This is a genomic window from Pseudomonas sp. NPDC087626 (assembly GCF_044743405.1).
Classification (GTDB): domain Bacteria; phylum Pseudomonadota; class Gammaproteobacteria; order Pseudomonadales; family Pseudomonadaceae; genus Aquipseudomonas.
On record NZ_JBIUWJ010000005.1, the window covers coordinates 56,331 to 112,977 of the forward strand.

Consider the following 56,647-nt stretch of genomic DNA (forward strand, 5'->3'; position numbering starts at 1 on the left):
GCAAGCCGCCGGTGTGCACAAAGATCCAGCGTGTGCCGGGGGCCACGTGCCCCGCCTCGACCTGTTGCTTGAGCGCCAGCAAGGCCTTGCCGGTGTACAGCGGCTCCAGCGGCAGACCACTGGCCTGCTCGGTGGCCTCGATGAACGCCAGCAGCACCGGGTCGACCTTGGCAAAACCGCCACGGCTGCCATCGATCAGCCGATAGTCGCCACCTGACCAGCCGCCCTGCGCCAGGATCGCTGCGACCTGCCCGGCCACACCGTGGTCGTCCGGCACCGCCGACACACCCTGCACCGCATGCTTGCCCGCCTCGGCCAGTACCAGGCCCGCCAGGGTGGTACCGGTCCCGCAGGCCAGCCACCAACCGTGGTGATCGGTCCAGCCCAGGCCAGGCAACTGCTCAGCGACCAGGTCCAGCAGTTGCCCGCAACCCCGCGCACCCGCCAAGCCGCCACCGCCCTCGGGGATTGGCGCAAACCCCGGGTACTGCGCCAACCACGGCTGCCAGAACCCAGGTTCATGCCGGGCTCGATAGCCGCCGTAACCCAGCCAGTGCAGGTGCATGCCGAACGCCTGCAGGTCTTGCACCGTGGCATTGGACTGGGGATGCCCGCGCAACAGGCCGACGGTGGCAAAGCCAAATCGCTTGCCGGCCGCCGCCAGGGCGTGCAGGTGATTGGACCAGGCACCGCCCAGGCTGATGACGCCCTGCGCTCCCGCCTCGCTGGCGAGCCTGAGATGATCCATCAGCTTGAACCACTTGTTGCCACAGATCAGCGGGTCGATCAGATCCAGGCGCAGCACCGCGACCTCGACACCGGCACGGTCGAGCCAGTCCAGGTGCAGGGGTTCGAGGGGAGCGCGGGGAGACCAATCGGCAGGTACGCAAAACATCGGCAACATCGTTCACCAGAAGTGGAACGTCAGTCTACCAGCCATGCACCTCGTAGCAGCTGCCGAGCCTGCGAGGCTGCGTTCGGCTGCGAAGCAGGCGCCAAGGACCCACGCCAACCCGGCGAGGACTGCGTCCTCGAACGCAGCCTCGCGGGCTCGACAGCTGCTACAGGGCCAACGTGGGTTGGCTTAGAGCTCAGCCGCCAGACGCGATCCCTGGTTGATCGCGCGCTTGGCATCGAGCTCCGCCGCCACGTCCGCACCGCCGATCAGGTGCACGTTCTGCCCAGCGGCCAGCAGGCCGTCATACAGTTCACGCAGCGGGTCCTGGCCGGCGCAGATCACAATGTTGTCCACCGGCAACAGTTGCGGCTCGCCAGTCTCACCAATGCGAATGTGCAAGCCGGCGTCGTCGATCTTCAGGTACTCGACGCTGTTGAGCATCTGCACCTGCTTGTTCTTCAGACCGGTGCGGTGAATCCAGCCGGTGGTCTTGCCCAGGCCGTCGCCGACCTTGGATTTCTTGCGTTGCAGCAGGAACACCTCGCGGGCCGGGGCATGCGGCTCGGCCTTGATGCCGGCCACGCCACCGCGCGCTTGCAGGTGAGTGTCGATGCCCCACTCCTTCCAAAAGGCTTCGCGGTCCTGACTGGTGGACACACCCTGGTGCACGAGGAATTCCGACACGTCGAAACCGATACCGCCGGCGCCGATTACCGCGACTTTTTTACCGACCGGCTTGCGCTGCAGAATCACATCCAGGTAGCTCAGCACCTTGGCATTGTCGATGCCGGGAATCGCCGGCAGCCGTGGCGCGATACCGGTGGCCAGGATCACTTCGTCGTAGCCGCCGGCGACCAGTTGTGGCACATCGACCCGAGTGTTCAGGCACAGCTCGACATGGCTGGTCTGCAACTTGCGGTTGAAGTAGCGCAGGGTTTCGAAGAACTCTTCCTTGCCCGGCACACGTTTGGCGACGTTGAACTGACCGCCGATTTCGCTGGCCGAATCGAACAGCGTCACCTGGTGCCCGCGCTCGGCGGCAACAGTGGCGGCCGCCAGCCCCGCAGGCCCGGCGCCGACCACGGCGATCTTCTTGATCTGCTGCACCGGCAGGTAATTGAGTTCGGTTTCGTGGCAGGCACGCGGGTTGACCAGGCAGGAGGTCAGCTTACCGCCGAAGGTGTGGTCCAGGCAGGCCTGGTTGCAGCCGATGCAGGTGTTGATTTCATCGCCACGCCCGGCAGCCGCCTTGTTGACGAACTCCGGGTCGGCGAGGAACGGCCGTGCCATCGAGACCATGTCGGCATCGCCTTCGGCGAGGATCTGCTCGGCGACTTCCGGGGTGTTGATGCGGTTGGTAGTGATCAGCGGAATACCCACCGAACCCCGCAACTTGGCGGTGACCTTGCTGAAGGCTGCACGCGGCACCTTGGTGGCGATGGTTGGAATCCGCGCTTCGTGCCAGCCGATCCCGGTGTTGATGATCGTTGCACCAGCCTGCTCGATGGCCTTGGCCAACTGCACGATTTCTTCCCAGGTGCTGCCGCCTTCCACCAGGTCGAGCATCGACAGGCGGAAAATGATGATGAAGTTCGGGCCGACAGCTTCACGCACGCGGCGCACGATTTCCACCGGCAGGCGCATGCGGTTTTCGTAGGCGCCACCCCAGCGGTCGGTACGGTGGTTGGTGTGGGCGGCGAGGAACTGGTTAATGAAATAACCTTCCGAGCCCATGATCTCGACGCCGTCGTATTCGGCGGTTTGCGCCAGGGTGGAGCAGGTGACGAAATCGCTGATCTGTTTCTCGATACCTTCCTCGTCCAGCTCTTTGGGCTTGAACGGGTTGATCGGCGCCTGGATCGCGCTCGGTGCCACCTGTTTCGGGCTGTAGGCATAACGCCCGGCGTGGAGGATCTGCATGCAGATCTTGCCACCGGCCTCATGCACCGCACGGGTGACGATCTGGTGTTTTAGCGCTTCTTCAAGGGTGGTCAGCTTGGCCGCGCCGCCGTACACCCCGCCCTCTTCGTTCGGGCCGATACCGCCAGTGACCATCAGGCCAACGCCGCCACGGGCACGCTCGGCAAAGTAGGCCGCCATGCGCTCGAAACCGCCCGGTTTCTCTTCCAGCCCGGTGTGCATCGAACCCATCAGGGTGCGGTTGCGCAACGTGGTAAAACCCAGGTCCAGCGGGGCCAACAGGTGCGGGTAGTGAGCGGCGGCCATCGGTAACTCCACAACGAGTGATCACGGAAAAAGTGCGAACGCTCTTGGGCGTCCATCGGTTATGGGTCACAGACTAAGAGCCGGCCCGCCTGCACTCAATGACCGTAACTGACAAGTTACTGATCCAAATGTGCAGCCCCCCTTGGCATTCGCCGGCATGGGGCCTACCCTAGTCGACGAACCCTGCACACGGCTGATCTTTAGTTTTCTCATGCGCAAACTTCTTTACCTGACATTCGCCATGGCCCTGCTCGCCGCCCTCACCACCTACGCCATGTGGACCGCCGAACGACCGGTGGGCCATTACCTGTCCGACCTGCGCATCCAGCTCGCAGTGGATCAGGGCGTACCCGGTGACCGGGGCAACCTGCTGGGGATCCAGCCAGAGCTGTTCCCCACCGACTATCAAAGTCCCGAACGCCTGCACCGCAAGCTCGCGGCCTACTTGCAGCAAGCGCGCGATCAAGGCCTGCTCAACGCCAAGACCATCGTCGTGCTGCCTGAGCACATCGGCACCTGGTTGATGGTCAGCGGCGAGAAGGACGAGCTGTACCAGGCCAGCACGTTCGAGGAAGCCATGAACTGGCTGGCGGTGAGCAACCCCCTGCCGTTCCTGCGGGCGCTGATCGGCGCCCAGGGTGAGAGCCGCCTGGAGGATGCCCACCTGCGCATGAAGGCCAAGAGCATGGCCCGCCAGTACCAGGCGCTGTTCGGCGGCCTGGCCCGGGAATTCGACATTACCCTGGTCGCGGGCAGCATCGTGCTGCCGGAGCCGACGGTCAAAGACGGCGCCCTGAGCATTGGCCGGGGTCCGCTGTACAACACCAGCCTGGTGTTTGGCCGGGACGGTGCGCCCATCGGCCAGCCGCAACGGCAGTTGAGCCCGACCCTCACCGAGCAAGAGTTTATCCGGCCCAGTGGCGACCGGGCCGTCAACGTGATCCAGACGCCCGCCGGACGTCTGGGAGTGCTGATCGGCAACGACAGCTGGTACCCGGACAACTACCGCAAGCTCAACGACCAAGGTGCCGAATTGATCGCGGTACCGGCGTTCGTCACCGGCCGCAGTACCTGGGATCAACCCTGGCGCGGTTACCAGGGCCCCTCCACTCCCAGTGAAATCAGCCTCAAGCCCGGCGAACTCAGCGAAGGCCAGGCCTGGCACCGCCTGACCCTGACCGCACAGCCGCCGAGCAGCCTGGCCAATGCCGGGGTCAGCGTGTTCCTGCGTGGCCAGTTCTGGAACCAGGGCAGCGCCGGCCAGAGCTTCCTCAGCAGCAACGGCCAGCACTTCGCCGATGGCGAAGCCCGCGGTGCCCGTTTGCTGAATATCTGGTTGTAACCCATGAAACCGCTGCCGATGCGCCTAGGGGACCTGTCCGTCGGCTTTGTCCATAGCCTGGCGGATGCCGTGCGCAGTCACGGCTGCGATCCACAACCGCTGCTGGAGCAATACGGCCTGGACCCTGCGCGCCTGGCCGAGGCCGGCGCTCGGCTGTCGATTCCGCGCTACATGCGCCTGGGCCACGCGGCCATCCAGATGACGGGAGACCCAGCCCTGGGCCTGCGCATGGGCCAGCTCAGTCGGTTGGGTCAGGCGGGGCTGGCCGGGGTCACTGCCGCCCAGGCACCGACGGTGCGCGAAGCGGCGCGCTGCCTGATTCGCTTCGAAGCCTTGTATGGCTCCAACTATCGCGGCCAGTCGAGCTTCCATGAGGATTCCCAAGGGGCCTGGCTGCGGTTCTACTCCATCAGCCCGTACAACGCCTACAACCGTTTTGTGGTGGACTCGATCATCGCCGGCTGGTTGCAGCAACTCTCAAGTCTCTGCCCCCAACCACTGCGGGCCGAGCGCATCGAGATCGAATTCCTGGCACCCGACTACGCCGAGCGCTATGCCGTGCTGGGGGACTGCGCCTTGCAGTTTGGCGCCGAGCATAACCAGTTGCGCCTGAGCCAGGCCAGCCTGGCGCAACGCAACCCCGAGCACTGTCCCAGCACCTGGCGCCTGCTGCTCCAGCTGTGTGAGCGGGAGCTGGAGCAATTGACCCGCACCCGGAGCCTGCGCGAACGCATCACGCAGCTACTGGGGCCGTTGCTCAATGGCGGTCGTGAACCCGACCTGGAAGAAGTGGCGGCACGCTTGAAGTTGCCGACCTGGACCTTGCGCCGCAAGCTCGCTGAAGAGGGCACGCAGTTTCGCGCGATTCTCAACGACACGCGTCGCGACCTGGCCATGACTTATATCCGCGACACGGAACTGGCCTTTGGCGAAATCGCCTACTTGCTGGGGTTTGCCTCGGCCGAAGCCTTTCAACGCGCCTTCAAACGCTGGAACGGCCAGACGCCCGGCGAGTTTCGCCGCAGCCATCGGCAATCGGCCTGAAGCCCTCGCAAACTCGCAACCTGTAACTTGCAGCGGCTGCACTACAACTCGGTAGCGTCGTCCGCAGGCTCCAGCGGGTCGAGTTCGAATGCCTGATATTCCAGCAGCTCTTCTTGATAATCGTCCATTGCGAATTCCCTTTTAGTCGTGTCGAAAACCGTTGCACCAATGACCTACGCCATCAGCATAAAGTGCCCGCATGAAAGAAAAATGACGCGGGTACACGGTGGCTCCTGCCAATAAAACGTAGCAGACCCTGAAGAATTTATCATGGGCGCCGGATAGCGCAGTTTGATGCAGGTCAAGCGCCCGGCTGCGTTACCCCACAGGGGCCGCAGCGCTGGCTGACAGGTTACTGGCCGGAGGGCGGCATAGGTGTGATCGGCTCGCTCGGGGCGGGCAGCGAATCTGGGTTGGCCGGGGGTGAGATCACTGGCGGCACGGCTTGCGGCATGGGTTCCAGTGTTGGCTCCAGCGCAGGTTGCGGGGCGGTCTGCGGGGCGGGCTCGATGACGTTCGCAGGCGTGATCGGTGCGGCTTCGGGCGGTGGTGCTACCGGTTCGGATGCCGCCGGCGCAGTGGGCGCTGGCTCAAGCGTCGCAGGGGCAACGGGTTCGGCGGCAGGCACTGGCACAGGTTCTGGCGCAGGTTGTGCGGCAGGCGTCGGTGTGACTGGCGCGGGCTTGGCTTCTGGTACGCCGAGGTCCGTCTTGGGTTTCTCGGTGATATGGGCGGCCTTTTTTACATCCGGTGGCAGGAACAATTCCACCAGGGCAAAAAAGCGCTCATAGAACTTGCCCGAGGTGACGGTTTCACTCGCGACCTTGACCATCGAATCATCGGAGGAGCCGATCGGCATCGATACCGACCCCAGCACCCCTACCCCGAGGCTGGCGGAGTTGTTGGTCTTCTTCAACGCGTAGCGGTCCTGCAAGGCGTTGGCAAACATGGTCGCGTGATGGCTGCTGTCTTCGGCGCAGACCACGCTGAAACTAATCTCCATGTGGGTGTCGCCGGTCTGCTGGAAGCTCTTGTGGCCACTGATCAGTTTTGGATCGGAACTGGTGATGATGTAGCCCTGGCTCAGCAAGGCCCGGCGAGCAGCTTCACAGGAAGCGGTGTCGGTCACCGGATACTTGCGCGAGAAGGTTCCGGAGTCGTCGAAGTTCTCATGCTCATAAATGGCCTGGTCCTTCGCGCAACCAGCTGCGGCAGCCAGCACCAGCGCCAGTCCCGCGGTACGCATAGGGAATGATGTGAACATTGAACATCCTGAGGGAATCGGTACGGGGCGTATTGTGCAACAGTTCACCCCGTGACGGCGCATGGATTAGTGAGTTGCACACCTGACCCCTCTACTGACCATCGTTTAGCGGAAAAAGTCGCGCACCCAGGTGATCGATGAACACCCGGACCTTGGCGGCCGCATAACGGCTGGACGGCCAGAGGATCCAGAAAGTGCCCTGGTGCTCCAGGTGCGTGTCCAGCACGCGCACCAAACGCCCCTGCGCCACCGCCTCGCGCACCATGAAGTCCGGCAGGCAGGCAATCCCCAAGCCTTGCTGCACGACGTGGAACAAGGCTTCGATGGAGGTGCTGATGAAGCGGGTGATCAATACCGGGTCGCTGCCATCCTCCTCGCCGTGCAACGGCCAGGGTTCGAGTTTGCCGCTGGCATGAAAGGTATGGCGCAGGCAGCCATGGGTCGCCAGGTCCTGGGGCACATGCGGGGTGCCATGCTCGGCAAAGTATTCCGGCGTACCGACCAGCACCTGGCGAAACCGCCCCAGGGCCCGGGCCATCAGGCGTGAATCCTTGGGGTTGCCGGTGCGCACCACCGCGTCGAAGCCCTCCTCGACCACGTCCACCATGCGGTCCGTGAGGTCGATGTCGAGTTCGATCTCGGGGTAGCGCTGCATGAATTCGGTAAGCACCGGCATCACCAGGCTGTGCACCTGGGGCACGCTGATACGGAGCTTGCCCTTCGGCGCGCTGGCGGCGCTGCACAACTCGAACTCGGCCGCCTCGACTTCCGCCAGGATGCGCCGGCAGCGCTCCAGGTACAACGCGCCTTCGGCGGTCAGGGTGATGCTGCGGGTGCTGCGATGAAACAGGCGTACCGTCAGCCGCTCTTCGAGGCGGGCGATGCTTTTGCCCACCGCCGATGACGAAATCCCCAGTACCCGCCCCGCTTCAGTGAAGCTGCGAACATCGGCGACCTGCACAAACACCGAGATACTGCCCAGGCTATCCATTCTTCCATTCCCCCATTGCGGACATCCAGGTCCGATAAGTTCGGAACCTTAGCCTGTTTTTCCAGAGCGTGCAGCGCACTACCCTTGGCGCCATCTACACACCCTCTGAAACGGACCTCATGCCCATGAACGAACCCGAACTGCTCGCGTCCTTGCCCTCGGTGGCGCCGGAGCGCGCCGAACGCCTGCCCTTAGGGGGATTGCTGGCGCTGGCCATCGCCGGCTTCATCACCGTGATGACCGAAGCCCTGCCCGCTGGTCTACTGCTGCCCATGAGCGAGGGCCTGAATGTCTCGCACGGACTGATCGGACAACTGGTCACGCTGTATGCCGTGGGTTCGTTGCTGGCAGCCATTCCGCTGGTGATCGCCACACGCGGCTGGCGCCGCCGTCCGTTGCTGCTGATCGCCATTGCCGGGTTCAGCATCGTCAACAGCGTCACCGCCCTGTCCGAAAGTTACGGGTTGACCCTGGTAGCGCGCTTTTTTGCCGGGGTCTTCGCCGGGTTGCTCTGGGCGCTGCTGGCCGGTTACGCCAGCCGCATGGTGGCGCCTCACCTGCAGGGACGGGCAATCGCCGTGGCCATGTTGGGGGCACCACTGGCCCTGTCCCTAGGCGTTCCAGCGGGCACCTATGTGGGAAATATGCTGGGTTGGCGCACGAGCTTCGCCCTGATCAGTGTCATCACCGTGGCGCTGATCGCCTGGGTCCGCTGGCAAGTCCCGGACTTCCCCGGACAAAGCGCCGACAAGCGCCTGCCGCTCCGCCAGGTCATCGCCCTGCCCGGCTTGAAGGCGGTGCTGTTCGTGACCTTGGCCTACGTGCTGGCCCACACGATCCTGTACACCTACATTGCGCCATTCCTCGAGCCCGCCGGCCTCACCGGGCAAACTGATCAGGTGCTGCTGGTGTTTGGCCTCGCGGCGCTCTTGAGTATCTGGATCGCCGGCCTGCTGATCGACCGCTGGCTGCGCCCCCTGATGCTGCTCAGTTGCTTGCTGTTTATCGTGGCGGCGCTGCTGATGGCGACGGCCAGCGAGTCGGCGCCGCTGATCTATGCCGCGGTGGCCATCTGGGGCCTGGGCTTTGGCGCTCTGGGCACCCTGCTGCAAACCGCCCTGGCGAAAGCGTCCGGCGACTCGGCGGATACCGCACAGTCGATGCTGGTGACCATGTGGAACCTGGGCATGGCCGGTGGTGGCCTGGCCGGCGGCGTGGTGCTCGAGCGCCTGGGCGCCGTGACATTCCCCTGGGTGGTCAGCGCCTTGCTGCTGTTGTGCCTGCTGGTGGTTTTCAACGCCCGCCAGCATGGGTTTCCCGCCCGGAGCTGATTGACGGCCAACAAAAACCCCGGCCTGGTGGCCGGGGTTTTTGTTTGCAGCTTTACGCGTCAGTCAGGCATCAGTAACGCTTGACGTCGGCCTCGCTTTCCAACTGCTTGCGGTAGGCGGCAAAGTCTTGCTGGCCGACGCGGGACGCGAGGAAGCGGCGATACTCAGCCTTCTCCTCGTCAGTAGGCGCAGCAGCTTCGTTCACCCCATTGAGGCGCACGATCACCAGGCTGCCATCAGCCAGGGTCACGCTGTCGAAGCTCGGCTTGTCCTTGGCAGCAGGCTTGGGCATGCGGAACAAGGCTTGTAGCACAGCAGGTTCGATACCTTCCTGACCACGGGTGGCCGCTTCGGTGACTTTCCAGCCCAGGCTGTCAATCGCGGTCTTGCCGTCGCGCAGGCCGGTAACCAGCTCCTCGGCCTTGGTCTTGGCCGCAGCACTGGCGTGCTCCTTGACCAATTGCGCACGAATCACGGTATCAACGCTGGCCAGAGGCATTTGCTCAGGTTTGCGATGCTCTTTGGCGCGCAGCACGATCACGGTTTCCGGATCCAGTTCGATGGCGGTGCTGTTGGCACCCTCATCCAACACTTCTGGACTGAACGCTGCAGCGATCACGGCACGGTTGGCCGCAACGCCTTCGCCACCTTCACGGCCAAACGGCGCGGAAGTGTGTACGGTCAGCTTCAGATCAGCTGCTGGCTGGGCCAGGTCGGAGGCTTCGAACGAGGAGTCCTCCAGTTGCTTGGTCGCCTCGACGAACAGTTGTTCGACCTGTTGGGTTTTCAGGTCGCGCGTCAGCTTATCCTTGAGGCTGGCGAAGCTCGGGACTTGCGGCGCTTCAACACCCAGCAACTTGATCAGGTGGTAACCAAAGCTGGAGCGAACCGGCGCCGAGACCTGGTCTTTGTTCAACGCGTACAGCGCTGTTTCAAAGTCCGGGTCATAGACACCTGGGCCTGCGTAACCGAGGTCTCCGCCATTGGCAGCCGAACCCGGATCCTGGGAGAACTCTTTGGCCGCGGCCTCGAAGCTTTCACCCTTGGCCAGGCGCGCTTGCACCTCTTCAATCTTGGCCTTGGCTTGCGCCTCGGTCACCTTGTCGTTGACTTCGATCAGAATGTGCGCAGCCCGGCGTTGTTCGGCCAGGTTGGCGATTTCTTTCTGATACGCATCCTGCAGCGCTTCGTCTTTCACGGTGACCTGGTCGAAGAAGGACGACTTCTTCAATTCCAGATAGTCGATGACTACCTGATCAGGTGTCATGAATTCCTTGGCGTGCTCGTCGTAGTAAGCCTTGACCTCGGCATCGGTCAGCTTGACCGAGGCAGGATCAGCCTTGACGTTCAGGGTCGCGAAATCACGGGTCTGTTTTTCCAGACGGGCGAAGGCAAGCACTTGGGCATCGGTGACAAAACCGCTGCCTGCCAGGCCGGCACGCAATTGGCCGATCAGCATTTCCTGAGCCAGCATCTCGCGGAACTGCAGGCGGCTGTAGCCCAACTGACGAACCACCTGGTCAAAACGCTCGGCACTGAACTTGCCATCGACCTGGAATTCAGGTGTCAGCAGAATCACCTGGTCCAGAGCCGCTTCGGAGAAAGCGAACTTCGAATCATGGGCGCCTTGCAGCAACAGTTTGCGATCGATCAGGCCTTTGAGGGCCGATTCGCGCAGCATTTTTTCATCCAGCAAGGACGCGTCGAAGTCCTTGCCCAGCTGTTGCATGAGTTGGCGGCGTTGCATATCAACCGCCTGGCTCAGCTCGTTCTGGCTGATTTCTTCACCGTTGACCTTGGCCACTTCGTTTTTCGAACTGGAGACCTGGAAAATGGCATCGACACCGGTCAAGGCCATCAGTGCAACGATGACCCCGATAATAGTCTTGGCAATCCAGCCTTGTGAATTGTCCCTGATATTTTGCAGCATGCGTCCCCCAGAAACGGTTGAACTTCAAAATTAGGCAACCGTGGAGCGTGGGTAGAATCCGGATAGAAGAAAGGCGCATCCGAGGATGCGCCTTCTCGTAACTGGCGGAGCGGACGGGGCTCGAACCCGCGATCCCCGGCGTACCAGGCAATATTCCAATCGCCCGTACTACCGCCCCGCTGCCAGGTCAGGCATGACCCCGACCCGGATAGGCAAAAAACCGAGTGAGGCTTAGTTGACAGCTTCTTTCAGTGCTTTACCGGCTTTGAAGCCTGGCTTTTTGGCAGCAGCGATTTCCAGAGTCTTACCGGTCTGTGGGTTACGACCGATACGAGCTGGACGGTCAGTCACGGAGAAAGTACCGAAACCTACCAGAACTACAGAGTCGCCGGCCTTGAGGGCACCAGTGACGGATTCGATTACAGCGTCCAGCGCACGGCCAGCAGCAGCTTTCGGGATATCAGCGGATGCAGCGATAGCATCAATCAGTTCCGACTTGTTCACTCTAAGTCCCCTTATATCTATTTGAGATGATTCTAAGTTTTTTGGTGAAAGCAAAAACGAGTGCTGAATGGCCTACAGACACTTAAGAGCCGCTTTATATCAAGGGCTCTAAAAAACTGTCAAGGAAGCCCCCCAGGCTAATACGTACTAATGCGTGCTAATTCTTTCCTTAGAGTCAGACTCGCGTTTTTCATCCTTTGCAACTATCTCGGGAGCCACATCGGGCAAGGGCTCCGGCGCGTATTGCAGCGCAATTTGCAGGACCTCGTCAATCCATTTAACCGGTTTAATCTGAAGATCTTGCTTGATGTTGTCGGGAATTTCCTTCAGATCGCGTACGTTCTCTTCAGGAATGATCACCGTCTTGATCCCGCCGCGATGTGCCGCCAGCAGTTTTTCCTTCAGGCCACCGATGGCCAGGACCTGACCGCGCAGGGTGATTTCGCCGGTCATGGCGACATCCGCCCGTACCGGGATCCCGGTCAGTGCCGACACCAGTGCCGTGCACATGCCTACACCCGCACTAGGACCGTCTTTGGGCGTAGCCCCTTCCGGCATGTGGATGTGGGTGTCGCGCTTCTCATGGAAGTCCAGGGGGATCCCCAGGCTCTTGGCCCGACTGCGTACAACCGTCAGGGCTGCGGTGATCGATTCGACCATCACATCGCCCAGCGAACCGGTCTTGATCAATTGACCCTTGCCCGGGACCACGGCCGCTTCGATGGTCAGCAATTCACCGCCCACCTGGGTCCATGCCAGGCCCGTCACTTGGCCCACCTGGTCCTGCTGCTCAGCCAGGCCGTAGCGGAATTTGCGCACGCCCAGGAAGTGCTCGAGCATGTCGGCCGTAACCTTCACCGAGAAGCGTTTTTCCAACGCGTGCTCTTTGACAGTCTTGCGGCAGACCTTGGCAATCTGGCGCTCCAGCCCACGCACACCGGCTTCGCGGGTGTAGTAGCGGATGATGTCGCGGATCGCCTCGGCTTCAAATTCCAGCTCGCCCTTCTTCAGGCCGTTGGCCTGGATCTGCTTGGGCGAGAGGTATTTGACCGCAATGTTGATCTTCTCGTCTTCGGTGTAACCCGGCAGGCGGATCACTTCCATACGGTCGAGCAGCGCCGCGGGAATGTTCATCGAGTTCGAGGTGCACAGGAACATCACATCGGACAGGTCGTAGTCGACTTCCAGATAGTGATCGTTGAAATTGTGGTTCTGCTCGGGGTCGAGCACTTCCAGCAAGGCCGATGCCGGATCGCCTCGCATGTCGCTGCCCATCTTGTCGATTTCATCGAGCAGGAACAGCGGGTTGCGCACCCCTACTTTGGTCATCTTTTGAATCAATCTTCCTGGCATCGAACCGATGTAAGTACGGCGATGACCACGGATTTCCGCTTCGTCACGCACGCCACCCAGGGCCATACGGACAAATTTACGGTTGGTGGCGTGGGCAATCGACTCGGCCAGGGAAGTTTTACCGACCCCAGGAGGACCGACCAGACACAACACCGGACCACGAATTTTCTTCACGCGCTTTTGCACGGCGAGGTATTCGAGGATCCGCTCTTTGACTTCTTCCAGACCATAGTGGTCGGCGTCGAGAATGTCTTCGGCACGCGCCAGGTCCAGGCGGACCTTGCTCTGCGCCTTCCATGGCACCTGGACCAGCCAGTCGATGTAGGTGCGCACTACGGTCGCTTCGGCCGACATCGGCGACATTTGCTTGAGCTTGTTCAGCTCAGCCAGGGCCTTGGCCAGTGCATCTTTTGGCAGGCCGGCGGCATCGATGCGCTTTTTCAGCTCTTCGACTTCGTTGTGGCCTTCTTCGCTGTCGCCGAGCTCTTTCTGAATGGCCTTCATCTGCTCATTCAGGTAGTACTCGCGCTGACTGCGCTCCATTTGTTTCTTGACCCGGCCACGAATGCGTTTTTCGACTTGCAGCAGGTCGATTTCCGCATCCAGCAACGCCAGCACGTGTTCGACACGGGCCGACAGGTCGAGAATCTCGAGGATTTCCTGCTTCTGCTCGATTTTCAGCGCCATGTGCGCGGCCATGGTATCGACCAGGCGACCTGGCTCGTCGATGCTGTTGAGCGACGACAGGACTTCGGCAGGGACTTTCTTGCCCAGTTGAACGTACTGTTCGAACTGCGACAGCAAACTGCGAACGAACACTTCCGACTCGCGCTCTGGCGCGTCGACTTCGTCGATCAGGGAAACTTCGGCACGGCAGTGGCCGTCCACTTCAATGAAACGCTCGACAGCACCACGTTGCTCACCCTCGACCAGCACCTTGACGGTGCCATCAGGCAGCTTGAGCAATTGCAGCACGGTGGCGATGGTCCCGACGCGATACAGCGCGTCTTCTCCGGGATCGTCGTCGGCAGGGTTTCTCTGGGCCAGCAGCAGGATCTGCTTGTCGCCCGTCATCGCGGCCTCGAGGGCTTCGATAGATTTCTCGCGCCCCACGAACAGCGGGATAACCATGTGCGGATAAACCACGACATCACGCAATGGCAGGAGAGGCAATTCGATGGTTGTCTTCATGATTTCGCCTCTACGGCGGCCATAAGGCCGTAAACAGATGGAAGTAAGCTTGAAACCAAGATGGGGGCTGCCTTGCAAAAAAACAAGCTGATTAGCAGCGCTCGATAAAGATCGCAGCCGGCAACAGCCTGTACAAAAGCAAAGGGGCCCGAAGGCCCCTTCTTTATCCAGCAGTGCGACGCTTACGCGTCTGGCGCTGCCTTGGCAGCCGGCTCACTGTTTTCATAGATATACAGTGGCTTGGACTTGCCTTCTATAACGCTTTCATCGATCACTACTTTACTCACCTCGGACTGCGAGGGGATTTCGTACATAGTGTCGAGCAGTACACCTTCGAGGATCGAGCGCAATCCACGGGCACCGGTCTTGCGTTCCAGGGCACGTTTGGCGACCGATTTCAGGGCGTCGGAGCGGAACTCCAGATCAACGCCTTCCATCTCGAACAGCTTGGCATACTGTTTGGTCAGAGCATTTTTCGGCTCGGTGAGAATCTGCATCAAAGCAGCCTCGTCGAGCTCGTCCAGCGTCGCCAGCACCGGCAGACGGCCAACGAATTCCGGGATCAGACCGAACTTGACCAAATCGTCAGGCTCGACTTCACGCAGGGACTCACCCACCTTCTTGCCTTCTTCCTTGCTGCGAACTTCTGCGTTGAAACCGATGCCGCCCTTGGTGGAACGGTTTTGAATAACCTTTTCCAGACCGGAGAACGCACCACCGCAGATGAACAGGATGTTACGAGTGTCGACCTGCAGGAATTCCTGCTGCGGATGCTTGCGACCACCTTGTGGTGGAACGGAAGCGACCGTGCCTTCGATCAACTTGAGCAAGGCTTGCTGCACGCCTTCACCGGAAACATCCCGGGTGATGGACGGGTTGTCAGACTTGCGCGAAATCTTGTCGATTTCATCGATGTAGACGATGCCCATTTGAGCTTTCTCTACGTCGTAATCGCACTTCTGCAGCAACTTCTGAATGATGTTCTCGACATCTTCGCCTACGTAACCCGCCTCGGTGAGGGTGGTCGCGTCAGCGATGGTGAACGGTACATTCAGCAGACGAGCCAGGGTTTCGGCAAGCAGGGTTTTACCCGAGCCTGTCGGGCCGATCAGCAAGATGTTGCTCTTGCCGAGTTCGACGTCGTCATTCTTCTTGTCACGCTGGTTCAGGCGCTTGTAGTGGTTGTATACCGCTACGGCCAGAACCTTTTTCGCACGTTCTTGACCAATCACATATTGATCAAGGATGCCGCTGATTTCTTTAGGCGAAGGCAATTTATGCGCGCTGCTCTCGGCCTGGGCTTCCTGCACCTCCTCACGGATGATGTCATTGCACAGGTCGACTCACTCGTCGCAGATAAAGACCGAGGGGCCGGCAATCAATTTGCGCACTTCATGCTGGCTTTTGCCACAGAAGGAGCAATAGAGCAGCTTGCCGTTGTCCTCGCCGTTGCGGGTGTCAGTCATTCGTTCGATCCAAATCCGATAGGCTTGCAACACAAGATGAAGGCTATTGCGGGCTTTTTCAAGCCCGCCGGTGATCAGACCAGCCCACCAAGCCTATTTTGAGCTGCTTATTTTTAAGCTGGGCGCTGGGCGATCACTTCGTCGATCAGGCCGTACTCACGCGCGGCTTCTGCACTCATGAAGTTATCGCGGTTGGTGTCACGCTCGATTTCTTCCAGCGTGTGCCCGCTATGCTTGGCCATCAGCGTATTGAGACGCTCACGGATGAAGAGGATTTCCTTGGCATGGATTTCGATATCCGAGGCCTGGCCCTGGAAACCACCCAGTGGCTGGTGAATCATCACACGCGAGTTCGGCAGGCAATAACGCTTGCCGGCAGCACCGGCCGTCAGCAGGAATGCACCCATGCTGCACGCTTGACCGATACAGGTAGTCGACACGTTTGGCTTGATGAACTGCATGGTGTCGTAGATCGACATGCCCGCTGTCACCGAACCGCCCGGGGAGTTGATATAGAGATGGATGTCCTTGTCCGGGTTTTCCGCTTCAAGGAACAGCAGCTGCGCACAGATCAGGTTGGCCATGTAGTCCTCTACCGGACCAACCAGAAAAATCACCCGCTCCTTGAGGAGGCGCGAGTAGATGTCATAGGCGCGTTCGCCACGAGCAGACTGCTCGACAACCATCGGGACCAGGCCGCCTGCGGCCTGGATATCAGAGTTCTGCTGAATATACGAATTACGGAACATGCTCTGCAGTCACTCCCAAATAGTTATGTCTTGAATACGCATAAGCCAGCTCGAAGGCTGGCTTATGTGTGTGCTTCTAACGCAAAAACAATCAGTCGGCTTGTGGAGCTTCTACCGGCTTGACCGCTTCTTCGTAAGAGACCGATTTGTCGGTCACGCTAGCTTTCTGCAGAACAGTATCCACAACTTGCTCTTCCAGCACAACCGAACGAACTTCGTTCAGCTGCTCGTCGTTTTTGTAGTACCAGGACACTACTGCTTCTGGCTCCTGGTAGGCCGAAGCCATTTCCTGGATCAGTTCACGTACGCGGTTTTCGTCAGGCTTGAGGTCGAATTGCTTGACCACTTCAGCCACGACCAGACCCAGCACAACGCGACGCTTGGCTTGTTCTTCGAACAGCTCGGCAGGCAGTTGATCAGGCTTGATGTTGCCACCGAACTGCTGAACAGCCTGCACGCGCAGACGGTTCACTTCGTTCTCCAGCAGGGCCTTAGGCACTTCGATCGGGTTGGCGGCCAGCAGACCGTCCATTACCTGATTCTTGACCTTGGATTTGATCGCCTGACGCAGCTCGCGCTCCATGTTCTTACGAACTTCGGCGCGGAAACCGTCGATGCCAGACTCTTTGATACCGAACTGGGCGAAGAATTCTTCGGTCAATTCAGGCAGTTTCGGCTCGGAAACAGTGTTCACGGTCACGGTGAACTCGGCTGCTTTGTTAGCCAGGTCCAGGTTCTGGTAGTTTTCCGGGAAGGTCAGGTTCAGAACGCGCTCTTCGCCCGCCTTGGCGCCTACCAGGCCTTCTTCGAAGCCCGGGATCATGCGGCCAGAGCCCAGCACCAGCTGAGTACCCTTGGCGGAACCACCGGCAAACACTTCGCCGTCAACCTTGCCAACGAAATCGATGTTCAGTTGGTCATCGTTCTGGGCAGCGCGATCGACTGCTTCGTAACGCACGTTCTGCTTGCGCAGGATGTCCAGCATCTTGTCCAGATCAGCGTCCGCCACGTCAGCGCTCAAGCGCTCGACTGCGATGGATTCGAAACCGGCAACGGTGAACTCAGGGAACACTTCGAACACAGCAACGTATTCCAGGTCCTTGCCAGCTTCGAGCGATTTTGGCTCGATCGATGGCGAACCTGCCGGGTTCAGCTTCTGCTCAACCACAGCTTCGTAGAAGGAGGACTGGATCACGTCGCCTACAGCTTCCTGGCGAGCATCAGCACCGAAACGGCGCTTGATTTCGCTCATTGGCACTTTGCCTGGACGGAAGCCAGCAATCTTGGCCTTTTGGGCAGTCTGCTGCAGACGCTTGTTGACCTGAGTCTCGATGCGCTCAGCCGGCACGGTGACGCTCATGCGGCGCTCAAGAGCAGAAGTATTTTCAACAGAAACTTGCATGGATATTCCTCGTTGCACAGACGTTAGCCGGCCGTTTCCGACCCCAGAATCAAGGGCATGCATTCTAGTGGGTCAAACTCAAGAAGTCACCCTACTGAGAACGGGTAAAAAAGCAGCAGGCAATTTATAAGGGCGGATACACCAAAGCACCTCGCCCCCATGGCAAATACAGCCAATCACGCCAGGGCTCTGCGCCAACCCTTCCTTTATATAGAAGAGGCGACTGGGCATGACCCCGACAGCCGATCCTGCGAGCAGGAACAGCGGGCAGCGCAGCATCATCGAGAAACACAAATACGACGAAACGCCCTGCCCCTACGGCCCAGTACCTGCAGCCGCTGAACTTTCTAGCCAGCAAAAACAAAAAAGGCGCCAGACTGTTAAATCTGGCGCCTTTCGAAATATGGGGTGGACGATGGGGATCGAACCCACGACAACGGGAGTCACAATCCCGTGCTCTACCAACTGAGCTACGCCCACCATATTGCGTAACAAAGAAGCCAAATCACTTCTTCGTTGAACCCCGCCCATGCCAACCGACATGAATGAAGCTTTATTTGGTGCGGATGAAGAGACTCGAACTCTTACGCCTCGCGGCGCTGGAACCTAAATCCAGTGTGTCTACCAATTCCACCACATCCGCGAGTTGAAGCCTTTAAAGCAAAGGCGCCAGACTGTTAATCGGGCGCCTTTCGAAATATGGGGTGGACGATGGGGATCGAACCCACGACAACGGGAGTCACAATCCCGTGCTCTACCAACTGAGCTACGCCCACCATATCGCGTTACTTGTGCCAAAGCTGCCTAATGGCGCACCCGGCAGGACTCGAACCTGCGACCATCCGCTTAGAAGGCGGATGCTCTATCCAGCTGAGCTACGGGCGCCTTATTAATCTGTACTCTTGGAGGACTACAAACTAAGTGCTTTCCAGCCTTGCAGAATGTTGATTCCGCTCGACCTTCCTAACCAGTGCTAGGCTGTGCCCGACAAGTGCGACGAATAGTATAGAGCCACCTACAGGTCGTCAAATGATTTTTGAGAAAAATTCATTTAATTAAAGGGCTTAGGGGAATTTGCAGACCAAGCGCCTTTGCCCTCACGTCCTGGCATGCGAGAATGCGCTCTCTTTTCTTCCCCCTCTCGATGGTTAATCACGCGCAATGACTGCACAACTAATCGACGGCAAATCGATCGCCGCCAGCCTGCGCCAGCAGATCGCCAAACGTGTTGCCGAGCGTCGCCAGCAAGGTCTGCGCACGCCAGGCCTCGCGGTGATCCTGGTCGGCAGCGATCCCGCCTCTCAGGTTTATGTCTCGCACAAGCGTAAAGACTGTGAAGAGGTCGGCTTCCTCTCCCAAGCCTACGACCTGCCCGCTGACACCACCCAGCAAGCCCTGACCGACCTGATCGACCGTCTCAATGAAGACCCGAACATCGACGGCGTGCTGCTGCAACTGCCCCTGCCGGAACACTTGGACGCCTCCAAACTGCTGGAGCGCATTCGCCCGGACAAAGACGTCGACGGTTTCCACCCTTATAACGTCGGCCGCCTGGCCCAGCGCATCCCCCTGCTGCGCCCGTGCACCCCTAAAGGCATCATGACCCTGCTGGAAAGCACCGGGGCCGATCTCTACGGGATGGACGCGGTGATTGTCGGCGCATCCAACATTGTCGGTCGCCCGATGGCGATGGAACTGCTGCTGGCCGGCTGCACCGTGACCGTGACCCACCGCTTCACCAAGGACCTGGCCGGCCACGTCGGCCGCGCCGACCTGGTGGTAGTGGCCGCCGGCAAGCCGGGCCTGGTCAAGGGCGAGTGGATCAAGGAAGGCGCGATCGTGATCGACGTCGGCATCAACCGCCAGGACGACGGCAAGCTGGTCGGCGACGTGATCTACGAAACCGCCCTGCCCCGCGCTGGCTGGATCACCCCGGTGCCAGGCGGCGTCGGCCCGATGACCCGTGCCTGCCTGCTGGAAAACACCCTGTATGCCGCGGAAACCCTGCACGGGTAACTCTCGGCTCGAGCTGGTGTTTCAAAATGCAAACCCCGTCCCTTGGCGGGGTTTGTCGTTTCTGGGCACCGCCAGCGGCTACTCGTCGAAAAGCCCTGTTTTTTACTCGAAAACAAGGGCTTTGCGCTGCCCAGCGAAGAACATTCGACAGTTCCTCAGCTACGCTCATAAAATGTAACGTTTTTCTGGAAAAAGCCCGTTGCACAACGGCATACCCACATTTATCGAGTCCACTCGCGTGAAAATCCGTCTTTCTATCCTGAGTCTCTTTTTGGCATTTTCAGGCACCGTCTTGACGCCGAGCGTCAACGCGGCAGAAACCACCGCAGTACCTCGCGACACCTCGAAACTGCATATTGCCTCCGGCAGCGCGATGCTGATCGACCTGCAGACCAACAAGCTGATCTACGCCAGCAACCCGGACGTGGTGGTACCCATCGCCTCGGTCACCAAGTTGATGACCGGCCTGGTGGTGCTGGAAGCCAAACAGAACATGGAGGAATACATTTCCGTGTCGATCAGCGACACCCCGGAAATGAAAGGCGTGTTCTCGCGGGTCAAGATTGGTAGTGAGCTGCCACGCAGGGAAATGCTGCTGATTACCCTGATGTCCTCGGAAAACCGCGCCGCCGCGAGCCTGGCTCACCACTACCCGGGCGGCTACGTGGCCTTTATCGCAGCCATGAACGCCAAGGCCAAGGCGCTGGGCATGACCAGCACCCACTATGTCGAGCCCACCGGCCTGTCGACCAGCAACGTCTCCACCGCCCGCGACCTGAGCAAACTGGTGCAGGCGGCACGCAAGTACCCACTACTGAGCGAACTGAGCACCACCAAGGAAAAAACCGTGGCGTTCCGCAAGCCCAACTACACCCTGGGCTTTCACAACACCGATCACCTGGTGCGCAAGGATAATTGGGACATCCAGCTGACCAAGACCGGGTTTACCAACCAGGCCGGCCATTGCCTGGTACTGATTACCCGAATGGGTGGTCGCCCGGTTTCGCTGGTGATCCTCGATGCCTTCGGCAAGTACACGCACTTCGCCGACGCCAGCCGGATCCGCCAATGGGTCGAAACCGGCAAGAGCAGCACGGTACCGGCAGTGGCCTTGCAGTACAAAGCCGACAAGAACCTCAAGAGCCGCCAGAGCGGTGTGGCACAAACGGCGGATTGATCCGCCCCACAGTAAAACGGCGCCCAAGGGCGCCGTTTTTCATTTCTGGCTATTCAATGCCTGGGTCGCCTGGGCGGCCGCCTCTTCGCGCCCTGCCTGGCTTAGCTCATTGGCCGCCTGCAGCCAGCGCTGGCGATCAACCTTGGCCGGTATCTGCGTCGGTGCCTGTACCAGCACCGCCCAGCCACCTGCACTTTGGAAAGCCGACTCAAAGGACTTGAAGTCCATCAACAGGCGCTTTTCCAGGCCCGAGCGCAGCAACACCGTTTGTTTCTGTTGGTTGTAGCCGGCAAGCAAGGCATACCTCGGCTCTTTCCAGAATGCCGAACCCTCGGTGTAGCGCAGCCACACCGGATAACCCGCGGCCACCTGGGTCAACAGTGCCGGCAGGTTGCTGTCCAGCGGATAGACCACCATCCCGTATTCACGGGCCAGTTTCTGCATATTGTGCTGCAACTGCGCCTCGGCGCCGGGCAATCGCAAGGGTTTTTCCAGCAATCCCGGGGTAATCGTCACGCCCTGCTGCGACAGCAGGCTGGCCAGGGTCTGCGGGCCGCCCTGATAGGCGTCGCCCCGATAGAAGCGGCCACTGAGCTCGACACGCTCGGGCAGGCGCTTGATTTCCGGCTGCACACTCCCGGCACACCCGGCCAGGCTCAAGACGCAGGCGGTAGCCAGCAAGGCAAAGCGAAATCGAGGAAGTACCGGCAACATCATCACTCACTTGTTCAGGTGCCAGGCGTCAGCGTCCCGGCTTCGCCCCTGATCATAGCAGCGGTATAGCCTTAAACGGCAGTCGGCTGCGGCTGATAGAGCAAACTGGTTGGTGACTCACGACCATTGGTCAATAGCCTGCAACATCACAGCGGCTAGACTGACACCTGCGAGAAGCATGTGCCCGATGCAGGGCAAAGAGGAGGCACTGATGAGCCTGATCACCACCGTTGCGCTGCTGATCATTGGCTGGCTAGCCGTAGCGGCGGCCATGCTGTGGGGCGTATTGCGCATAACCCGCCGGCATCACCACGCCTACCGTGCGCCGCAAACCCCGACGCCAGAGCACAAACCCGAGCAACCCCACGCCTCTGCCCATTGAGCGCCCCCCAGAAAACAAAACGGCCGCCTGCACCCTGGGTGCAGACGACCGTTGATTGTTGCCTTCAGACGTTACGCCTGTTGGGCCAGCTTCTTCTGCCGAGCTTTACGCGACAGCATGTTCAGCACCTCGATTGCCGCCGAGAACGCCATTGCCGCATAGACGTAGCCTTTTGGTACGTGGGCGCCAAAACCTTCGGCGATCAGGGTCATGCCGATCATGATCAGGAAGCCCAGGGCCAGCATTACCACGGTCGGGTTGTCATTGATGAACTTGGCCAGAGGCTCAGCCGCCAACAACATCACCAACACCGACACCAGCACCGCGATGATCATGATCGGCAAATGCTCGGTCATGCCGACGGCGGTGATGATGCTGTCGATAGAGAACACCAGGTCGAGCATCAGGATCTGGCCGATAGCCGCGGCAAACCCCAAGGTCACACCCGAGGTTTTCGACGTCGGATCATCCGGCGCCGGGTCCATGCTGTGGTGGATTTCCGTGGTGGCCTTCCACAACAGGAACAGGCCACCGGCGATCAGGATCATGTCTTTCCAGGAGAACGCGTGGCCTAGCACCTCGATCACCGGCGCAGTCAACTGCACGATGAAGGCGATGGTGCTCAACAGGCCCAGGCGCAGCACCAAGGCCATGCTGATACCGATCCGGCGCGCCTTGGCCCGATGTTGCTCGGGCAGTTTGTTGGTCAGGATCGAGATGAAGATCAGGTTATCGATGCCGAGCACGATTTCCATGACGATCAGGGTAGCCAGGGCGACCCAGGCAGTGGGGCTTGCAGCAAGTTGTAAAAGGTATTCCATGGGTCAGTCCTGACTCGGTGTTAAACGGATTAGATTTCCTGCGACGAACTTTGTTCTTTATCGCTATCGGCCGGGCTGTCTTTTTTGCCGATGATATTGCCGGTGGCATCGCTCAGCGCCTGTTCCGCCGCCTTGTGGGTCTCGTCGATCGCCAGCTTGGCCGACTCGGCCGCCTTGCCCATCAATTGCTGGGCACTTTTTTCAGCCTGGTCACAGCCCGTCAACAGCAGTGCGGAAACGGCCAGTACGGACGCTGCCGTCAGGGTCTTGAAGGTCTTCATGGTTTTCCTCGTTAGAACAGAGACGGCCGTAACAGCGGCCCGTCGATAGCGAGGCATTCTAAGGAGACTAACACTTCAGGAAAATTCGTATTTTTAGCGTCTATACTTCGGTTTTTACGAATCGGCGCTCGTCATGCTCAATTATCGGCAATTGCATTACTTCTGGGTCGTGGCCAAGACCGGCAGCATCGTGCGTGCGTGCGAGCAGCTGAACCTCACGCCACAGACCATCAGCGGCCAGATCAGCCTGCTCGAACAGACCTATGGCATCGAGCTGTTTCGCCGGGTCGGGCGTCAACTGGAGTTGACCGAGGCCGGCCGCCAGGCCCTGCCCTACGCCGAGCAGATGTTTCAGTTGGGGGGTGAACTGGAAGCCCTGCTACGGGCCCAGCCCAATGAACAGCAGATCGTGTTTCGAGTCGGCGTCGCGGACGTAGTGCCCAAGTCCATCGTCTATCGCCTGATCGCGCCCACCATGGAGTTGACCGAGCCGCTGCGCATCACTTGCCGTGAGGACAAGCTGGAGCGTCTGCTGGCCGACCTGGCGATCCAGCGCCTGGACCTGGTGATTTCCGACAGCCCCATGCCCTCGCACCTGGACATCAAGGGCTACAGCCAGAAACTCGGTGAATGTGGCATCAGTTTTTTTGCCACCCAGGAGCTGGCGCAACGCTACGGCAGCGACTTCCCCCATTGCCTGCACGGCGCCCCGCTGCTGATTCCCGGCCAGGAAACCGTGGTGCGCAGCCGTTTGCAACGCTGGTTCGCCGAGCAGAAAATCCAGCCGCGGATTGTCGGCGAGTTTGATGACAGCGCCCTGATGCAGGCGTTTGGCCAATCCGGCAGCGGGATTTTTATCGGCCCCAGCGTGATCGCCGATGAGGTCAGGCGCCAGTATGGCGTGCAGTTGATCGGCCAGACCGACGCGGTGACGGAGTCGTTTTACGCCATTTCAGTGGAGCGCAAGGTCAAGCACCCGGGCATCGTCGCCATCACCGAAGGGGGGCGCGAGCTGTTCACCAGCCTCTAGGGCTTCAGGCGCAGGCCACCGGCGCCTTGAACTTCATCAGCAGCAGGGCCAGCACGATCGACAGCGCAATGAACCCGGCCGCGGCAAAGCCCAGGCTACCCAGGCCCAGAGTGTCGATCACCCGCCCGCCCACCAGCGCACCCAGGCCGATCCCCAGGTTGGCCCCGGCGATGTTCAGTGACGCAGCGAAGGCTGGGGCCTGGGGTGCGGCCTTCATCAGGCGCACATGGCTAACCAGGAACAACGCCGCCTGGGTCACGCCCCACACGCCCATCGCCGCCGCCAGCCCGAGTGTCGAGTGGATACTCGGCACCAGCGCCACCATGCCGCCGATCATGAAGCCACAAAACACCATGGACGCGATCAACGGATGGCGGTCGACCATGCGCCCACCCAGCGAATTGCCGATCAGGCCGACTGCACCGAAGCCCATCAAGCACCAGCCCACCAGCGTGCCGTTGAAGCCGGCCAGGCGCTCAAGAATATCCGCCAGGTAGGTGTAGGCAGTGAACATGCCGCTGAACACCAGGATCGACAACAGCACATGGCCTTGCATCAACGGGCTGCGCAGGATCTTGAACTGCGCGCGCAAGCTCACCTGTTGCTGGTGCAGATCGGTGCGGGGCAAGTAGATAAACAGCAGCAAGGCCTTGGCGAAGGCAATCACCGCGAGGATAGCGAACGCACTGCGCCAGCCAAATGCATCCGAGATCAGCGTGCCCACGGGGATGCCGAACACCGTGGCGCAGACGATCCCGAAGCCGATCTTGGCAATCGCCCGGCCGGCGTACTGCGGCCCGACAATGTCCACCGCCGTTTCGCTGGCCAGCGCCCAGAACACCGGCAACCCCAGGGCCGGTATCAGCCGTGCCAGGGCCATCACCCCGATGTTGGGTGCCAAGGCCGCCAGGGTGTTGGCCAGGCCGAACAGAATCAGCACGCTGATAAACAGTCGACGACGCTCGAACCGCGCGCAGTACGCGGTCAGGAACGGACCAAAGGCGGCGACGGTAAATGCGAACAGGGTCACCAGCAGCCCCGCCTGGGACACACTGACCTCAAGGTCGCGGGCAATCGAGGGCAACAGCCCGACAATGACAAATTCCGTGGTCAGCACGGTAAATCCGGCGGCTGACAACAGCAGGATGGGCAACAGCATGGAAAACTCCAGAAAACGACAACGCCAGCGATAGCCCGGAGGCTCACTGCACAGAGATGAAAAAAAGGATGGCGAATCTTAACAGAATGCGTTCCCGTACCGCAGCAACACGTGCAGAACCGCCTTCCAGGCGGGCGTCAGATCGTCACAGGTCTGCGGGATACGGCCTACGCTGTGCTAAAGTCCGCGCCCGCGAAAGACTGGACAGTTCGCGTTGCCTGCCGGTTCCGCCAGCCTGCCCGTTTGTTGCTGGCGGCCCCACATGGATTCACGGCACCCTAAAAAAATCAGAGATACCGCTATGACTGCTGCCCCGCCTACTCTTTTGCAAAGACTCAAACGCACCAGCCTGGTCACCCAGATTGTCATCGGCCTGATCGCCGGGATTGCCCTGGCCCTGCTTGCGCCTGATGCGGCGAAGTCCACCGCGTTCATCGGCAAGGTGTTTGTCTCGGCGCTCAAGGCCGTCGCCCCAATCCTGGTGTTCGTGCTGGTCATGGCTTCGATTGCCAACCACAAGCACGGCCAGGAAACCCACATCCGCCCGATCCTCTTCCTCTACCTGCTGGGCACCTTTGCCGCGGCCGTGGTTGCGGTGGTGGCCAGCACCCTGTTCCCGTCGAACCTGGTACTGGCGACCCATGATGTGGCGATCACCGCCCCCGGCGGGATCACCGAGGTCCTGCAAAGCCTGCTGCTGAGCGTGGTCGACAACCCGGTCAGCGCCCTGATGAACGCCAACTTCATCGGCATCCTGGCCTGGGCCATTGGCATGGGCGTCGCTATCCGCCACGCCGGCGAAACCACCCGCACCGTGCTGGGCGACCTGTCCAACGGGGTGACCCTGATCGTGCGCCTGGTGATCCGCTTTGCGCCGCTGGGGATTTTTGGCCTGGTGGCCTCGACCCTGGCCACCTCGGGCTTCGGCGCGCTGGTCGGCTACCTGCACCTGCTGGCCGTGCTGCTGGGTTGCATGCTGTTCGTGGCACTGGTGATGAACCCAGCCATCGTCTACTGGAAACTGCGCCGCAACCCTTACCCGCTGGTATTGACCTGCCTGCGCGAAAGCGGGATCACCGCCTTCTTTACCCGCAGCTCGGCGGCCAACATTCCGGTCAACCTGGAGTTGAGCAAGCGCCTGGGCCTGCATGAAGACACCTACTCGGTCTCCATCCCGCTGGGCGCCACCATCAACATGGCCGGCGCGGCAATCACCATCACCGTGCTGACCCTGGCGGCCGTACACACCCTGGGCATTGCCGTGGACATCCCCACCGCCATCCTGCTGAGCATTGTCGCGGCCATTTGCGCCTGTGGTGCCTCGGGTGTCGCCGGCGGCTCGCTGCTGCTGATTCCCCTGGCCTGCAGCCTGTTCGGCATCCCCAGCGAAATCGCCATGCAAGTGGTAGCGGTCGGTTTCATCATCGGTGTGTTGCAGGACTCGGCGGAAACCGCACTGAACTCCTCCACCGACGTGCTCTTCACCGCTGCGGCCTGTATGGCCGAGGAAACCAACAGCGAGCAGACCGTGTAAAATCCGCCTCAACAAAAAGCCCGCCCAGGTTCACACCGGGGCGGGCTTTTTTGTTGCGCTGGGGTTTAGAACGCGCCCATGTAATCGCGCTTGCCGACTTCCACACCGTTGTGACGCAGGATCGCGTAGGTGGTGGTGACATGGAAGAAGAACTGCGGCAGGCCGTAGGTCAGCAGGTAGGACTGGCCGCTGAAGCGCTTCTCTTTAGGCGTGCCTGGACGGGTAACGATCTCGATGCCTTCCTTGCCATCGATCTGCGCAGGCTGGATGCCGTCGATGAAGGCCAGGACCTTGGCGATCAACGCTTGCAGCTCGGCGAAGGTCACTTCGCTGTCGTCGTACTTCGGCAGCTCGACTTCAGCCAGGCGGGCCGAAACGCCCTTGGCGAAATCGACGGCGATCTGCACCTGACGCACCAGCGGGAACATGTCCGGGAACAGGCGCGCCTGCAGCAGGGCATTAGGGTCGATGTTCTTGGCCGTGGCATGGGCCTCGGCCTTGTTCAGCACATCGCTCAGGGCGTTGAGCATTTGCTTGAAGACCGGAACGGATGCAGCGTACAGAGAAATAGTCATGGCAGTCTCGCTGGAGAGTGGGGGCTGTGAAGGATGGCGCGATTATAGCCATGCCTGAGGCGCCGTGCGGCTTGTCTTTTACTGTGCAAGGATTAGGCTAGACGGCTTCGACTGCATAGGGAAAGCGCGATGAGCACAGAACAAGAGACCTCCACCGAAGACTTGCGCCTGAGCAGCACCGAGCTGCGCATCCTCGGTTGCTTGATCGAGAAGCAGGCCACCAGCCCGGAAACCTACCCGCTGACCCTCAATGCCGTGGTTATCGCCTGCAACCAGAAAACCAGCCGCGAACCGGTGATGAACCTGAGCCAGGGTCAGGTCGGGCAAAGCCTGCGCGCACTTGAAGGGCGCGGTTTTACCCGATTGGTGATGGGCAGCCGCGCCGATCGCTGGGAGCATCGCCTGGACAAGGCGCTGGAGTTGGTGCCGGCGCAGGTGATCCTGACCGGGCTGTTGTTTTTAAGAGGTCCGCAGACGGTCAACGAACTGCTGACCCGCAGCGGGCGCATGCACGACTTCGAAGATGCCGAGCAAGTCGTGCATCAACTGGAACGCCTGATCGCCCGTAACCTGGCGCTGCTCATCCCGCGCCAGGCGGGCCAGCGTGAAGACCGCTACATGCACGCCTTGGGCGACCCGGCGGATATCGAAGCGATCCTCGCAGCGCGCCAGAACCCGGTGGAGCGCGGCAGCGCCAGCGGTGTGTCACTGGAGCGCATTGAAGAGCTGGAAGCGCGAATTGCCGCGCTTGAAGAGCGCCTGGCCCGACTCGAGTAACCCTGCCGGGCCCGTCTACCCTGCCCCGCCGCCTGATCAGGCGCGGGCAAACGCCACCGCTTGCTGGAATTGCGCTTCGCTGGGGCGCACGCCGGTGTACAACACAAACTGCTCCAGCGCCTGGATGGCGATGACTTCAAGGCCGGTGATCACCTGCTTGCCAGCCGCCTGGGCCTGCACGATCAGCGGAGTTTGCGAGGGAATCGCCACCACATCGAAGACGATCTGCGCCTGATCGATCACCTCGGCCGGGAACGCCAGTTGCTCGACCTCGCTGCCACCGGCCATGCCAATGGGCGTGACGTTGATCAGCATCTGCGGGCGCTCCTCGCCCAGTTCCGCTTGCCAGCGATACCCCAGCGAGTCGGCCAGGGCGCGTCCGGCACTTGCATTGCGGGCCACGATCAGGCCGTTGCTGTAGCCGCCATCGCGCAGGGCACTGGCAACCGCCTTGGCCATGCCACCGCTGCCGCGCAAGGCGAAGCTTGAAGCCTGCGGCACGGCGTGGCTCTTGAGTAATTGCGCGATCGCGATGTAGTCGGTGTTGTAGGCCTTGAGATGACCGTTGGTGTTGACGATGGTGTTGATCGAGGCGATGGCCGCCGCCGATGCGTCCAGCTCATCGACCAGGGCGATGCAGGCTTCCTTGAACGGCATCGACACCCCACAACCGCGGATACCCAGGGCGCGAATCCCCGCCACCGCCCCCGGCAGGTCCTGGCTGCTGAACGCTTTGTAGTAGAAGTTCAGGCCCAGTTGCTCGTACAGATGGTTGTGGAAACGCAGGCCGAAATTTCCGGGGCGCCCCGACAACGACATGCACAGTTGGGTGTCTTTGTTCGGGTTCATCAGCATGTGGAACTCCTTCGCTAAGCACTTTCAGACCAACGGGATTAGCCAGCCCGCAAACGTTGATCAATCATGACAAGGTGCCCGGCCCTGTTGGCGTAGCCGGGTCCGGACGGCGCTACAGACCTTACACAAAATTTACCCAGGCGCCTCGTGAAATCGCCAAAAAACGCTGTCTGAGAGATATCCCCGCGACACTTGCTGGCTCTATCGCAGAACCAGGCGCCGGGGAGACACAACGAGGAACCATCATGCTCCGTAAACTCCCTGCAATTGCCTTGCTGATCGGAGCCTTCGCTGTCGCAGGACAGGCCCAGGCCCACGGTGGTGGTTACTACGGATGGGGTGCGCCGGCGGCAGTCGGCGCGGTTGTCGGTGCCGTGGTCGCAGGCTCGGTGATCGCCAACTCGCAACGCCCCGTGTATGTCCAGCAACCGGTCTACCTCCAGCCGCAACCGGTGTACATCCAGCAACCGCCGCCGGTCTACTACCAGCCGCAGCCGGTGTATGTGCAACAACCGGTCTACTACCGCCCGGCACCGGTGTACTACGGCCCGCCCCATGGTTATTACGGCCCACCCCGCTACTACGGTCCACGCTGGTAAGCGCTGGCCGATAAAAACCCCAGGCCTCGCATCGCTGCGGGGCCTGTTGCCGTTTTGCAGCCGATTGCATGTCTGAATAAATCTCGCCAAGGTCGCTGCCGGGACAATGCCTGCGGCAAGATGGCGCATGATGGATCCGACGAATAGCCTGGCTTGCGTCGCCCAGGTGTCATATTTATGTCATGACAGAACCGCAATCTCTATTCTGTCCGTCACAAACGGTTAATAAAAACAAGGACGACCCTCTATGCCCACGCAAAACCCGCACCGCATTGTCGGACTCTGCACCTCCAGCAAGGTCTATAGCGCACTGACCGAACTCAAGCACCTTGAGGGCCATCGCAGTGCCAAGTTTCTTTCGCTACTGGCCGAGAACCTGGTGCGCAAAGGCCTGCTCAATGAACACGAAGTCATGAACATGCTCGACCAGGTCGTCGACTGACCGCCCCAACGACGTCAATGTCCACTATCGAGCGCGTTGATTGTCCCAGGAATCAGCGCGCCGGTAAGGTAGCTCCATCGATTGATGGAGGTACTTATGCCCAAGGTTCAGATCATGTCCGTGATTGGTAGCGCCGTCCCCGCGCCCCTCAGAGAGCTGGGATTGCTCGCCTGTTGGTATGTGGTGCAGGACGGCGAGGCCATCAGTGGCCCGCTGACCTCGCTGCCCGCCGCCCAGGCCCTGTCGCAACGCATCGGCAGTTTTACCCTGAGCGCTTAAGGCAACTGCACCCGCGGCTTGGTTTCGACGTACAGCGCCCAGCTGGAGATGAACAGTGCGGCGATCAACGGACCAATGACAAAACCATTGAGCCCGAAAACCGCCAGGCCGCCCAGGGTCGAGATCAGGATCAGGTAATCCGGCATCTTGGTGTCCTTGCCTACCAGGATCGGGCGCAACACGTTATCCACCAGGCCGATCACGAACACCCCGTACAACCCCAGGACCACCCCCTGCCAGACCGCACCACTGAGCAGGAACCAGGCTGCGACGGGCGCCCAGACAATCCCCGCCCCCACCGCCGGCAACAGCGACAGAAACGCCATCAACACCGCCCAGAGCAGCGCACTGGGAATGTCCAGGAACCAGAAGATCAGCCCACCCAGCGCGCCCTGCGTGACGGCCACCAGCAGGTTGCCCTTGACCGTGGCCCGCACCACGCGGTTGAACTTGAGCTGCAGGCGGCGTTTTTGATGCTCTTCCAAAGGCACCGCCGTGCGCAGCTTGCGCGCCAGCTCCGGACCGTCGCGTAAAAAGAAGAACAGCAGGTACAGCATGATGAAAAAACTCACCAGAAACTCGAACGTGCCCTGACCGAAGCTGAACGCCTGGGTGGCAAAAAACTCGCTGCCCTGCATCGCCCCCTTGACGATTTTTTCCCGCAAGCCACTCAAGTCGCCCATGCCGAAACGATCCAGCAGGTGCTGGAAGTACGGCGGCAGGCTGTGTTTGAACTGCGCCAGATAGCCGGCAATGTCCAGTTCGCCGCTCTCGATGTTCTTGTAGAGCGTGGCTCCCTCCTGCACCAGCAAGGCGCTGATGATGATCACCGGCAAGATCGCGATCACCAGGCACACGCTGAGGGTAAACAGCGAGACCAGGTTGCGTTGCCAGCCAAACTTCAATTGCAGCCGATGCTGCAACGGGGCAAACACGATGCCCAGGATCACCGCCCAGAACACCGCACCGTAGAACGGCAGGAGAATCCAGATAAACGCCAGGGTGACCAGGACCAGCAGGACCATCAGTGATTTGTTCTGTATCGAGGAGTGGTTCATGTCCGATCCATGTCTGAAAAACGCCGACTGCGCCTTACAGGTTAGTCAGCCACGCAACGCGCGAGTGCCGTGATTTCTTCAGCGAGCATAGATCCAGATCAATAAACGTCCGGCGCACCTGCCCTACCCTCGCGCCCTTTTGCGATCGACGCTGCCATGACTCTCGCCACGCCCGAACTGCTTGCCCCTGCCGGCACCCTGAAAAACATGCGTTATGCCTTCGCCTATGGTGCCGATGCGGTGTATGCCGGCCAGCCGCGCTACAGCCTGCGGGTGCGCAACAATGAGTTCGATCACGCCAACCTGGCCCTCGGGATCAGCGAGGCCCAGGCCCAGGGCAAGCGCTTTTACGTGGTGATCAACATCGCCCCGCACAACGCCAAGCTCAAGACCTTTCTCAAGGACCTCGAACCGGTGATTGCCATGGCCCCGGACGCGCTGATCATGTCCGACCCGGGCTTGATCATGCTGGTGCGCCGGCATTTCCCGCAGATGCCGATCCACCTCTCGGTGCAAGCCAATACCGTCAACTGGGCCAGTGTCGAGTTCTGGCAACAGCAAGGGCTGAGCCGGATCATCCTCTCGCGCGAGTTATCCCTGGAGGAAATCGCCGAGATCCGCCAGCAGGTACCGGCCATGGAGCTGGAAGTGTTTGTCCACGGCGCATTGTGCATGGCCTATTCCGGGCGCTGCCTGCTGTCGGGCTACATGAACAAGCGCGATGCCAACCAGGGTTCCTGCACCAACGCCTGCCGCTGGAAGTACGCAGCCCAGCCGGCGACGGAAAACCACGTGGGCCAGATCGTCCAGCAGTTTGCGCCGCAACCGACCCTGGGCCTCGGCACTCCGACCGACCAGGTGTTCCTGTTGCAGGAAGCCAATCGCCCGGACGAACTGCTGCCGGCCTTTGAAGATGAGCACGGCACCTACATCATGAACGCCAAGGACCTGCGCGCCGTGCAGCACGTGGAGCGTCTGACGCACATGGGCGTGCATTCGCTGAAGATCGAAGGCCGGACCAAGTCGCACTTCTATTGCGCACGCACCACCCAGGTCTACCGCCGTGCGATCGACGACGCCGTGGCCGGCCGTCCGTTCGACCGCAGCCTGATGACTGACCTGGAATCCCTGGCCCAGCGCGGCTACACCGAGGGTTTCCTGCGCCGTCACGTCCACGACGAATACCAGAACTACCAGAACGGCAGTTCGGTCTGCGACCGCCAGCAGTTCGTCGGCGAGCTGACCGGCGAGCGCCGTGAACGCCTGGCCGAGGTCAAGGTGAAAAACCGCTTTGCCCTGGGCGACCACATGGAGCTGATGACCCCCAAAGGCAATTTCCACTTCGACCTGCAGCAGTTGCAGAACGCCAAGGGCGAGCCGCTGGAAGTGGCACCGGGGGACGGCCACATCGTCTACCTGCCGATTCCGGATGCGGTGGACTTGCAATATGGGCTGTTGATGCGAGACGTGAACAAGGGCTGATCGTGGCCCTCGCGCCTACACAATCCCTCTAGGCACACACCCAAGCCCCTGTAGGAGCGGGTGCCCGCTTGCGGCCTGCTCGCGATAGACGTCAACGATAACGCGTGTTTCCTGAATAAACGCGGCGCTCTCAGGTTTTTCGCGAGCAACCGGAGCGCCCCCCGGCCCGCCCCTGCAACAAGCTTGACTGCCGGGTTACAACACCATCGCCGCCACCCAGCCAAACGCCAGCAACGGCAGGTTGTAGTGCAGGAACGTCGGGACCACGGTGTCCCAGATATGGTGATGCTGGCCGTCGATGTTCAGGCCCGAGGTTGGGCCCAGGGTCGAGTCCGAGGCTGGTGAACCGGCGTCACCCAAGGCGCCGGCGGTGCCGACGATGCAGACGATGGCCAACGGACTGAAGCCCAGTTGCACGCACAGCGGCACAAAGATCGCCGCCAGGATCGGCACCGTGGAAAAGGACGAGCCGATGCCCATGGTCACCAGCAGCCCGACCAGCAGCATCAGCAACGCACCGACGCCCTTGCTGTGGCCGATCCACGCCGCCGACGTCTCAACCAGGGTCTGCACCTCGCCGGTGGCCTTCATGACCTCGGCGAACCCGGAGGCGGCGATCATGATGAAACCAATCATCGCCATCATCTTCATGCCTTCGGTGAACAGATCGTCGGTCTCGCGCCAGCGCACCACACCCGATACCGAGAAAATCAGGAACCCGGCCAAAGCGCCGATAATCATCGAATCCAGCAGCAACTGGATGATGAAGGCGGCGGCAATCGCCAGCCCTGCCACCATCAAGGTCAGCGGGTTGTACTGGACTGCCACCTGCTCGACCCGCTCGATTTTCTCCAGGTCATACACGCGTTTCTTGCGGTAGCTGACAAACGCCAGCAACAACCCGAACACCATGCCCAACGCCGGAATACCCATGGCGTGGGTGACGTTGACGCCACTGATGTCGACGCCGCTCTTGGCCACGTTGGCCAGCAGAATCTCATTAAGGAAGATATTGCCGAAGCCCACCGGCAGGAACATGTACGGCGTGATCAAGCCGAAGGTCATGACGCAGGCGATCAAGCGGCGATCCAGTTGCAACTTGGTCAGCACATACAGCAGCGGCGGCACCAGCAGCGGGATAAAGGCAATGTGAATCGGCAGGATGTTCTGCGAGGCGATTGCCACCACCCAGAGCAAACCGATCAGTAACCACTTGACCTGGCCGCCGCCATTGGCGTCCTGCCGATCCACCAGGGCCAGGGCCTTGTCTGCCAGGGCATGGGCCAGGCCAGACTTGGCAATCGCCACCGCAAAGGCGCCGAGCAAGGCGTAGGACAACGCCACGGTCGCGCCGCCGCCCAGGCCACTGTTGAAGGCCTTGAGCGTCGCTTGCATACCCAGGCCGCCGGTCAGGCCACCCACCAGGGCGCCAATGATCAGCGCGATCACCACATGCACGCGGGACAGGCTGAGTACCAGCATGATGCCGACCGCGGCAATTACTGCATTAATCATCGTTACCTCAAGGCACAGTCGCCGCCGAACGCGGCGCAAACGGGATGAGTCCGGCCTGCCAGCTGCAAGGGCCGACACCGGATGGAATAGAGGTTTTATTAGAGGGCGCGCACTGTGCCGCAGCCCGCCGCGCTTGTCAAAAACTACGCGGCAGTTGGTACAGGACTCAAGAAAGCGCTGACGAGGCCGTTACAGGTCCAGGTCTTGGATATTTATCGATTAAGGGCGCCTCCATGTCACTCAGACAGCTGTCGATTCAATGGAAAATCACCCTGCTGGCCGGGCTGTGCCTGGCCGGCATCGTGACCTTGCTGGTGGGCCTGTCGCTGTATCGCATGGAGCACAGTTCCGAACTGGTCAAGGCGTCGAGCATGAGCATGCTCAATGAAGCGGCCCAGTCGCGCATCGAAGCCCAGGGCGAAGTCCAGGCGCTGGGGATTCGCCAGCAGTTCATGGACGCCTATCAATATGGCCATGGCTTCTCGCGCCAGGTACTGTTCCTGCGCGAACAGGCCGAGAAACGTTTCCTCGACGCCTTCGACCTGCGCGAAGACCTGACCCGCCAGGTCAAGTCGGCGCTGCAGGCCAACCCGCAACTACTCGGGCTGTCGCTGGTGTTCGAAGCCAACGCCCTGGATGGCAAGGACGAGTTGTTTGCCGGCCAGGAAGAACTGGGCAGCAACGACAAGGGCCGCTTTGCCCTGTACTGGTCGCAGCCGACCGCCGGCAAGTTGAACTCAATGGCGCTGCCTGAAAGCGACATGGCCGACACTAGCACCGGCCCCAGCGGCGAACCGGCCAATGCCTGGTTCACTTGCCCGCGCGCAACCCTCAAGCCCTGCGTGATCGAACCCTACTTCTATGTGATCGATGGCCAGAACGTGCTGATGACCAGCATCGTCTTCCCCTTGCTGGCGGATGGCAAAGTCATCGCCTCGCTGTCGGTGGACATCAACCTCAACAGCCTGCAGGCCGTCAGCCAGCAGGCGAGCCGCGAACTCTACGACGGCCAGACGAGCGTCAGCATCCTGAGCCCCGTCGGCCTGCTCGCCGGCTACAGCCCGGACGCCAGCAAACTCAGTCAGCGCCTGGGCACGGTGGACCAGGACGGCAGCGAACTGCTGCGCATGCTGGGCACCAGTAACCAGACCCAGAGCCTGCGTAGCCAGCAGCAACTCAAGGTGCTCTCGCCGTTCGAACCGATTCCCGGCGGCAAGGCCTGGGGGGTGTTGCTCGACGTGCCGCAACAGGTCGTGGTCGGCCCGGCACAGGCCCTGCAGGCCGAACTCGACGCCACCAACACCACCGGCACCCTGATCGAGTTGGGCCTGGGCCTGATAGCCGCGGTCATCGGCCTGCTGCTGGTGTGGCTGATGGCCCGCAGCGTGACCCGGCCGATTCTCGGCGTGGCCCAGATGCTCGAAGACATCGCCAGCGGCGAAGGCGACTTGACCCGGCGCCTGGCCTACGACAAGCAGGACGAACTCGGGCAACTGGCCGGCTGGTTCAACCGCTTCCTCGACAAGCTGCAACCGATCATCGCCGAGGTCAAACGTTCGGTGCAGGACGCCCGCAGCACCGCCGACCAGTCCTCGGCCATCGCCACCCAGACCAGCGCCGGGATGGAGCAGCAGTATCGCCAGGTCGATCAGGTGGCCACCGCCTCCCACGAAATGAGCGCCACCGCCCAGGACGTCGCCCGCAGTGCAGCGCAGGCGGCACAAGCGGCGCGCGACGCGGACCAGGCAACCCGCCAGGGCCTGACCGTGATCGACCGCACCACCGCCAGCATCGACAGCCTGGCCGCCGACATGAGCACGGCCATGGTCCAGGTCGAAGGCCTGGCGGCCAACAGCGAGAAAATCGGTTCGGTGCTGGAAGTGATTCGCGCCATCGCCGAGCAGACCAACCTGCTGGCGCTCAACGCCGCCATTGAGGCCGCGCGCGCCGGGGAAGCCGGGCGCGGTTTTGCGGTGGTGGCCGACGAGGTGCGCAACCTCGCCCGCCGCACGCAAGAGTCGGTGGAGGAAACCCGCCAGGTGATCGAGCAACTGCAAAGCGGCACCCAGCAAGTGGTCGGCGCCATGGGCAACAGCCACCGCCAAGCCCAGGGCAGCGTCGAGCAGGTTGGCCAGGCCGTGACCGCACTGCGCCAGATCGGCGACGCGGTGACGGTGATTACCGACATGAACCTGCAGATTGCCAGTGCCGCCGAAGAACAGAGCGCGGTGGCCGAAGAGATCAATAACAACGTGGCAACCATCCGCGACGTGACCGAGTCACTGTCGGGCCAGGCCAATGAATCGGCCCGGGTCAGCCAGTCGCTCAACACTCTGGCAAACCAGCAGCAGAGCCTGATGGATCAGTTCCGGGTGTAATCCAGCGCCAGTGGGGCGAGCAGACACGCCCCACTGGCCTGATCGGCTATCAGATCCTGGGTAACTCGATCACTACCCGCAATCCGCCCCACTGGCTTTCTTCCAAGCGCAATATCCCGCCCCACGCCTCGACGATATCGCGCACGATACCCAAGCCCAGGCCATGCCCGTTGGTCTGTTCATCCAGGCGCGTACCGCGGCTGAATACCTGGTCGCGCTGGGCTTCGGGAATCCCCGGGCCATCGTCTTCGACCGCCAGCACAAAGCCCTCTGGCGCCAGCGCCACGCTCAGGCGCACCTCGGCGTCGGCCCATTTGCAGGCGTTGTCCAGCAAGTTGCCGAGCAATTCCAGCAAGTCCTCGCGATCCCACGGCAGGTGCAGACCGGCCGGCGCGACGTAACTGAGGTCCAGGTGTTCGCCGTGAATCATGTTCAAGGTAGCCAGTAACCCCGGCAGCTCGGCATCGCAATCAAACAACGCGCCGGGCAAGGCGTCACCGGCCAGTCGCGCACGGTTCAGTTCACGGTTCAGGCGCTGCTGCACCTGCTCCAGTTGCGTTTGCAGGACTTTACGCAGCTCGGGATGGGCATCCAGCTTGTCGCTGGAAGCCAGGCTCAGCAACACCGCCAACGGGGTCTTCAGCGCATGGCCGAGGTTGCCCAGGGCATTGCGCGAGCGCTTGAGGCTGTCTTCGGTGTGCGCCAGCAGATGGTTGATCTGCGCCACCAGGGGTTCCAGTTCTTCGGGGACCTGGGCGTCCAGTTGCGAGCGTTGCCCCTGTTGCAACTGGGCGATCTGCTCGCGCGCGCTTTCCAGCGGGCGCAGGGCGCGGCGCACGGTGATCCGCTGCAACAGCAGAATCAGCAGCAGGCAGGCCAGGCCGAGGCCGAGGCCGATCTGACGCATGCGCCGGAAGCTCTCCTGCACCGGGGTGTAGTCCTGGGCCACGCTGATGGAGATCGACTGGCCCAGGCGCCGGTAGTCCGAACGCAACACCAGCAGCTGTTGACCCTCAGGCCCTAATTGCAGGTTGCTGTGCAGGCCCGGCTGCTCGAGCAACGGCAGTTCCTGGTCCCACAACGAACGCGAACGCCAGTGGGTGTCGGCAAAGTCGATGCGGAAATAATGCCCGGAGAATGGCCGCTGATAGGCCGGCGACAGGCGACGCTCGTCCAATTGCACGCCTTGCGGGCCGCGCACCAGGGCCACCAGCAGGTTTTCACTGTCGTTGCGCAGGCCCGCTTCGAGGTAACGTTGCAGCCCCTGTTCGAACAACCACAGGCTGGTCTGCACCAGCACCAGGCCGACGATCAGCAACACGCTGATCAGGCCCAGGCTCAAGCGCCGCTGGATCGACCTCACTGCGCCTGCCCACCGAACAGGTAGCCCTGGCCTCGACGGGTTTCGATCACGCTGCGCCCCAGCTTGCGCCGCAGGTGGTTGACGTGGACTTCGAGGACATTGGAGTCGCGCTCGGTTTCACCGTCGTAGAGGTGTTCGGCCAGGTGGCTTTTGGACAGGATCTGCTGCGGGTGCAGCATGAAGTAGCGCAACAGGCGGAATTCGGCGGCGGTCAACTGGATATCGGCGCCATCGCGAACCACGCACTGCCGGCCCTCGTCCAGGTGCAGGCCGGCGGACTTGAGCGTCGGCTGATTGGCCTGGCCGTGGGAACGGCGCAGCAGCGCCTGAATCCGCAGGTGCAGCTCTTCGGGGTGAAAAGGTTTAGTCAGGTAGTCGTCGGCGCCCGCCTTGAGCCCCTCGATGCGTTCGGCCCAGGAGTCGCGCGCGGTCAGCACCAGCACCGGCGTGGCCAGGCCACCCGCGCGCCATTGGCTGAGCACTTCCAGACCCGGCAGGCCCGGCAAGCCGAGGTCGAGGACGATCAGGTCATAGGGCTCGCTGCTGCCCTGGTACACGGCATCGCGTCCATCGGCCAGCCAGTCCACCGCGTAACCCTGGCGATTGAGTCCGGCCAACAACTCGTCGGCCAGCGGCACGTGGTCTTCCACCAGAAGCAAACGCATCGATCAATCTTCCTTGTCTTTGAGTAAACGGCCGGTCCTGGCGTCCAGGTCCAGCTCACGCACCACGCCCTGCGGGGTCAGCAGTTCGACTTCATAAATGTAGACGTCATGCTTCTCTTCCAGCTCCGCTTCCAGGAGCTTGGCGCCAGGGTAGCGGTCCAGCGCCTGCTGCAGCAGTTGCTCCAGCGGCAGGATCACCCCTTGCTGGCGCAGGCGCAGTGCTTCGTCCTGATCGAGATCGCGGGCCACTGCCAGTGAGCAGACCGCCAGTAGCGCCAGGGCACCAAGCCCATAAGCGCGCAGATTAACCTTCATTACGTATCCTGATGATCCTTGAGTAGCTGCCCGCTGACAGCGTCCAATTCCAGGTCCCACTGTATGCCTTGTTGATCACGCAACTCGATCTGGTAGATGTACTTGCCGTACTCTTCTTCCAGTTCGGTTTCAGTGATGGTCGCGCCGGGGTGTTTGGCCAGTGCGCTGGCATTGAGCTTCTCGAAAGACACAATGGTACCAGCGTCACGCAATCTCAGGGCCTCATCCGGTCCCAAGTCACGGGCGTGGGCCAGGCTGGCCGTCAGGGCGATCAGGCTGACGGTGAACAGGGTGGTCAGGGTTTTCATGGGCGGTCTCCAGATCGGTATGGGCCCAGACTAACGGCAGCAACTTAATTCAAACTGAATCGCCATCATTGATGGACGACGTACACCAACCCAGCAGGAGCGCGGCTTGCCGGCGATGGCGTCCCCAGGATGTCCCGCAAGCCTGGCTGCACTAAGCGAGAGCTGTATGAGCGCTATCCATATCAAATTCCCGGCCCTGACCCTCAAGGCCGGACCGCGGGCTTTCACGCGGATTCGGCAACAGGGCCTGAACGCGATGCAAGTGGGCACGCTGCCCGGTGCCGCCGGCGGGCCCAAAGCCCTGGGCATCCAGGGCCTGGACCTGGCGCTGTTCGGCGAGTGGTTGCCGGCCGCGCCCCGTGAGCGCTCGCTGATTGGCGCCTCGGTGGGTTCCTGGCGCTTCGCCAGTGCTTGCTTGCCGGACGCCGCCGAAGGTATCCAGCGCCTGGGCCAGCTCTACACCGAACAGCATTTCAGCAAAGGCGTAAGCATGGCGCAGATCAGCCAGAGCTCGCGGCGCATGCTCGATGAACTGCTCGATGGCCGCGATGCGCGGATCCTCGACAACCCCCATTACCGTTTGAACATCATGGTGGTCAGGAGCCACGGCCTGCTGGCGGACGATCACCGCGGCCGCCTTGGCCTGGGGCTGTCGTCGGTGATCGCCGATAACCTGCGGGGACGCGCACGCTTGTCGCGACATTTCGAACGGCTGATCATCCATGATCCGCGCCTCGCGCCGCCGCTCAATGCCCTGCACGACTTCCCTTCGCGTTATGTCGCGTTGAATGCCGGCAACTTGCGCCAGGCCTTGCTCGCGTCGGGTTCGATCCCGATGGTCATGGAGGGCGTGCGTGACCTGCCGGGGGCCGGAGCCGGGACCTTTCGCGACGGTGGCCTGCTGGACTACCACCTCGATTTGCCCTACAGCGGCGACGACATCGTGCTTTATCCGCACTTTACCGACCGGGTAATTCCTGGCTGGTTCGACAAGACCCTGCCCTGGCGTCGCGCCTGCCCCCAGCGCTTGCAGGATGTACTGTTGCTGGCACCGTCCAAGGACTACCTGGCCCGCCTGCCCTACGGCAAACTCCCGGACCGCAACGACTTCAAGCGATTCATGGATGATGCCCCCGGCCGCCAGAAATACTGGCGCACCACCATGCAGGAAAGCCAGCGCCTGGGCGACGAGTTCCTCGAACTGGCCGCCAACGGCCGCCTGGGCGAGCACTTGCTGACCCTTTAGTCAGTGTTTTCCCGCAAGCGTTATTTCAAGCTGTTAAACTCGCGGCCTGCCCCATCGCCGCGGGCGATAGCCACCTGACAGAGCTCAAACCACTGTGGAAATTTTCAAAGAATTCACCTTCGAGTCCGCCCACCGCCTGCCCCACGTTCCGGACGGCCACAAATGCGGGCGCCTGCACGGCCACTCGTTCAAAGTGGCGATCCACCTGAGCGGTGACCTCGACCCGCACACTGGCTGGATCCGTGACTTCTCGGAAATCAAGGCGATCTTCAAGCCGCTGTACGAGCGCCTGGACCACAACTACCTGAACGACATCCCTGGCCTGGAAAACCCGACCAGTGAAGTACTGGCCAAGTTCATCTGGAATGAACTCAAGCCGCTGCTGCCGGAACTCAGTGCAATACGCATCCACGAGACCTGCACCAGCGGTTGCATCTATCGCGGCGAGTGAGCCAGGCAGTCGAAAAAACCACCGTCCCCGGTGGTTTTTTTATGCCTGTAGTTTGGCGCTCCTTGTGACTGAAAACTCGCTCCCACTTGGGTCCGGTGTTTGGTCAGGTGCACCGCTTTCGAGCCCGTCTTGGGCCAAATACCCGCGCTCGACTATAAGTAATAGGGCCATCACCGGCTTTGGCATGAGCACTGCAACACCCCCGCGTCCTCCTCTCTCGCAAGGAACGCCACATGACGCAGAACGATCCGGGCAACGACTACCCTCTCAGTGAAGTGCCGATGCATGCCCGCAAGGGCCTGATGTCGACGGCCATGGTGCTGCTGGGCTTCACTTTTTTTACCGCGACCATGTTTGCCGGCGGCAAACTCGGGGTGGCATTCAGTTTTGCCGAAATGATGACGGTGATTGTCCTCGGCAACCTGCTGCTGGGCATGTATGCCGCAGGCCTGGGCTACATCGCCTTCAAGAGCGGCCTCAACTCGGTGCTGATGGGACGTTTCTGCTTTGGTGAACTGGGCAGCAAGCTCAGCGACCTGATCCTCGGTTTCACCCAGATTGGCTGGTATGCCTGGGGCACGGCCACGGCTGCCGTGGTGCTGGGCAAATATTTGCAGTTGAGCGACGGTACGGTGCTGGGGCTGATGGTGCTGTTCGGCCTGGTGTTCTGCGCCACGGCCTATGTCGGCTATCGCGGCCTGGAAATCCTCTCCTACATCGCGGTGCCGGCGATGATGCTGCTGCTGATGCTGTCGATGTGGGTTTCCACGCTGCAGATCGGTGGCCTCGACGCGCTGCTGGCAGTGGTGCCGAGCAGCCACATGGACTGGTCGACCGCCATCACCCTGGTGTTCGGCACCTTTGTCAGCGGTGCGACCCAGGCCACCAACTGGACCCGCTTTTCCCGTTCCGCCCGGGTCGCGGTGCTGGCGAGTCTGATCGGGTTTTTCCTTGGCAACGGCCTGATGGTCCTGATCGGTGCCTATGGGGCCATCGTCTATCAGCAACCGGATGTGGTCGAGGTCCTGCTGTTGCAAGGGTTCGCCATCGCTGCGATGGCCATGCTGCTGCTCAACATCTGGAGCACCCAGGACAACACCATCTACAACTTCGCCGTGGCCGGCTGCAACCTGTTGCGCACCCGGCGGCGCAAAACCGTGACCCTGGCCGGCGCCGTGATCGGCACTCTGCTGGCGCTGCTGGGCATGTACGACATGCTGGTGCCTTACCTGATCCTGTTGGGCACGGTGATTCCGCCGATTGGTGGAGTGATCATGGCGGACTTCTTCTACCGTTATCGTGGCCACTATCCGCGCCTGGCCGATGCCCGGCTGCCGGCCTTCAACTGGGCCGGACTCGGCGCCTATGCAGTCGGCACCGTCGCCGCGTTCGGCTCGCCGTGGGTCGCGCCGCTGGTAGGGATCGGCGCTGCCGCGCTAACGTATGTGGCATTGACCTGCGTCCTGGGGACCCGTACCTCCAGCGCAGCACTACCAGATCTATAAAGGGATTCGCCTGATGCACATCATCAACGCCCGCCTGCGCAACCGTGAAGGCCTGCATGAGCTGCACCTGGAAAACGGCCTGATCAGCGGGATCGCCCGCCAGACCGAGGCACCGACCCTGGGCCCCGACGACCTCGACGCGGGTGGCAACCTGGTGGTGCCGCCTTTCGTCGAGCCGCACATTCACCTCGACGCCACGCTGACCGCCGGTGAGCCGCGCTGGAACATGAGCGGCACGCTGTTCGAAGGCATCGAATGCTGGGGCGAGCGCAAGGCGACCATTACCCAGGAAGACACCAAGACCCGGGCGAAAAAGACCATTGACGCCCTCGCCGCCCATGGCATCCAGCATGTGCGCACCCACGTCGATGTCACCGACCCGCAACTGACCGCGCTCAAGGCCATGCTCGAAGTGCGCGAAGAGAGCCGGCACCTGATCGACCTGCAGATCGTCGCCTTCCCCCAGGAAGGCATCGAGTCCTACCGCAATGGCCGCGAGCTGATGGAGGAAGCGATTCGCCTGGGCGCCGACGTGGTGGGGGGCATTCCGCATTTTGAATACACCCGCGACCAGGGCGTCAGCTCGGTGAAATTCCTGATGGACCTGGCCGAGCGCACCGGCTGCCTGGTAGACGTGCATTGCGACGAAACCGACGACCCGCACTCGCGCTTTCTCGAAGTGCTGGCCGAAGAAGCCCGCAGCCGCGACATGGGTGCGCGGGTGACCGCCAGCCACACCACGGCCATGGGCTCCTACGACAACGCCTACTGCGCCAAGCTGTTTCGCCTGCTGGGGCACTCGGGGATCAGTTTTGTCTCCTGCCCGACCGAGAGCATTCACTTGCAAGGGCGCTTCGACAATTTCCCGAAACGCCGGGGCGTGACCCGGGTCAACGAGTTGCTCGAAGCCGGCATGAACGTGTGTTTTGGCCAGGACTCGATCGTCGACCCGTGGTACCCACTGGGCAATGGCAACATCTTGCGGGTCCTGGAAGCCGGTCTGCACATCTGCCACATGCTCGGCTACCGCAACCTGCAAAGCTCGCTGGACCTGGTGACCGACAACAGCGCCAAGGCCATGGCCCTGGGCGACCGCTACGGGCTGGAACCGGGGCGGCCAGCCAACCTGCTGATCCTCTCGGCCGACAGTGACTACGAAGTGATCCGCAGCCAGGGACTGCCGCTGTACTCGATCCGCGGCGGCAAGGTGTTGATGAAACGCCAGATGCCGGTGGTCGAGATGTTTGGCTCGGCTTGATCCGATCGGCCTCATCGCGAGCAAGCTCGCTCCCACAAAGGGCCAGGCATGGCAAAAATCACCCTGTGCGAGCCTGCTCGCGATGGTCGTCAACGATAACGCGTGCTGCCTGAAACAACGCGTCGCCCTCAGGTTCTTCGCGAGCAGGCTCGCTCCTACAAAGGTTTGCTGGGTGTATGCAGGATTTGTGGGCAGCCTTAACCCTTGTGCGAGCTTGCTCGCGATGGCGGATTTGAGTTCAACGCAGCAAGCGCGCCGTCCCGAACAAGCTGACCCGGTTCAACTCACCGTCCTGCTCTTCGAGCAACACTGGGGCCGTGCCGCCGGGCATCACCACCGCTACCCTGCCCGCGGTCACCCAGCCGACACTCCACGCGGCACAGGCTACCGCGCTGGCGCTGGTGCCCGAGGACGCGGTCGGGCCTTCGCCGCGTTCGAACACCCGGGCACTGAGGCGGTTGGCCGATTCGCGCATTGCCCATTGCAGATTGACCCCGGCGGCACAGGGCTGCCCCCCGCCGCTGGGTGGGGCGAATGCAATGCGAGTCAGGTCGTCCGCCAGGCCGGGAGCGGCCATCTGCAGGTTGCTCGGCAGCCCGTCCGCCTGGGTCACCAACGTCACGCAATGGGGGTTGCCGATGCGCACGAATTGACTGTGTTGCCACTGAGGATTGACCCGGGCCAGCTGCGGCACATGGCTCAGTGGTCGCTGATTCAACTGCGCCGCTGACACTCCCTGAGCCGCCACCGCCGGCGGGCCGAACTGAGGCTTGCCCAGGTCCAGCCAAAACCCTTGCACAGCCTCGACTTCGGCCGCGTGTACCGAGGTTTGCACGGGCGACCGGGCGTTGCCCTGGTCATGATGGACCTTGAGCAGACTGCAGCCCTCGGCCAGCATCAAGCCCTGCTCGGTCAGCGCCTGGGCGAAGATGGTCAAGCCATTGCCGCTGCGCTCGGCCAGGGTCCCGTCGGTGTTGACGATCAACAGGTCAAAGGGCGCGGCCTGTTGAAATGGGCCGACCAGCAAACCATCGCTGCGATGGGCCTTGGCCCCGTCTGGCCGCGTGCCCGGCGCCCAACTGCAGCAGGCCAGGATCGCCCGTGAAGTCCAGGCCATTCGTTGTTGCGCCGCCTCGGCGGCGGTGTCAGGCAGGTCGATCCCCAGTTCGCGCAATTGCTGGGGGCTGACCACCGCATAGATGTTCCCGCGTGCATCAAACAACGAGGTCATGAACAGATCCTGGGTTGAGTCTGGAGTGATTGCCCACTGTAGGCGATTTCCTCGGATCAACGAACCGCCTGGTGACGAACCCCGAGGTCGTCTGACGGTCACTGATGTGCAAGGATGTGCCCCTGTTTGTCGCTTCCATTGAAAGACCAAGGATTTTCCATGACCGCCATCACGTCACCCGCCCAGGTAATCCCTGGGCGCCTCGAGCAGATGTCGACCCGCATCGCATTCTTCATCGCCGGCTTTGGCATTGCCGCGTGGGCGCCGCTGGTGCCCTACGCCAAGGCACGGGCCGGGCTGGATGAAGGCACCCTCGGCCTGCTGCTACTGAGCCTGGGGGTCGGCTCGATCCTGGCGATGCCGCTGGCCGGCGTGCTGGCGACGCGCTTCGGCTGTCGGCGCGTGCTGACCGGCGGCACGCTGCTGATCTGCCTGGCGCTGCCGTTGCTGGCGACGGTGTCCACGGTGCCCCTGCTGATTGGCGCGCTGTTCCTGTTCGGTGCCGGTCTGGGTACGGTGGACTCGACGACCAACCTGCAGGCGGTGATTGTCGAGCGCGCCAGCGGCAAGACCATGATGTCGGGTTTTCATGGCATGTTCAGCCTCGGTGGGATTGTCGGCGCGGCGGGGGTCAGCGCCCTGCTGGGCCTGGGCATTTCTCCGCTGGGGGCGATGGCCGTGGTGATCCTGATGCTGCTGGCGGCCCTGTTCAAGGCCGCGCCCCATCTGCTGACCTACGGCAGCGAAAGCACCGGGCCGGCGTTTGCGGTGCCCCACGGGATCGTGCTGTTCATCGGTGGCATGTGCTTCATCGTGTTCCTCGCTGAAGGCGCGGCACTGGACTGGAGCGCGGTATTCCTCGCCCAGGAGCGTGGGATCGACACGGCGTATGCGGGATTGGGGTATGCGGCGTTCGCCCTGACCATGACCATCGGACGCCTGACCGGCGACCGGATTGTCCGCCGACTGGGCGCTACCCGGGTGATCGTGTTCGGTGGCCTGACCGCCGCCGCGGGCTTGTTCCTGGCGACCTTTGCCCCGAGCTGGGAAGCGGCCCTGGTGGGCTATGCGCTACTGGGCGTGGGCTGTTCGAACATCGTGCCGGTGCTGTACACCGCGGTCGGCAAACAGACGGTGATGCCCGAAAGCATTGCCGTGCCGGCTATCACCACCCTGGGTTATGCCGGCATTCTCGCCGGGCCCGCAGTGATCGGTTTTGTCGCCCACGCCAGCAGCCTGAGTTTTGCCTTTGGCTTGATGGCGCTGTTGCTGGTGGCAGTGGCCATTGGCGGGAAAGTGTTGAAGGTGTGACAGCATCGCGAGCTGGCTCGTTTGTGGGAGCGAGCCTGCTCGCGATGAAAGCACTGCGGCCTATCAGAAACCAACGCTGGCCTGGACGAAGAAGGTCCTTGGCGCACCCACGTACATCCCCGCATTGTTGTCGCTGGAGCGGGTGAAGTACTGCTTGTCGAAGAGGTTTTTCACCCCAGCGCCGAGCTTCAGGTTCGACAGTTGCGCGCCAAAGTCATAGCCGCCACGCACGTTCCAGGTCACATAACCCGGGATGTCGCCGTACTGTCCGTCGGCAGTGCCTTCGGTGATGTAGTCGCCGCTGAAACTGCCATCGGCATTCACCGCCGTGCCCGGTGAGTGCTGCTTGGACTGGGCAAACGCATCGACGTTGTAGGTCCAGCGGTTGACGTCGTAACGCAGGCCGACGGTGGCTACCTGACGGGAGTAGAACGGCAGGTCACGGCCCTTGAAGCCGGGGATCTCGCCTTCATACACAGCGCGGGTGTAGGTGACCCCGGCATTGGCGGTCAGGCCATCGAGCCGTGGGTCGAGCGCGGCCATGTCGTAGTGCACCGAGGCTTCAATGCCCTGGTGGGTGGTGGCGCCCAGGTTGGTCCAGCCGGCATCGTTGCTGATGTATTGCAGCTCTTCGTCGAAGTCGATGTAGAACAGCGTCACTTCAGCGCCCCACACATCATCGTTGTAGCGCGTACCGATTTCGTAGGTCTTGGCCTTTTCCGGGTTGAGGCCGCTGGCGGTCTCGTCCCCCGAACCGCCCTGGCCCAGCTGGAAATACTGCAAGGCGCCGAACGAGGTTTCGTAGTTGGCGAACAGCTTCCAGGCATCGGACAGGTGATACATCACACTCAAGGCCGGCAGCGGTTCATGGCTGTCGATGCTGCGGCGTTTCTCCTGCACCGGTTTGCCCGACGTATCGAGCACCGGGCGGTCGTGCCACTCGGTGCGGATGTCCTCAAAACGAATGCCCGGGGTCACGGTCCAGTTGCCGACATCAATTTTGTTGTCGACGTAGAACGCGTTGGCTTCGGTGCCGCCGGTGCGGTCCTGGTACACGTGGCCGTCGGAGGTCGGGGTCTGCACCGGCTGGTTGTTCACCAGCGCCAGGCGGCTGGCCTGTTCGTGCATGCCCTCCTTGAGGTAGCGATAACCGACGCTGACTTCCTGGGAAGTCGGACCGACATCGAACACATGGGACACCCGTGGCTCGATGCCGAAGGTGTAGTAGGTGCGCGGGTAGGAACTCAGGGTTTTCTGGTCGCGGGCGGCGATGGTGCTGCCGCGAAAACTGTCGGAGTAGTAGGTCAGCACTTCGGCCTGGGTACGATCGCCGATCAGCCGCGCCCACTTGAAGGACACGTCCTTGCGCCGACCGGCGAAGTTGTCGTGGTCGCGCACCGACTGGTAGGGATCTTCGTCGTACTGTTGCTGGGTCAGCCCGCCGGGCATGTCAGCCTTGGCGTCGTAGTAGTGGAAGTTCAGCGAAAAATCGTCAACATCGGTAGGCGCCCAGTGAGTCTTGAGGATCACGTCGTCGATGTCGTTGTCGTTATTGCTCTGCCGATAGCCGTTGCCGTTGACCCCGGAGTACAACAGTGCCACGCCCATGCCGTTGTCCGCGGTGCCGCCGAGAAACGCTGTGTCGATGTGCTTCCAGCCACCGCGCTGGGAGGTTTCCAGGGTGCTGCCGATTTCCCCGGTGGCTTTCTCCGGGATGGCCCGGGTGACGAAGTTGATCACCCCGCCGACGTTCTGCGGGCCATAACGAACCGACCCTGCGCCCCGTACCACGTCGATGCTGTCGAGGTTGCCGGAGGAGATCGGCGCCATCGACAGCTGCGGCTGGCCGTAAGGGGCGAAGGCGGCCGGGACACCGTCGATCAACACCGTGGAGCGCGGTGACAGGCGCGAGGTCAGGCCACGCACACCGACGTTCAGGGAGATGTCACTGCCGCCCGTGCCGTTGGCGTCCTGGACCTGCACCCCGGGTACACGCTTGAGCACGTCGCCGACGGTCATCGCGCCCTGCTCGACCATGGCCTCGCGACGGATCACCGTGCGCGCACCGGGGTGGTTCTGCACCACCGCCGCATTGGCGTCAGCCAGCCAGTCGCCGACCACGGTGATGTCGGTCACCCCCAGTTCCAGCGGACCCGCTGCGGATGTCGAAGTGGCGGCCGGGCTCAGGGTCACCGAACCCTGGTCGATCGAATACTCCAGGCCGCTGCCCTGCAGCAACTGGCGCAAGGCTTGCTCCGGCGACAAGTTGCCGTCCACCGCCGGCGCCTGCTTGCCGGCCACCAGTTGCGGATCGAAAAACACCTGCAGGGAGGTCTGCTGACCCAGTTGGCTCAGGGCCGTCCCCAAGGGCTGCGCTTGAATCTGGATATTGCCGCCAGCCGCCTCGGCATATGCCAGCGGCAGGCCCGCATTGACGGCCAGTGCCAGCGCCAGGGGCAGCCAACGGGAAGAAAGCGTGGCGGGTTTGTTGTTTTTCGCGCGGGGGTTTTTCACGTCGAACCTTGTCCTGTTGATCGCAAATAAGTGCGGCTGTTAATGCAAACCAGTTGCAGTTGGACAAGAAGACGAAGAACTCGAAAAAAACCTGAATCTATCGCGCAATTATTTCCTGGCTGCCGTCATCGCGGGTCCGGATCGCCACCGGCAGGATGCTCGGCAAGGCCTTGAGCAAGGCTTCGGTGTTGTCAGTCTTGAACACGCTGCTCAGGCGTAGATTGCCCACCGTTGCGCTGCCCACGGTCAACGGCCGCTGCCGATAGCGCGAGACTTCTGCTGCTACTTCACTGAGGCTGGCATCGTTGAACACCAGCTTGCCGCTGCGCCAGGCGGTCAGCGCCTGGGCATCGACCGCCCGGGCCGGGGCGACCCGACCCTGAGCGTCAACCCGGGTTGCCAGTCCCGCCGTGAGGTTGACGAATTCACTGTCGTGCCCCTGCACCTTGACCCTGCCCTGCTCCACCACCACCCGCGTTTCCTGAGCGTCGCGGCGTACATCAAAGCGAGTGCCGGTCACCGTCACCTGGCCCGGGCCCGCCGCCACCACAAAGGGCCGGCTGCTGTCGTGCGCGACGTTGAACATGGCCTCGCCCTGGGTCAGTTCGATGCCCCGCTGGTCGCCCTGGAAATTCACCCGGACCTGGCTGCGACTGTTCAGCTCGATCAGCGAGCCGTCCGGCAAGCTCACCTGGCGTCGCTCGCCCAAGACGGTGGAAAACTCTGCACGGTAACTGGCCGGACCACCCAGGCCATTGAACAGGCCGAAACCCACCGCCACCACCAGCACACTGGCTGCCACCGCATACTGCAGCAGTGGTCGGCGCTTGAGCTGCGTGGGTGGGGTTGCGCACAGGGCTTGCAAGCGCGCCTTGGGCACCAGCTCGGTGGCACGCCACAGGCCTTGCAGCAGTTGATATTCGTCGCGGTGCTGCGGGTGTTGCGCCAGCCAGGCGTTGAACCGTTGCTGGTCGCCTGGGTTCAGCGGTGCATCCTGCACACGGGAAAACCACAGCGCCGCCTCGTCGCGAACCGTGGTCTGTCCGCACGCGCAATCATGGTTATCCATCATGCAAGGTCCTGTCGGGCGGTGGCTGGAAATGGCTGGCTGTTCATGGCGCAGCCCCGTCGAGGCGCTCACGTAGATGCCGCAGGGTGCGGATCATATACTTTTCCACCATGTTTTTAGACAGTCCCAGGCGTTCGGCGATTTCCGCCTGGGTCAGCCCTTCGAGCTTTTGCCAGATGAACACCTTGCGACAGTTGGCGGGCAACTCGGACAGCGCCCGCTCGATGCAGTCTGCCAGCTGGATCGCGTGCATGTAGTGCTCCGGGTCATCGCTCGACGACCCACGAGGATCAAGCGCCTCGGACTCCATGGCGCCCCGCCGGTCCTCACGCCGATAACCATCCACCGCGATGTTGCGCGCAGTCTGGTGCAAATAGGCCCGCGGCTGCTGCACCTGGCTCGAGTCGGATTCCAGCACCCGCACGAAGGTGTCGTGGGCCAGGTCCTCGGCTTGCTGGCGATTTCTCAACCGGCGCGTCCAGGTTCCGACCAACTCTTCGTAGTGCTCGAAAAATCCGGGTCTGCGGGGCAGCTTGGGGGTCATCACGGCGTGCTGTGGTGGCGAGGGCGTGAATAGTAATGCTTCCTATTAATGCCGGCAATGCACCGCCCAGACCACTCATCCTCTCAACCCTTGCCTGCATTCGTTGTACCCGCTCTCAAGGCATGATCAGGGTGATCAGGTAATTGCCCGAGCGTAGCGGCTTGCCGGTTTCGTCCACTAACTGATACTGCTGATCGAAATACCGACTGTCCCGCCCAGTATCGGACAGCAACTTGGCCTTGACCGCCGAAGCGTCACGCGCCGTGACATGACTCACCGGCATCACCCGTCGTGCCTCGATAGTCGCACCCCGGCTCTGCGCCGGGCACCCCGTCAACGCCACTACGGCACCCGCGCCCGTGCTCGAGGTGCAGGCGGGTTCGACAATCGCACCCTGAAAGTGGATAACGCCCTGCAAAGGCGCGCTGGCCGCCACACACGAGCCATTGAATACAGCGTACAAACTGATTCCGAGCAATAGCTGCTTGCCGTTCATGGTCAACACTCCTTAGGGGGTTAAGGACTGCATCGGCAAGTCTGGCTCAAATCTTGAGTTTTAAAGCCACAGCGTTTTTTGTGGAGGGTCGGGGGGGAGGATTTCACGGTGCTTGCCAGCCAGGTCTACGGCAAATATGACAATCACGATCATTCGCGCGCTTCCAGCTTCTATCCCCCCACGAACCAGTAAAAACAGCTGCTATCGGTCGTAGATCAGGTCAAGCGGCTGGGCCTGCCAGCTCAACAGTACCGCCACCCCAGCGCAGGCCAGCAGCATGCCGCCCAGGTTCTGACTCCAACCCGCGAGCATCAGGCCACTGCCTATCAACATGTAATACATCAAGCCAAACAAGGCGCCGGCAGTCCCCAAGCGATCGCGATAAGCCGCCAGTGCTGAACCCAGGATATTGGGGATCGCCATGCCAAACGCCATAACCACCAACAACATCGGCGCTAGGAACCAGACACTGGCGTGCAGTCCTTGTACCCCTATAGCCCCCAGCAACGCCACCATCCCAGCCATCGCGATCAGGCGTGGTCCCTCAACTGAGCGTTTGAGCAACTGCGTGTTCAACACCGCCCCCAGTCCCGATCCAAGGGCAAGAATCACTCCGCTATAGCCAAACAGTTCCGGACTCAGTCCCAGGCGTTGAAACTCGAAGGGCGCGAGGCTGTAGTAGCTGAAAAGCGCAATGTTGAATACCGCCACCAACAATGCTGAACGCCAGATCGCGATGTCCTTGAGCATCAGCCACAAGGTTGCGAACAGGGGGGGTGCGCAACGGCGCTCAGGTCGCGTCTCGGGCAAAGTCCAGGCACACCAGGCGACCAGGGCCAATGCCAACACCAAAAGACAAACCTGCACACCTCGATAGCCAAATTCGCTAACCAGCGTCATACCGGCAAAGAGACCCAGCGCCGGACTGATTGCCAGGGCCATGCCAACCAGGGAGAACACGCGCGCCAACGCCGCCCCCTCGAAAAGGTCCCGCAACACTGTTTGTGTCCCCACCGAACCAACCGCAGCACCGAAGGCTGCCAGTGCTTGCACCGCCAGCAGAACACTGAAGGTGTTGGCCACCAGGGCCATGATCGAGGCGACGGCATACACTGCCAGGCCCGCGAGCATCGTGGGTCGTCGACCGATCTGGTCACAGGCTCGCCCCCACACCACCACGCCGGCGGCGAATGCCAGAAAGTACACTGATAGAAGTTGGGCGGCGACGGCAGGCGTCACCCGAAATACTTGGCCGATATCGGTTAACGCCGGACTGTAGAGGGTTTGTGCGACCTGCCCAAACATCAACAGGGCAATGGCCAGGCGTAGCAAATTACTGGTGTCCATGACGGCTCACTCACCTAAAGGAATGGTGGTGATTTTAAAGTAGCGTTGTTGACGTATTATCTTGATCAGGACAAAAAACCACTAAGATCGGACAATGTATGGCATGGCTTGAAGCCCAGGCATCTTTCGACCCGGACGTATATCCCGCCGAGGTCATTGGCATTGCAGCCTGCCTGGGCAACCATGACTCAGGCCTGCATGAGCACGAACGCGGGCAGTTGTTGTTCACCCGCCAGGGCTGCACCCGGATCACCCTGGCCGGACAGTTGTGCCTGTTGCCCCCATCGCGCGCGGCATGGATCCCGCCAAGGGTCAGCCATCGCGCAGTCATGCAACACAGCGTCGATTACCGATCCGTTTACCTGACTGCGCAGCTGTCTGCATCGTTACCCCGCAAGGTCTGCGTGATCGAGGTCAGCCCGTTGCTGCAGGCGGTGCTGGAACCGATTGCCATGGCCCCGTTCGATACCGACTGGCAACAGGGCAAGTTCATGCATCTGCTGCAATTGTGTCTGGGTGAAATCCGTGAGGCCAGCCTCCAGCCGATGCTATTGCCCCTGCCTTGGGATCATCGTTTGGCGCCCTTGCTGACCACGCTCGAGGACCTGCCGCCACAGTTAGACGTATTGGCCACAAGAGTGGGTGCCAGTAGCAAAACCATTGGACGGATATTCCAACGGGAAACGGGCATGGGCTATCAACAATGGCGCCAACAGTGGCGTCTGATGCGCGCCATCGAATTGCTCGCCACCGGTCGCAACATCAGCTACAGCGCCTTCGAGTTGGGGTTTACCAGCGACAGCGCGTTCATCGCATTTTTCAAAGCCATGACCGGCACGACACCCGGCGTCTACTTCCGATAACGGGAGTTGCACACTAGAACGGCAAATACCGGCAGCGACCTGCCGCAGCGCTACGGCGTCAGCAAGAACCTCGCAGGCCCGCAGAGCAACATGCTAGATTCGCGCTTCAACCGGCACGACAACAAGGAGTGTTCACCGATGAAGTTCGGCTACCTGATCATCTACGTCCCCGACGTTCGCGCGTCCCTCGAGTTCTTCTCCTCGGCCTTCGGCCTGGCCACACGATTCATCCATGAGTCGGGCACCTACGGCGAACTGGAAACCGGCGAGACCGCCCTGGCCTTCGCCGCCGATGAACTGGCCGGGATGAATTTCAGCGCTGGCCACGTCTCGGCCCACGCCAGCGCCAAACCATTGGGCATGGAAGTGGCCCTGGTCACCGACGACGTGCTGGCGGCCCATGCGCGTGCATTGCAGGCCGGCGCCCGGGAAATCGCCGTGCCGGTGCACAAACCCTGGGGACAAACCGTGTCCTACGTGCGCTGCCCGGACGGCACGCTGGTGGAACTCTGCTCGCCGATTGCCTGACGAACACCCCCATCACGGAGACTGGCAATGAGCGAGACGACTTATAACGGCGGCTGCCTGTGCGGCTGGATTCGCTAGACGCGCGCCGAACGTAACCTGACGCAGCTGAACCTTGGCGACACCAAACTGCGCTTGATCTTCATCCGGCGCGTTAGCCCCCCTTGGGTCGACCACCAATGACCAATAGTTGCGCAGTTGCGCAAGCCAATTCGGCGCTTGCCGCCGTGTCGAACAGACTATGACCAGGCAGCGGGCTAGCCGCCTGGGTTTGTCGCTGCTGGCCGGGCCACTGGATATCGTTTTGTAGTACATGCCGTGGAAGCGTCAACGACAGTGGATTTTTAGTGAATCGCCTTATCGTTATTCGCTGTCCTCCACTATCGAAGCCGGCCAATAACTGCTCAGTTGCAGGATGCCTGGTGCACTATAAGTTGCATGCTGCACAAGACCGAGCGGAATTTTCCGACCGTCACTGTTGACCTCGATGCCAGTGCGAGTGGGTTCCCTGTGCATGACACTCAGGGTATCGCCAAGGCTCAACGGTAATACCGAAATTTGCGCTTTCGCTAACGCATCTCCGCGAAACTCTCGAAGATAGCGCACCTCCCCCGTACTGGACTTCAACACCACTGACATGTACACCGAGGCAAAGTATTCGTGAGGGACCGCCTCTGCGAACGCCAACCTCACAGTCCGTTCATTGAGGTCAAATGTGATGTCTCCAAGCCCTCTCGCGCCATTCCCCTGCAATGACCATTTCATACGGTTGCCAGCGATGGCCCGTCCATTGATGGGAGGGGTGAATTCAAGGGTGCGAAAACGCTCGAACAGATAAGCGCGTATGGATCCGGAAAAGGTATTGATTGCCCGCCTGAAGTCCTGTTTCAAAGGGAACTCATCGTGCAGAGCCCAGTGAGGTGAACGTTCAAGCAGCTCAGCAGTTCGCTGCATTTCTTCAATCAGATTTATATTCGCCAAGGTGCCCAGGATCGGATTAACCAGCCCTTGTGCCGTCACCTTCATTGGGTTGATTTGCGCACTTTCATCTATCACGGGCGAAGCTGAACTATTAGACACTTTCAAGCGTGAGGGCTCCCTGTGCAGGATTTCGATAGTATAGCCCTGTTCGATTGGGAGCTCATGCCGAAACCGCACGTTGTTTCTACCCCGTATTTGTCGGTCAAAAACGTGGAAGCCCGATGCATTTCTCACCAACACCTGCGCGTAGACCTGATCTTCGAAGTACACATGTGGATCTTCTTGAACCAACTGAATCAGCAAGCGCCCTGTCGACACCTCCACAGTCAGTGTACAAAAAACTCCGGACAGCCCCCCTAAATATATCCGTTGATCCGCGAGTTCGCTTGCGTACTTCCTGACATAAGTACAATTCAAGCGAGTCTCATCACTATGATTCGCCACATAGCAATTGACACCCTGATATTCACCGTCCATTGCGCAGGGCAATTGCAACCTGTAGGCGCCAATGGGTAACCTCCCAGCCTGAACCAATTTACTGGTAATCCTTATAATCCTGGCTTGGCCAATAGCATCTTTTATCAGCAGGACCTTACCGGCGATCATGGGGTAGGTGTCTTCATCGAATGAGAAGGTAATGCCGCCCGTCAACCCCGTCACCGCAAGTTGATCAGCACTGACCAGATGCAATGGACTTCTCACCCCCAACAACGCCTGGGCCTGGGCGAGTTCGCTCTGTCGAACTAGTCGATACAACGGATAAACCAGCAGGGCATTGCTATAGGCATTCGCCATCGCCTGACGTCCGGTAAGCGCTACCTTCACATAATCCATGAATGCAGACACATCAACATTTGCAACATCAATAGAGACATGGCTCAACAAATCCATTGCTGGATAATCGGCGACCTTAAACCCGACACTGTTGCTTATCCGGCGATAACGTTGATAGAACTCGACAAGGCCACGCTCTCCAGTCTTCCACAATATGAGCATATAAAAGAACATTATGAGGTGGCCGGCAGCACCTGCGCTACTCAGCCCCAAATCAAATACCCGTCGAGCATCCGCATAAAGTACGTTCTCACCTGCACCATACAACCACCCTACCTTGTAAACATCCTGCCCCAACCACTTCTCCTGATACAACTGACAGAATATATTATTCCAAATCTCACTCACCTGAATAACATCATCGCTGAAGAACCCCCCTTGATAGCCATGACTTATCTCATGCAGGCTCCCCCAATTTTCAGCCCGTATATCCAGCCAGAAGGCAGCAACCGAGTCCGAAGTTTCAGCGGTCCACCCTCCGCCATAGTAGGCAGCACCACCACCAGACTTGTCAGCCTTCATGAAATAACGATTGGGAATATTCTTATCCGTGGGCACTGCCGGCTCAAATGAAAGCCCGGCAAGGTAATTAAAGTACTCAAAAACGCGATTATAGTAGCTCGTCAGATTTTGCAGCCCGCTTGCCTGATGCAATGCTTTGACAACGCCTTTATCCTTTGCCGGAATCAGGACATTAGCATAGGTAGAACTGAACAATGCGTACTCGGCACTCCAAGAATCCCAATCAGAAAAAAACAAATCAATGTTTAGCCCTTGCCGATAAATCGGCAGGGACTTCGCCCCCCCCAGAATCTCGACTTCAATCTCAAGTAACTCTCCCGCCTGAGCCGTGTAGCGCGTAGAAACAAAAGGCACCGAAGCAACGCCCGCAATCAATTCGCGCCATTGCGTTTTTATTTCGGTGTGGGTTTCGGTTTTTTGATCATTATTCAATAAGCTCAGTGTCACCCCCACATTCGAGGTCGGGGTAATTTGCCTAATCCGTATCTTTGTTCCTGCTAAAAGTATTGTCCCCAGGTCTATTCGATCATGATG

The 56,647-nt window shown here is 61.0% G+C and carries 49 protein-coding genes, 4 tRNA genes and 2 pseudogenes (2 of these 55 only partly in view); 22 read left to right on the plus strand and 33 right to left on the minus strand.

Going from position 1 to position 56,647, the window contains the following annotated elements; all coding sequences use genetic code 11:
* Together ACIOVD_RS05995 and ACIOVD_RS06000 are read right to left on the minus strand one after the other, a co-directional pair.
* Positions 1–895: the 5' portion of a 1-aminocyclopropane-1-carboxylate deaminase/D-cysteine desulfhydrase gene (locus ACIOVD_RS05995; protein WP_401126629.1), read on the minus strand. 38 nt of this gene lie to the left of the window's left edge; only the first 895 of its 933 coding nucleotides appear in the window; its start codon is at positions 893–895; its stop codon lies off the left edge, out of view.
* Positions 896–1,084: 189 nt separating this feature from the next.
* On the minus strand, positions 1,085–3,124 hold the full coding sequence (locus tag ACIOVD_RS06000; RefSeq protein WP_159994601.1) for an NADPH-dependent 2,4-dienoyl-CoA reductase: 2,040 nt from the start codon (positions 3,122–3,124) through the stop codon (positions 1,085–1,087).
* 211 nt (positions 3,125–3,335) lie between these two features.
* On the opposite strand from ACIOVD_RS06000, the gene ACIOVD_RS06005 reads away from it, so the two are divergent.
* Together ACIOVD_RS06005 and ACIOVD_RS06010 are read left to right on the plus strand one after the other, a co-directional pair.
* Positions 3,336–4,466 carry a carbon-nitrogen hydrolase family protein gene (locus tag ACIOVD_RS06005; RefSeq protein WP_401126631.1) on the plus strand — a complete coding sequence of 377 codons (1,131 nt, stop codon included), beginning with the start codon at positions 3,336–3,338 and terminating at the stop codon, positions 4,464–4,466.
* A gap of 3 nt (positions 4,467–4,469) precedes the next feature.
* Positions 4,470–5,510: an AraC family transcriptional regulator gene (locus ACIOVD_RS06010; RefSeq protein ID WP_401126633.1), complete on the plus strand. Its 1,041-nt coding sequence runs from the start codon at positions 4,470–4,472 to the stop codon at positions 5,508–5,510.
* A gap of 352 nt (positions 5,511–5,862) precedes the next feature.
* Here ACIOVD_RS06010 and ACIOVD_RS06015 read toward each other — a convergent pair whose 3' ends face one another.
* Complete coding sequence (locus ACIOVD_RS06015) at positions 5,863–6,774, minus strand: DUF2242 domain-containing protein (RefSeq protein WP_401126634.1); 912 nt, start codon at positions 6,772–6,774, stop codon at positions 5,863–5,865.
* A gap of 91 nt (positions 6,775–6,865) precedes the next feature.
* Positions 6,866–7,765, minus strand: a complete 900-nt coding sequence (locus tag ACIOVD_RS06020) for a LysR substrate-binding domain-containing protein (RefSeq protein WP_401126636.1) — start codon at positions 7,763–7,765, stop codon at positions 6,866–6,868.
* 125 nt (positions 7,766–7,890) lie between these two features.
* Here ACIOVD_RS06020 and ACIOVD_RS06025 point away from each other — a divergent pair, with 125 nt between their 5' ends.
* Entirely contained in the window at positions 7,891–9,096 is a 1,206-nt protein-coding gene (locus tag ACIOVD_RS06025; RefSeq protein ID WP_401126638.1) for an MFS transporter, read from the plus strand.
* Between the two features lie 70 nt (positions 9,097–9,166).
* Here ACIOVD_RS06025 and ACIOVD_RS06030 read toward each other — a convergent pair whose 3' ends face one another.
* From ACIOVD_RS06030 to ACIOVD_RS06075, 10 genes and pseudogenes are all read right to left on the minus strand, one after another.
* Positions 9,167–11,026 (minus strand): SurA N-terminal domain-containing protein, encoded by a 1,860-nt coding sequence (locus ACIOVD_RS06030; RefSeq protein ID WP_401126641.1) that lies wholly within the window; start codon positions 11,024–11,026, stop codon positions 9,167–9,169.
* A gap of 231 nt (positions 11,027–11,257) precedes the next feature.
* Positions 11,258–11,530 carry an HU family DNA-binding protein gene (locus ACIOVD_RS06035; protein WP_002552737.1) on the minus strand — a complete coding sequence of 91 codons (273 nt, stop codon included), beginning with the start codon at positions 11,528–11,530 and terminating at the stop codon, positions 11,258–11,260.
* 147 nt (positions 11,531–11,677) lie between these two features.
* Positions 11,678–14,074 carry an endopeptidase La gene (gene lon, locus ACIOVD_RS06040; RefSeq protein WP_095167799.1) on the minus strand — a complete coding sequence of 799 codons (2,397 nt, stop codon included), beginning with the start codon at positions 14,072–14,074 and terminating at the stop codon, positions 11,678–11,680.
* Positions 14,075–14,256: 182 nt separating this feature from the next.
* A pseudogene (gene clpX, locus ACIOVD_RS06045) lies at positions 14,257–15,540 on the minus strand (ATP-dependent Clp protease ATP-binding subunit ClpX).
* A gap of 113 nt (positions 15,541–15,653) precedes the next feature.
* Positions 15,654–16,289 carry an ATP-dependent Clp endopeptidase proteolytic subunit ClpP gene (gene clpP / locus ACIOVD_RS06050; protein ID WP_095167796.1) on the minus strand — a complete coding sequence of 212 codons (636 nt, stop codon included), beginning with the start codon at positions 16,287–16,289 and terminating at the stop codon, positions 15,654–15,656.
* 91 nt (positions 16,290–16,380) lie between these two features.
* Positions 16,381–17,691 carry a trigger factor gene (gene tig / locus ACIOVD_RS06055; protein WP_095167793.1) on the minus strand — a complete coding sequence of 437 codons (1,311 nt, stop codon included), beginning with the start codon at positions 17,689–17,691 and terminating at the stop codon, positions 16,381–16,383.
* A gap of 404 nt (positions 17,692–18,095) precedes the next feature.
* Positions 18,096–18,171: transfer RNA gene (locus ACIOVD_RS06060), tRNA-His, on the minus strand.
* Positions 18,172–18,249: 78 nt separating this feature from the next.
* Positions 18,250–18,334: transfer RNA gene (locus ACIOVD_RS06065), tRNA-Leu, on the minus strand.
* 57 nt (positions 18,335–18,391) lie between these two features.
* Positions 18,392–18,467, minus strand: a tRNA-His gene (locus ACIOVD_RS06070).
* 32 nt (positions 18,468–18,499) lie between these two features.
* Positions 18,500–18,576: transfer RNA gene (locus ACIOVD_RS06075), tRNA-Arg, on the minus strand.
* A gap of 276 nt (positions 18,577–18,852) precedes the next feature.
* Between ACIOVD_RS06075 and folD the strand changes: the two genes are divergently transcribed.
* Positions 18,853–19,707, plus strand: coding sequence for a bifunctional methylenetetrahydrofolate dehydrogenase/methenyltetrahydrofolate cyclohydrolase FolD (gene folD, locus ACIOVD_RS06080; protein ID WP_095167791.1), 855 nt, complete (start codon positions 18,853–18,855; stop codon positions 19,705–19,707).
* Positions 19,708–19,945: 238 nt separating this feature from the next.
* The gene (gene pbpG, locus ACIOVD_RS06085) at positions 19,946–20,884 is read left to right on the plus strand and encodes a D-alanyl-D-alanine endopeptidase (protein ID WP_095167790.1); all 939 of its coding nucleotides are present in this window, start codon (positions 19,946–19,948) and stop codon (positions 20,882–20,884) included.
* Between the two features lie 39 nt (positions 20,885–20,923).
* Here the strand turns inward: pbpG and ACIOVD_RS06090 are convergent, their stop codons facing one another.
* Positions 20,924–21,601: a hypothetical protein gene (locus tag ACIOVD_RS06090; RefSeq protein WP_095167788.1), complete on the minus strand. Its 678-nt coding sequence runs from the start codon at positions 21,599–21,601 to the stop codon at positions 20,924–20,926.
* Positions 21,602–21,776: 175 nt separating this feature from the next.
* On the opposite strand from ACIOVD_RS06090, the gene ACIOVD_RS06095 reads away from it, so the two are divergent.
* Positions 21,777–21,980 carry a hypothetical protein gene (locus tag ACIOVD_RS06095; RefSeq protein WP_095167786.1) on the plus strand — a complete coding sequence of 68 codons (204 nt, stop codon included), beginning with the start codon at positions 21,777–21,779 and terminating at the stop codon, positions 21,978–21,980.
* Between the two features lie 71 nt (positions 21,981–22,051).
* On the opposite strand, the gene ACIOVD_RS06100 is transcribed toward ACIOVD_RS06095, so the two are convergent.
* Together ACIOVD_RS06100 and ACIOVD_RS06105 are read right to left on the minus strand one after the other, a co-directional pair.
* Positions 22,052–22,801 carry a TerC family protein gene (locus ACIOVD_RS06100; RefSeq protein ID WP_159994587.1) on the minus strand — a complete coding sequence of 250 codons (750 nt, stop codon included), beginning with the start codon at positions 22,799–22,801 and terminating at the stop codon, positions 22,052–22,054.
* Positions 22,802–22,830: 29 nt separating this feature from the next.
* Positions 22,831–23,082: a hypothetical protein gene (locus ACIOVD_RS06105; protein ID WP_095167782.1), complete on the minus strand. Its 252-nt coding sequence runs from the start codon at positions 23,080–23,082 to the stop codon at positions 22,831–22,833.
* A 133-nt stretch (positions 23,083–23,215) separates the two neighbouring features.
* Here ACIOVD_RS06105 and nhaR point away from each other — a divergent pair, with 133 nt between their 5' ends.
* Positions 23,216–24,112: a transcriptional activator NhaR gene (nhaR, locus tag ACIOVD_RS06110; protein WP_185818638.1), complete on the plus strand. Its 897-nt coding sequence runs from the start codon at positions 23,216–23,218 to the stop codon at positions 24,110–24,112.
* A gap of 4 nt (positions 24,113–24,116) precedes the next feature.
* Here nhaR and ACIOVD_RS06115 read toward each other — a convergent pair whose 3' ends face one another.
* On the minus strand, positions 24,117–25,271 hold the full coding sequence (locus tag ACIOVD_RS06115) for an MFS transporter (RefSeq protein ID WP_401126646.1): 1,155 nt from the start codon (positions 25,269–25,271) through the stop codon (positions 24,117–24,119).
* A 301-nt stretch (positions 25,272–25,572) separates the two neighbouring features.
* On the opposite strand from ACIOVD_RS06115, the gene sstT reads away from it, so the two are divergent.
* Positions 25,573–26,805, plus strand: coding sequence for a serine/threonine transporter SstT (sstT, locus tag ACIOVD_RS06120; protein WP_159994583.1), 1,233 nt, complete (start codon positions 25,573–25,575; stop codon positions 26,803–26,805).
* 65 nt (positions 26,806–26,870) lie between these two features.
* On the opposite strand, the gene ACIOVD_RS06125 is transcribed toward sstT, so the two are convergent.
* Positions 26,871–27,380 carry a DUF1993 family protein gene (locus ACIOVD_RS06125; RefSeq protein ID WP_159994581.1) on the minus strand — a complete coding sequence of 170 codons (510 nt, stop codon included), beginning with the start codon at positions 27,378–27,380 and terminating at the stop codon, positions 26,871–26,873.
* 129 nt (positions 27,381–27,509) lie between these two features.
* On the opposite strand from ACIOVD_RS06125, the gene ACIOVD_RS06130 reads away from it, so the two are divergent.
* Entirely contained in the window at positions 27,510–28,157 is a 648-nt protein-coding gene (locus tag ACIOVD_RS06130) for a YceH family protein (protein ID WP_095167773.1), read from the plus strand.
* A 36-nt stretch (positions 28,158–28,193) separates the two neighbouring features.
* On the opposite strand, the gene ACIOVD_RS06135 is transcribed toward ACIOVD_RS06130, so the two are convergent.
* Positions 28,194–29,012, minus strand: coding sequence for a shikimate 5-dehydrogenase (locus ACIOVD_RS06135; protein WP_401126649.1), 819 nt, complete (start codon positions 29,010–29,012; stop codon positions 28,194–28,196).
* Positions 29,013–29,257: 245 nt separating this feature from the next.
* Here ACIOVD_RS06135 and ACIOVD_RS06140 point away from each other — a divergent pair, with 245 nt between their 5' ends.
* From ACIOVD_RS06140 to ACIOVD_RS06150, 3 genes are all read left to right on the plus strand, one after another.
* A complete protein-coding gene (locus tag ACIOVD_RS06140) occupies positions 29,258–29,611 on the plus strand; it encodes a hypothetical protein (RefSeq protein WP_159994577.1) in 354 nt (117 codons plus the stop codon).
* 247 nt (positions 29,612–29,858) lie between these two features.
* On the plus strand, positions 29,859–30,053 hold the full coding sequence (locus tag ACIOVD_RS06145; protein WP_095167768.1) for a hypothetical protein: 195 nt from the start codon (positions 29,859–29,861) through the stop codon (positions 30,051–30,053).
* A 96-nt stretch (positions 30,054–30,149) separates the two neighbouring features.
* Positions 30,150–30,332: a hypothetical protein gene (locus ACIOVD_RS06150; RefSeq protein WP_095167766.1), complete on the plus strand. Its 183-nt coding sequence runs from the start codon at positions 30,150–30,152 to the stop codon at positions 30,330–30,332.
* Here the strand turns inward: ACIOVD_RS06150 and ACIOVD_RS06155 are convergent.
* Positions 30,329–31,390 (minus strand): AI-2E family transporter, encoded by a 1,062-nt coding sequence (locus ACIOVD_RS06155; RefSeq protein ID WP_159994573.1) that lies wholly within the window; start codon positions 31,388–31,390, stop codon positions 30,329–30,331. The genes ACIOVD_RS06150 and ACIOVD_RS06155 overlap by 4 nt on opposite strands.
* A gap of 156 nt (positions 31,391–31,546) precedes the next feature.
* On the opposite strand from ACIOVD_RS06155, the gene yegQ reads away from it, so the two are divergent.
* A complete protein-coding gene (yegQ, locus tag ACIOVD_RS06160; RefSeq protein WP_159994571.1) occupies positions 31,547–32,872 on the plus strand; it encodes a tRNA 5-hydroxyuridine modification protein YegQ in 1,326 nt (441 codons plus the stop codon).
* A 195-nt stretch (positions 32,873–33,067) separates the two neighbouring features.
* Here the strand turns inward: yegQ and ACIOVD_RS06165 are convergent, their stop codons facing one another.
* Positions 33,068–34,384, minus strand: a complete 1,317-nt coding sequence (locus ACIOVD_RS06165) for a Na+/H+ antiporter family protein (RefSeq protein ID WP_162530224.1) — start codon at positions 34,382–34,384, stop codon at positions 33,068–33,070.
* 1,376 nt (positions 34,385–35,760) lie between these two features.
* Between ACIOVD_RS06165 and ACIOVD_RS06170 the strand changes: the two are divergent.
* Positions 35,761–35,907, plus strand: a pseudogene (locus ACIOVD_RS06170) (HAMP domain-containing protein); the annotation flags it as partial.
* 102 nt (positions 35,908–36,009) lie between these two features.
* The gene (locus tag ACIOVD_RS06175) at positions 36,010–36,765 is read left to right on the plus strand and encodes a methyl-accepting chemotaxis protein (protein WP_371917584.1); all 756 of its coding nucleotides are present in this window, start codon (positions 36,010–36,012) and stop codon (positions 36,763–36,765) included.
* Positions 36,766–36,814: 49 nt separating this feature from the next.
* Here ACIOVD_RS06175 and ACIOVD_RS06180 read toward each other — a convergent pair whose 3' ends face one another.
* From ACIOVD_RS06180 to ACIOVD_RS06195, 4 genes are read right to left on the minus strand one after another with little or no spacing between them, the layout of a single operon-like run.
* Positions 36,815–38,128, minus strand: coding sequence for a sensor histidine kinase (locus tag ACIOVD_RS06180; RefSeq protein ID WP_401126652.1), 1,314 nt, complete (start codon positions 38,126–38,128; stop codon positions 36,815–36,817).
* Positions 38,125–38,793 (minus strand): response regulator transcription factor, encoded by a 669-nt coding sequence (locus ACIOVD_RS06185; RefSeq protein WP_095167756.1) that lies wholly within the window; start codon positions 38,791–38,793, stop codon positions 38,125–38,127. The genes ACIOVD_RS06180 and ACIOVD_RS06185 overlap by 4 nt, the downstream gene beginning before the upstream one ends.
* Positions 38,794–38,796: 3 nt before the next feature.
* The gene (locus ACIOVD_RS06190) at positions 38,797–39,108 is read right to left on the minus strand and encodes a PepSY domain-containing protein (protein ID WP_095167754.1); all 312 of its coding nucleotides are present in this window, start codon (positions 39,106–39,108) and stop codon (positions 38,797–38,799) included.
* The gene (locus ACIOVD_RS06195; protein WP_401126655.1) at positions 39,108–39,416 is read right to left on the minus strand and encodes a PepSY domain-containing protein; all 309 of its coding nucleotides are present in this window, start codon (positions 39,414–39,416) and stop codon (positions 39,108–39,110) included. Before ACIOVD_RS06195 ends, ACIOVD_RS06190 begins: the two co-directional genes overlap by 1 nt.
* Before the next feature lie 166 nt (positions 39,417–39,582).
* Between ACIOVD_RS06195 and ACIOVD_RS06200 the strand changes: the two genes are divergently transcribed.
* From ACIOVD_RS06200 to codA, 4 genes are all read left to right on the plus strand, one after another.
* Positions 39,583–40,662: a patatin-like phospholipase family protein gene (locus ACIOVD_RS06200; RefSeq protein ID WP_401126656.1), complete on the plus strand. Its 1,080-nt coding sequence runs from the start codon at positions 39,583–39,585 to the stop codon at positions 40,660–40,662.
* 94 nt (positions 40,663–40,756) lie between these two features.
* Positions 40,757–41,113, plus strand: coding sequence for a 6-carboxytetrahydropterin synthase QueD (gene queD / locus ACIOVD_RS06205; protein WP_007955941.1), 357 nt, complete (start codon positions 40,757–40,759; stop codon positions 41,111–41,113).
* Positions 41,114–41,346: 233 nt separating this feature from the next.
* Positions 41,347–42,618 (plus strand): cytosine permease, encoded by a 1,272-nt coding sequence (gene codB / locus ACIOVD_RS06210; protein WP_320333976.1) that lies wholly within the window; start codon positions 41,347–41,349, stop codon positions 42,616–42,618.
* Between the two features lie 13 nt (positions 42,619–42,631).
* Positions 42,632–43,876: a cytosine deaminase gene (codA, locus tag ACIOVD_RS06215; RefSeq protein ID WP_401126658.1), complete on the plus strand. Its 1,245-nt coding sequence runs from the start codon at positions 42,632–42,634 to the stop codon at positions 43,874–43,876.
* Positions 43,877–44,114: 238 nt separating this feature from the next.
* Here the strand turns inward: codA and ACIOVD_RS06220 are convergent, their stop codons facing one another.
* A complete protein-coding gene (locus tag ACIOVD_RS06220; protein ID WP_401126660.1) occupies positions 44,115–45,107 on the minus strand; it encodes a diaminopimelate epimerase in 993 nt (330 codons plus the stop codon).
* 159 nt (positions 45,108–45,266) lie between these two features.
* On the opposite strand from ACIOVD_RS06220, the gene ACIOVD_RS06225 reads away from it, so the two are divergent.
* Positions 45,267–46,418, plus strand: a complete 1,152-nt coding sequence (locus ACIOVD_RS06225; protein ID WP_159994557.1) for an MFS transporter — start codon at positions 45,267–45,269, stop codon at positions 46,416–46,418.
* A 63-nt stretch (positions 46,419–46,481) separates the two neighbouring features.
* On the opposite strand, the gene ACIOVD_RS06230 is transcribed toward ACIOVD_RS06225, so the two are convergent.
* From ACIOVD_RS06230 to ACIOVD_RS06250, 5 genes are all read right to left on the minus strand, one after another.
* A complete protein-coding gene (locus ACIOVD_RS06230; protein WP_401126662.1) occupies positions 46,482–48,932 on the minus strand; it encodes a TonB-dependent siderophore receptor in 2,451 nt (816 codons plus the stop codon).
* A gap of 97 nt (positions 48,933–49,029) precedes the next feature.
* The gene (locus tag ACIOVD_RS06235) at positions 49,030–50,004 is read right to left on the minus strand and encodes a FecR family protein (protein ID WP_401126664.1); all 975 of its coding nucleotides are present in this window, start codon (positions 50,002–50,004) and stop codon (positions 49,030–49,032) included.
* A 40-nt stretch (positions 50,005–50,044) separates the two neighbouring features.
* Positions 50,045–50,545: a sigma-70 family RNA polymerase sigma factor gene (locus ACIOVD_RS06240; RefSeq protein WP_095167737.1), complete on the minus strand. Its 501-nt coding sequence runs from the start codon at positions 50,543–50,545 to the stop codon at positions 50,045–50,047.
* Positions 50,546–50,660: 115 nt separating this feature from the next.
* Entirely contained in the window at positions 50,661–51,041 is a 381-nt protein-coding gene (locus tag ACIOVD_RS06245) for a type 1 fimbrial protein (RefSeq protein ID WP_159994551.1), read from the minus strand.
* Between the two features lie 201 nt (positions 51,042–51,242).
* Positions 51,243–52,388, minus strand: coding sequence for an MFS transporter (locus ACIOVD_RS06250; RefSeq protein WP_401126667.1), 1,146 nt, complete (start codon positions 52,386–52,388; stop codon positions 51,243–51,245).
* A 98-nt stretch (positions 52,389–52,486) separates the two neighbouring features.
* Between ACIOVD_RS06250 and ACIOVD_RS06255 the strand changes: the two genes are divergently transcribed.
* Together ACIOVD_RS06255 and ACIOVD_RS06260 are read left to right on the plus strand one after the other, a co-directional pair.
* Positions 52,487–53,251, plus strand: a complete 765-nt coding sequence (locus ACIOVD_RS06255) for an AraC family transcriptional regulator (RefSeq protein ID WP_401126669.1) — start codon at positions 52,487–52,489, stop codon at positions 53,249–53,251.
* 138 nt (positions 53,252–53,389) lie between these two features.
* Positions 53,390–53,779 (plus strand): VOC family protein, encoded by a 390-nt coding sequence (locus ACIOVD_RS06260; protein WP_159998756.1) that lies wholly within the window; start codon positions 53,390–53,392, stop codon positions 53,777–53,779.
* A gap of 360 nt (positions 53,780–54,139) precedes the next feature.
* On the opposite strand, the gene ACIOVD_RS06265 is transcribed toward ACIOVD_RS06260, so the two are convergent.
* Positions 54,140–56,647 carry the 3' portion of a putative mucin/carbohydrate-binding domain-containing protein gene (locus tag ACIOVD_RS06265; protein ID WP_401126671.1) on the minus strand. The gene runs 93 nt beyond the window's last position, so the window shows 2,508 of its 2,601 coding nt (coding positions 94–2,601); the start codon falls outside the window, past its right edge; it ends in the stop codon at positions 54,140–54,142.

Excerpts from the sequence above, each read along its gene's own strand:
- ACIOVD_RS06195 (WP_401126655.1), bottom strand. The coding sequence starts at position 39,416 with ATGAAAACCCTGACCACCCTGTTCACCGTCAGCCTGATCGCCCTGACG.
- ACIOVD_RS06130 (WP_095167773.1), top strand. The coding sequence starts at position 27,510 with ATGAGCACAGAACAAGAGACCTCCACCGAAGACTTGCGCCTGAGCAGC.
- ACIOVD_RS06240 (WP_095167737.1), bottom strand. The coding sequence starts at position 50,545 with ATGACCCCCAAGCTGCCCCGCAGACCCGGATTTTTCGAGCACTACGAA.
- ACIOVD_RS06175 (WP_371917584.1), top strand. The coding sequence starts at position 36,010 with ATGGAGCAGCAGTATCGCCAGGTCGATCAGGTGGCCACCGCCTCCCAC.
- sstT (WP_159994583.1), top strand. The coding sequence starts at position 25,573 with ATGACTGCTGCCCCGCCTACTCTTTTGCAAAGACTCAAACGCACCAGC.
- ACIOVD_RS06250 (WP_401126667.1), bottom strand. The coding sequence starts at position 52,388 with ATGGACACCAGTAATTTGCTACGCCTGGCCATTGCCCTGTTGATGTTT.
- yegQ (WP_159994571.1), top strand. The coding sequence starts at position 31,547 with ATGACTCTCGCCACGCCCGAACTGCTTGCCCCTGCCGGCACCCTGAAA.
- ACIOVD_RS06140 (WP_159994577.1), top strand. The coding sequence starts at position 29,258 with ATGCTCCGTAAACTCCCTGCAATTGCCTTGCTGATCGGAGCCTTCGCT.
- ACIOVD_RS06010 (WP_401126633.1), top strand. The coding sequence starts at position 4,470 with ATGAAACCGCTGCCGATGCGCCTAGGGGACCTGTCCGTCGGCTTTGTC.
- ACIOVD_RS06105 (WP_095167782.1), bottom strand. The coding sequence starts at position 23,082 with ATGAAGACCTTCAAGACCCTGACGGCAGCGTCCGTACTGGCCGTTTCC.
- ACIOVD_RS06030 (WP_401126641.1), bottom strand. The coding sequence starts at position 11,026 with ATGCTGCAAAATATCAGGGACAATTCACAAGGCTGGATTGCCAAGACT.
- ACIOVD_RS06235 (WP_401126664.1), bottom strand. The coding sequence starts at position 50,004 with ATGATGGATAACCATGATTGCGCGTGCGGACAGACCACGGTTCGCGAC.
- ACIOVD_RS06245 (WP_159994551.1), bottom strand. The coding sequence starts at position 51,041 with ATGAACGGCAAGCAGCTATTGCTCGGAATCAGTTTGTACGCTGTATTC.
- ACIOVD_RS06005 (WP_401126631.1), top strand. The coding sequence starts at position 3,336 with ATGCGCAAACTTCTTTACCTGACATTCGCCATGGCCCTGCTCGCCGCC.
- ACIOVD_RS06200 (WP_401126656.1), top strand. The coding sequence starts at position 39,583 with ATGAGCGCTATCCATATCAAATTCCCGGCCCTGACCCTCAAGGCCGGA.
- tig (WP_095167793.1), bottom strand. The coding sequence starts at position 17,691 with ATGCAAGTTTCTGTTGAAAATACTTCTGCTCTTGAGCGCCGCATGAGC.
- ACIOVD_RS06020 (WP_401126636.1), bottom strand. The coding sequence starts at position 7,765 with ATGGATAGCCTGGGCAGTATCTCGGTGTTTGTGCAGGTCGCCGATGTT.
- clpP (WP_095167796.1), bottom strand. The coding sequence starts at position 16,289 with ATGTTCCGTAATTCGTATATTCAGCAGAACTCTGATATCCAGGCCGCA.
- ACIOVD_RS06145 (WP_095167768.1), top strand. The coding sequence starts at position 29,859 with ATGCCCACGCAAAACCCGCACCGCATTGTCGGACTCTGCACCTCCAGC.
- ACIOVD_RS06185 (WP_095167756.1), bottom strand. The coding sequence starts at position 38,793 with ATGCGTTTGCTTCTGGTGGAAGACCACGTGCCGCTGGCCGACGAGTTG.
- nhaR (WP_185818638.1), top strand. The coding sequence starts at position 23,216 with ATGCTCAATTATCGGCAATTGCATTACTTCTGGGTCGTGGCCAAGACC.
- codA (WP_401126658.1), top strand. The coding sequence starts at position 42,632 with ATGCACATCATCAACGCCCGCCTGCGCAACCGTGAAGGCCTGCATGAG.
- ACIOVD_RS06015 (WP_401126634.1), bottom strand. The coding sequence starts at position 6,774 with ATGTTCACATCATTCCCTATGCGTACCGCGGGACTGGCGCTGGTGCTG.
- ACIOVD_RS06125 (WP_159994581.1), bottom strand. The coding sequence starts at position 27,380 with ATGACTATTTCTCTGTACGCTGCATCCGTTCCGGTCTTCAAGCAAATG.
- folD (WP_095167791.1), top strand. The coding sequence starts at position 18,853 with ATGACTGCACAACTAATCGACGGCAAATCGATCGCCGCCAGCCTGCGC.
- ACIOVD_RS06100 (WP_159994587.1), bottom strand. The coding sequence starts at position 22,801 with ATGGAATACCTTTTACAACTTGCTGCAAGCCCCACTGCCTGGGTCGCC.
- codB (WP_320333976.1), top strand. The coding sequence starts at position 41,347 with ATGACGCAGAACGATCCGGGCAACGACTACCCTCTCAGTGAAGTGCCG.
- ACIOVD_RS06115 (WP_401126646.1), bottom strand. The coding sequence starts at position 25,271 with ATGCTGTTGCCCATCCTGCTGTTGTCAGCCGCCGGATTTACCGTGCTG.
- ACIOVD_RS06025 (WP_401126638.1), top strand. The coding sequence starts at position 7,891 with ATGAACGAACCCGAACTGCTCGCGTCCTTGCCCTCGGTGGCGCCGGAG.
- ACIOVD_RS06220 (WP_401126660.1), bottom strand. The coding sequence starts at position 45,107 with ATGACCTCGTTGTTTGATGCACGCGGGAACATCTATGCGGTGGTCAGC.
- ACIOVD_RS06095 (WP_095167786.1), top strand. The coding sequence starts at position 21,777 with ATGTGCCCGATGCAGGGCAAAGAGGAGGCACTGATGAGCCTGATCACC.
- lon (WP_095167799.1), bottom strand. The coding sequence starts at position 14,074 with ATGAAGACAACCATCGAATTGCCTCTCCTGCCATTGCGTGATGTCGTG.
- ACIOVD_RS06260 (WP_159998756.1), top strand. The coding sequence starts at position 53,390 with ATGAAGTTCGGCTACCTGATCATCTACGTCCCCGACGTTCGCGCGTCC.
- ACIOVD_RS06155 (WP_159994573.1), bottom strand. The coding sequence starts at position 31,390 with ATGAACCACTCCTCGATACAGAACAAATCACTGATGGTCCTGCTGGTC.
- ACIOVD_RS06150 (WP_095167766.1), top strand. The coding sequence starts at position 30,150 with ATGCCCAAGGTTCAGATCATGTCCGTGATTGGTAGCGCCGTCCCCGCG.
- ACIOVD_RS06135 (WP_401126649.1), bottom strand. The coding sequence starts at position 29,012 with ATGCTGATGAACCCGAACAAAGACACCCAACTGTGCATGTCGTTGTCG.
- ACIOVD_RS06225 (WP_159994557.1), top strand. The coding sequence starts at position 45,267 with ATGACCGCCATCACGTCACCCGCCCAGGTAATCCCTGGGCGCCTCGAG.
- ACIOVD_RS06000 (WP_159994601.1), bottom strand. The coding sequence starts at position 3,124 with ATGGCCGCCGCTCACTACCCGCACCTGTTGGCCCCGCTGGACCTGGGT.
- ACIOVD_RS06090 (WP_095167788.1), bottom strand. The coding sequence starts at position 21,601 with ATGATGTTGCCGGTACTTCCTCGATTTCGCTTTGCCTTGCTGGCTACC.
- ACIOVD_RS06190 (WP_095167754.1), bottom strand. The coding sequence starts at position 39,108 with ATGAAGGTTAATCTGCGCGCTTATGGGCTTGGTGCCCTGGCGCTACTG.
- ACIOVD_RS06255 (WP_401126669.1), top strand. The coding sequence starts at position 52,487 with ATGGCATGGCTTGAAGCCCAGGCATCTTTCGACCCGGACGTATATCCC.